The 42,113-nt window shown below is 57.8% G+C and carries 28 protein-coding genes and 18 pseudogenes; 31 read left to right on the forward strand and 15 right to left on the reverse strand.

The window, feature by feature from the left end:
* The first annotated feature begins 152 nt into the window (after nt 1-152).
* The 3 genes from EIO60_RS00400 (at nt 153) to EIO60_RS00410 (ending at nt 4,982) form a co-directional block, all read left to right on the forward strand.
* Nucleotides 153-1,082 carry a RepB family plasmid replication initiator protein gene (locus EIO60_RS00400; RefSeq protein ID WP_258575570.1) on the forward strand — a complete coding sequence of 310 codons (930 nt, stop codon included), beginning with the start codon at nt 153-155 and terminating at the stop codon, nt 1,080-1,082.
* A gap of 1,769 nt (nt 1,083-2,851) precedes the next feature.
* The gene (locus EIO60_RS00405) at nt 2,852-4,000 is read left to right on the forward strand and encodes an AAA family ATPase (RefSeq protein WP_258575599.1); all 1,149 of its coding nucleotides are present in this window, start codon (nt 2,852-2,854) and stop codon (nt 3,998-4,000) included.
* A gap of 7 nt (nt 4,001-4,007) precedes the next feature.
* Nucleotides 4,008-4,982, forward strand: a complete 975-nt coding sequence (locus EIO60_RS00410; protein ID WP_258575571.1) for a ParB family protein — start codon at nt 4,008-4,010, stop codon at nt 4,980-4,982.
* 377 nt (nt 4,983-5,359) lie between these two features.
* On the opposite strand, the pseudogene EIO60_RS00415 reads toward EIO60_RS00410, so the two are convergent.
* Nucleotides 5,360-6,266 (reverse strand): annotated as a pseudogene (locus EIO60_RS00415) (aliphatic sulfonate ABC transporter substrate-binding protein).
* A 276-nt stretch (nt 6,267-6,542) separates the two neighbouring features.
* Between EIO60_RS00415 and EIO60_RS00420 the strand changes: the two are divergent.
* Nucleotides 6,543-8,636, forward strand: a pseudogene (locus EIO60_RS00420) (FUSC family protein).
* A gap of 400 nt (nt 8,637-9,036) precedes the next feature.
* The gene (locus EIO60_RS00425; RefSeq protein ID WP_374058064.1) at nt 9,037-9,237 is read left to right on the forward strand and encodes a DUF1471 domain-containing protein; all 201 of its coding nucleotides are present in this window, start codon (nt 9,037-9,039) and stop codon (nt 9,235-9,237) included.
* A 106-nt stretch (nt 9,238-9,343) separates the two neighbouring features.
* On the opposite strand, the gene EIO60_RS00430 is transcribed toward EIO60_RS00425, so the two are convergent.
* Nucleotides 9,344-9,997: an SDR family oxidoreductase gene (locus tag EIO60_RS00430; protein ID WP_258575572.1), complete on the reverse strand. Its 654-nt coding sequence runs from the start codon at nt 9,995-9,997 to the stop codon at nt 9,344-9,346.
* A gap of 111 nt (nt 9,998-10,108) precedes the next feature.
* On the opposite strand from EIO60_RS00430, the pseudogene EIO60_RS00435 reads away from it, so the two are divergent.
* A pseudogene (locus tag EIO60_RS00435) lies at nt 10,109-10,996 on the forward strand (LysR family transcriptional regulator).
* Nucleotides 10,997-11,001: 5 nt separating this feature from the next.
* Here the strand turns inward: EIO60_RS00435 and EIO60_RS00440 are convergent.
* Nucleotides 11,002-11,742 (reverse strand): annotated as a pseudogene (locus tag EIO60_RS00440) (DeoR family transcriptional regulator).
* Between the two features lie 76 nt (nt 11,743-11,818).
* Nucleotides 11,819-11,998: a hypothetical protein gene (locus EIO60_RS16330; RefSeq protein WP_374058065.1), complete on the reverse strand. Its 180-nt coding sequence runs from the start codon at nt 11,996-11,998 to the stop codon at nt 11,819-11,821.
* Here EIO60_RS16330 and EIO60_RS00450 point away from each other — a divergent pair.
* Both EIO60_RS00450 and EIO60_RS17045 read left to right on the forward strand, forming a co-directional pair.
* Nucleotides 11,978-12,130, forward strand: coding sequence for a gamma-glutamylcyclotransferase family protein (locus EIO60_RS00450; protein ID WP_374058066.1), 153 nt, complete (start codon nt 11,978-11,980; stop codon nt 12,128-12,130). The genes EIO60_RS16330 and EIO60_RS00450 overlap by 21 nt on opposite strands.
* 317 nt (nt 12,131-12,447) lie before the next feature.
* Nucleotides 12,448-14,128 (forward strand): annotated as a pseudogene (locus tag EIO60_RS17045) (autotransporter domain-containing protein).
* 342 nt (nt 14,129-14,470) lie between these two features.
* Here EIO60_RS17045 and EIO60_RS00475 read toward each other — a convergent pair.
* Together EIO60_RS00475 and EIO60_RS00480 are read right to left on the reverse strand one after the other, a co-directional pair.
* A pseudogene (locus EIO60_RS00475) lies at nt 14,471-16,249 on the reverse strand (glycoside hydrolase family 15 protein).
* An 84-nt stretch (nt 16,250-16,333) separates the two neighbouring features.
* Nucleotides 16,334-17,227: an SDR family oxidoreductase gene (locus tag EIO60_RS00480; RefSeq protein WP_258575577.1), complete on the reverse strand. Its 894-nt coding sequence runs from the start codon at nt 17,225-17,227 to the stop codon at nt 16,334-16,336.
* A 619-nt stretch (nt 17,228-17,846) separates the two neighbouring features.
* On the opposite strand from EIO60_RS00480, the gene EIO60_RS00485 reads away from it, so the two are divergent.
* The 12 genes and pseudogenes from EIO60_RS00485 to EIO60_RS00545 form a co-directional block, all read left to right on the forward strand.
* Complete coding sequence (locus EIO60_RS00485; RefSeq protein WP_309484662.1) at nt 17,847-18,755, forward strand: DMT family transporter; 909 nt, start codon at nt 17,847-17,849, stop codon at nt 18,753-18,755.
* Between the two features lie 347 nt (nt 18,756-19,102).
* The gene (locus EIO60_RS00490) at nt 19,103-20,041 is read left to right on the forward strand and encodes an FAD-dependent oxidoreductase (protein WP_258575578.1); all 939 of its coding nucleotides are present in this window, start codon (nt 19,103-19,105) and stop codon (nt 20,039-20,041) included.
* Nucleotides 20,031-20,228 (forward strand): sulfur carrier protein ThiS, encoded by a 198-nt coding sequence (thiS, locus tag EIO60_RS00495; RefSeq protein ID WP_258575579.1) that lies wholly within the window; start codon nt 20,031-20,033, stop codon nt 20,226-20,228. Before EIO60_RS00490 ends, thiS begins: the two co-directional genes overlap by 11 nt.
* Nucleotides 20,229-20,230: 2 nt before the next feature.
* Nucleotides 20,231-20,989, forward strand: coding sequence for a thiazole synthase (locus EIO60_RS00500; RefSeq protein WP_258575580.1), 759 nt, complete (start codon nt 20,231-20,233; stop codon nt 20,987-20,989).
* An 11-nt stretch (nt 20,990-21,000) separates the two neighbouring features.
* The gene (locus EIO60_RS00505) at nt 21,001-21,969 is read left to right on the forward strand and encodes a HesA/MoeB/ThiF family protein (protein WP_258575581.1); all 969 of its coding nucleotides are present in this window, start codon (nt 21,001-21,003) and stop codon (nt 21,967-21,969) included.
* Complete coding sequence (locus EIO60_RS00510; RefSeq protein WP_258575582.1) at nt 21,966-22,148, forward strand: ATP-binding cassette domain-containing protein; 183 nt, start codon at nt 21,966-21,968, stop codon at nt 22,146-22,148. The genes EIO60_RS00505 and EIO60_RS00510 overlap by 4 nt, the downstream gene beginning before the upstream one ends.
* Nucleotides 22,148-22,399 carry a hypothetical protein gene (locus EIO60_RS00515; protein WP_258575583.1) on the forward strand — a complete coding sequence of 84 codons (252 nt, stop codon included), beginning with the start codon at nt 22,148-22,150 and terminating at the stop codon, nt 22,397-22,399. Before EIO60_RS00510 ends, EIO60_RS00515 begins: the two co-directional genes overlap by 1 nt.
* Entirely contained in the window at nt 22,383-22,658 is a 276-nt protein-coding gene (locus EIO60_RS00520) for a hypothetical protein (protein WP_258575584.1), read from the forward strand. The genes EIO60_RS00515 and EIO60_RS00520 overlap by 17 nt, the downstream gene beginning before the upstream one ends.
* 251 nt (nt 22,659-22,909) lie before the next feature.
* Entirely contained in the window at nt 22,910-23,317 is a 408-nt protein-coding gene (locus EIO60_RS00525; protein ID WP_309484663.1) for an ABC transporter substrate-binding protein, read from the forward strand.
* Nucleotides 23,310-24,740, forward strand: a pseudogene (gene ureC, locus EIO60_RS00530) (urease subunit alpha); the annotation flags it as partial. The gene EIO60_RS00525 and the pseudogene ureC, both read left to right, overlap by 8 nt.
* Nucleotides 24,741-24,753: 13 nt before the next feature.
* Entirely contained in the window at nt 24,754-25,197 is a 444-nt protein-coding gene (gene ureE, locus EIO60_RS00535; protein WP_258575585.1) for an urease accessory protein UreE, read from the forward strand.
* Nucleotides 25,198-25,271: 74 nt separating this feature from the next.
* Nucleotides 25,272-25,916, forward strand: a pseudogene (locus EIO60_RS00545) (MFS transporter); the annotation flags it as partial.
* Nucleotides 25,917-25,987: 71 nt separating this feature from the next.
* On the opposite strand, the gene EIO60_RS00550 reads toward EIO60_RS00545, so the two are convergent.
* A complete protein-coding gene (locus tag EIO60_RS00550; RefSeq protein ID WP_309484664.1) occupies nt 25,988-26,275 on the reverse strand; it encodes an MmyB family transcriptional regulator in 288 nt (95 codons plus the stop codon).
* Complete coding sequence (locus EIO60_RS00555) at nt 26,170-26,637, reverse strand: hypothetical protein (RefSeq protein WP_258575586.1); 468 nt, start codon at nt 26,635-26,637, stop codon at nt 26,170-26,172. Before EIO60_RS00555 ends, EIO60_RS00550 begins: the two co-directional genes overlap by 106 nt.
* A gap of 171 nt (nt 26,638-26,808) precedes the next feature.
* Here EIO60_RS00555 and EIO60_RS00560 point away from each other — a divergent pair, with 171 nt between their 5' ends.
* The 3 genes and pseudogenes from EIO60_RS00560 to EIO60_RS00570 all read left to right on the forward strand — a co-directional run.
* On the forward strand, nt 26,809-27,207 hold the full coding sequence (locus tag EIO60_RS00560) for a YbfB/YjiJ family MFS transporter (RefSeq protein ID WP_258575587.1): 399 nt from the start codon (nt 26,809-26,811) through the stop codon (nt 27,205-27,207).
* Entirely contained in the window at nt 27,208-27,402 is a 195-nt protein-coding gene (locus EIO60_RS00565; RefSeq protein ID WP_258575588.1) for a hypothetical protein, read from the forward strand. It abuts the gene before it with no gap.
* A gap of 113 nt (nt 27,403-27,515) precedes the next feature.
* Nucleotides 27,516-28,184, forward strand: a pseudogene (locus EIO60_RS00570) (hypothetical protein); the annotation flags it as partial.
* Nucleotides 28,185-28,282: 98 nt separating this feature from the next.
* Here the strand turns inward: EIO60_RS00570 and EIO60_RS00575 are convergent.
* A pseudogene (locus EIO60_RS00575) lies at nt 28,283-29,125 on the reverse strand (family 10 glycosylhydrolase).
* A 32-nt stretch (nt 29,126-29,157) separates the two neighbouring features.
* Nucleotides 29,158-29,394 carry a family 10 glycosylhydrolase gene (locus tag EIO60_RS00580; protein WP_258575589.1) on the reverse strand — a complete coding sequence of 79 codons (237 nt, stop codon included), beginning with the start codon at nt 29,392-29,394 and terminating at the stop codon, nt 29,158-29,160.
* 1,789 nt (nt 29,395-31,183) lie between these two features.
* Here EIO60_RS00580 and EIO60_RS00585 point away from each other — a divergent pair.
* The 4 genes and pseudogenes from EIO60_RS00585 to EIO60_RS00600 all read left to right on the forward strand — a co-directional run bounded on the left by EIO60_RS00585 (nt 31,184) and on the right by EIO60_RS00600 (nt 33,868).
* Nucleotides 31,184-31,479, forward strand: a pseudogene (locus tag EIO60_RS00585) (hypothetical protein).
* Between the two features lie 584 nt (nt 31,480-32,063).
* Nucleotides 32,064-32,624 (forward strand): non-canonical purine NTP pyrophosphatase, encoded by a 561-nt coding sequence (locus EIO60_RS00590; protein ID WP_258575590.1) that lies wholly within the window; start codon nt 32,064-32,066, stop codon nt 32,622-32,624.
* On the forward strand, nt 32,621-33,415 hold the full coding sequence (locus tag EIO60_RS00595; RefSeq protein ID WP_258575591.1) for an SIR2 family protein: 795 nt from the start codon (nt 32,621-32,623) through the stop codon (nt 33,413-33,415). The genes EIO60_RS00590 and EIO60_RS00595 overlap by 4 nt, the downstream gene beginning before the upstream one ends.
* 153 nt (nt 33,416-33,568) lie before the next feature.
* Nucleotides 33,569-33,868 (forward strand): annotated as a pseudogene (locus EIO60_RS00600) (YebG family protein).
* A gap of 561 nt (nt 33,869-34,429) precedes the next feature.
* Here the strand turns inward: EIO60_RS00600 and EIO60_RS00605 are convergent.
* Nucleotides 34,430-34,768 (reverse strand): annotated as a pseudogene (locus tag EIO60_RS00605) (cupin domain-containing protein).
* Between the two features lie 551 nt (nt 34,769-35,319).
* Here EIO60_RS00605 and EIO60_RS00610 point away from each other — a divergent pair.
* Nucleotides 35,320-36,161, forward strand: a pseudogene (locus tag EIO60_RS00610) (omptin family outer membrane protease); the annotation flags it as partial.
* Nucleotides 36,162-36,214: 53 nt separating this feature from the next.
* Here the strand turns inward: EIO60_RS00610 and EIO60_RS16345 are convergent.
* The gene (locus tag EIO60_RS16345; RefSeq protein ID WP_374058069.1) at nt 36,215-36,412 is read right to left on the reverse strand and encodes a hypothetical protein; all 198 of its coding nucleotides are present in this window, start codon (nt 36,410-36,412) and stop codon (nt 36,215-36,217) included.
* A gap of 126 nt (nt 36,413-36,538) precedes the next feature.
* Nucleotides 36,539-37,532 (reverse strand): annotated as a pseudogene (locus EIO60_RS00615) (MFS transporter).
* 36 nt (nt 37,533-37,568) lie between these two features.
* Here EIO60_RS00615 and EIO60_RS00620 point away from each other — a divergent pair.
* Nucleotides 37,569-38,525, forward strand: a pseudogene (locus EIO60_RS00620) (magnesium and cobalt transport protein CorA).
* 81 nt (nt 38,526-38,606) lie between these two features.
* Here EIO60_RS00620 and EIO60_RS00625 read toward each other — a convergent pair.
* Nucleotides 38,607-39,508 (reverse strand): annotated as a pseudogene (locus EIO60_RS00625) (sugar phosphate isomerase/epimerase family protein).
* A 218-nt stretch (nt 39,509-39,726) separates the two neighbouring features.
* Nucleotides 39,727-40,422: a B3/B4 domain-containing protein gene (locus tag EIO60_RS00630; RefSeq protein ID WP_258575592.1), complete on the reverse strand. Its 696-nt coding sequence runs from the start codon at nt 40,420-40,422 to the stop codon at nt 39,727-39,729.
* Between the two features lie 201 nt (nt 40,423-40,623).
* On the opposite strand from EIO60_RS00630, the pseudogene EIO60_RS00635 reads away from it, so the two are divergent.
* Together EIO60_RS00635 and EIO60_RS00640 are read left to right on the forward strand one after the other, a co-directional pair.
* Nucleotides 40,624-40,924: pseudogene (locus EIO60_RS00635) on the forward strand (KPN_00521 family repetitive protein).
* Nucleotides 40,925-41,324: 400 nt separating this feature from the next.
* Nucleotides 41,325-41,489, forward strand: a complete 165-nt coding sequence (locus tag EIO60_RS00640; protein WP_258575593.1) for a hypothetical protein — start codon at nt 41,325-41,327, stop codon at nt 41,487-41,489.
* The last annotated feature ends 624 nt before the right edge of the window (nt 41,490-42,113 follow it).

The following is a 42,113-nucleotide window of genomic DNA, read 5'->3' on the forward strand; positions in this document are numbered from 1 at the left end:
GGAGGTGATCGTGTTCACTATAATGAGTAAAGGGTTCACTGTAATCAGTAATTTATTCACTGCATACTGTAGAATATTCACTGTAATCAGTGATAGTGTTCACTGTAGTCAGAAAACGATCCCTTTCATCCACATAATGAAGATCTGATGCCATGGCAGATAACGAGAGAGAAAACAAAGGGTTACTTGATCCTTTTCTGTCGGTGACCAAAAACAGTGGTGAAGTTATTCAGCTTCATCCTAACAAGAATAATACCGTGCAACCCGTCGCGCTGATGCGCCTGGGGTTGTTTGTTCCGACCCTGAAATCGACGGCGCATGGTAATTCAGGCGCGATGGCCTCAACGGACGCGACCAAAGAGCTGAAGAACCTGTCGCTGGTGAAAGCGGAAGGCTACGAGAAGATTACCATTACCGGCGCGCGTCTGGACATGGATAACGATTTCAAAACCTGGGCCGGCATCATTCAGTCCTTTTCGCGCTATCCCACCAGGGGCGACACGGTGACGTTGCCCTTTATAGATTTCGTTAAAATGTGCGGCATTCCCTCCGCAAACTCTTCTGCTGCGCTGCGTAAGCGCCTCGACGCCTCGCTGCGGCGCATCGCTACCAATACTCTCTCCTTTGAGGGCAACGGCAAGGCGTACCATACGCATCTGGTGCAGTCGGCCTATTACGACCGCGAGAAAGATGTTGTCAGGATCCAAGCGGACCCTAAGCTATTTGAGCTGTATAACTTCGATCACAAGGTTCTGCTGCAGCTTCGGGCCATTTCTCGACTTAAGCGCAAAGAGTCGGCGCAGGCGCTGTATACCTTTCTGGAAAGCCTGCCCACTAATCCCGCCCCTATTTCGCTGGCGCGTCTGCGTATGCGCCTTAATCTAGGTTCTAAAATCACCACCCAGAATCACGTAGTACGGCGCGCGATGGAGCAGCTGAAGGAGATTGGTTACCTTGATTATTCAGAGGTTAAGCGCGGCCGGTCGGTGTTTTTTATTATTCATAGCCGCACGCCAAAGCTAGATGGCATCGGCAGTCTGGAAAGCATCGACGCGCTGGATGAGCTAGATTTTGATGAGTAGCCCGTCAGGTTCACTGTAATCAGCACTGCACAACGACTGTCGTTTCTAATTGAGGAAGACAGCCGTTTTTTATGGCTCTACGCCAGTGTGGCGCAGGCACAGTATGTGTTCACTGTGAGGAGTAATGTTCACTGTAATCAGCAGGCGGCTCAGCGGTAAAAACACCGCTTAGCTTTGCGGATTGCTTAAATATCATATATTTCATGTGTTTAGGTAGGGTTATCGCTTACTTACATGCGCAAGGCTTTATCTTGTTATCCGCTTGTTCCCGACAACACTGATTACAGTGAACGTTATGCCGCGCAGCGTCTGCCCTGTCTGTTTACTGTTTACAGTGAATCTTTTGCTGGTCAGCTGGGTGTTTCGCGTATCGTTATGTAGTTAAGATACTGATAATAAAATATTTAATGGCTTTTAACTGTATGCGCCAGCATAGCACGCTGGCAATGCTGGAAGGCCAACTGCTGATTACAGTGAATGATTTGCTTCCCCCATGTGCTTCTCGCCTGGGATGTACTGATTACAGTGAACAGTAACTTGCTGCTCCCCGTCATCCGTCTACCAACCGCTCTGAAGGTCTCAGGGTATTCGTCGCCTATCAGTGATGGCTGTTTGCCCAAAGGGAATTTCAGTCTGGCCGGCTGATTACAGTGCACGTTAGCGGATTTTGACAGGATCAATTGGCAGGTAGCCACTTCAACACCTGCTCCTGTTCTTCTTAGCTAGCCTCTGTTCTCCCAGCCCTTTCAGTCTGCTCCCCTGGCCTCAGCTTCCGTTTATCAAGCTCTGTTTCTCTTCATGTGTCTGACTTACCCTTTTTCCAGTCTCACTTTGTACACTCCTTATGCCACCGGACACCTGGTCACTGACTACAGTGAATGCCTACTGATTACAGTGAACGTTTCGACGGAGTTCTGCCCTGCCCTGACGAGCGTGGCTTCCCGCGTCCTGCTGTCAGGCGACTTTGCTTTGCGTGCTGCTGCAGGGACGACGTTTTTCTCCGCTGCTTAACGCACTGAGCATTGGTATTGCGAGCTTCGGGGCCTTGTTATCCTGTGCGCCTGGGCCGTGTTATCCCGCGCCGTCTGAACGTTGTATCCCGTTCTTTGCCTGTTGGCCCTGCTCCCCTTGTGCCCTATTCCCTGTGCTGGCTGACATGGCCTGCGCGCATTTGTTGATTACAGTGAATCTTTCAGCTAGTAGCCTAGCGCTAATCTTGTCCCGCATGCCAGTGCAATCATCGTTACTGATCACAGTGAATGTTTAGCCCGCGTCTTACTGACTACAGTGAACGTTGCATAGGGAGAGAACTGACGCAGAGACGGCTAAAAGCGCCACGCATACCCTCCAACCCGGCTAAAGCTGCCGATCAGAGTGAACGCCGCACATATATGCCGAGCCTTTAGCAGCCTTTTATGCCGCGCGACAGGCGTTCCGGCATGGCGTGCGCGCGCCTGACAGGTAGGCATAAACCGATGGTCAGAGCGCAAAGGATCATCCTTTCCACTACTGATTACAGTGAATCTTTCCTTTCTGCCTGATAAAGCAGCAACTCTCGCGCATGCATTGCGGATTACTGATTACAGTGAACGTTTAAACACACTGTTAGCAACACGTCCTGTTTAACATTGCTATTCAATCAGGTTGAAAAGATAACTTATTGACCAACATGCAGGATTTATGTATAAAGTCGTAAATCATGCATATATGGAGCAAGTGTGGCTAACGACGAAAAGCAGATTCAGAAGGTAGCAAAGCGTTCCGAACGCATGCTTCTTAGCCTGACGGAACAGATTCAGGCGCAGAAAGAAGAGCTGCATGAAAACACTTTTTATCAGGTCTATGCCAAGGCGGCACTGGCAAAGCTGCCGAAGCTGACTCGCTCCAGCGTAGACTATGCCGTCAATGAGATGGAAGAAGGCGGATACCAGTTCGATAAACGCGCGGCGGGCAGCTCGACTAAATACGCTATGTCGATTGAGAATATCATCGATATCTACCACCACCGCGGCGTACCTAAATACCGCGATCGCCACGGGGAAGCCTATACAATCTTCGTCGGCAATCTGAAAGGTGGCGTATCGAAAACTGTTTCTACCGTTTCCCTTGCTCATGCACTCCGCGCGCATCCTCATCTGCTGTATGAGGACTTACGCATTCTGGTCATCGATCTGGATCCGCAGTCATCAGCTACGATGTTCCTTAATCATGTGCGTTCTGTCGGGCTGGTAGAGGCGACTGCGGCCCAGGCCATGCTGCAAAACGTCAGCCGAGAAGAGCTTTTAAAAGAGTTTATCGTGCCCTCTATCGTACCAGGCGTGGACGTTCTGCCCGCCTCTATTGACGACGCCTTTATCGCCTCGCGCTGGGATGAGCTTTGCGCCGAACATCTGCCCGGTCAAAACGTGCATGCGGTACTGTATGAGAATGTCATCGCCAAGCTGACCAAAGACTATGACTTTATCTTTATCGACAGCGGCCCGCATCTGGATGCCTTCCTGAAAAACGCCATCGCCACTTCCGATCTGCTGATGACGCCGGTACCGCCAGCACAGGTCGATTTTCACTCCACGCTGAAATACCTGACGCGCCTGCCGGAACTGATCGACATCATCGAAGCCTCCGGCGCGCCCTGCCGTCTGCAGGGCAATATTGGCTTTATGTCCAAACTATCCAATAAAGCGGACCACAAGCTGTGTCACAGCCTGGCGAAAGAGATTTTCGGTGGCGATATGCTGGATGCGGCCTTACCGCGTCTGGATGGCTTCGAACGCTGCGGGGAGTCTTTCGATACGGTGATATCGGCCAACCCCTCTACCTATGTCGGCAGCAGCGAAGCGCTGAAGAATGCACGCTCCGCGGCAGAAGACTTTGCCAAAGCGGTGTTTGACCGTATTGAATTTATCCGCCTGAACTGAGGTCACAATGAGCGCAAAAAGAATTACGATTGGCCGAACCTTCAGCCAGACACCTCTGCAGAATGAGCAGGCTTCCGAAAGCCCAACGCAAACCTTTGTTCTTTCGACCGGCAAACGTGCCCTGTTTCATCTTGAGCGCATCGACGCCAGATATGTGGAGCAGCAAACCTTTGTCGTGCTGGAAACCAATGGCCGTGACCAGGCTGGCCTGACGCCCGATTCGCTGCGCGACATCATTCGCACTATCAAGCTGCAGCAGTTCTTCCCCGCCATCGGCGTCAAGCGCGATGGGCGAATTGAAATCCTGGATGGTTCGCGCCGTCGTGCTGCGGCTATCTACTGTAAAACCGGGCTGGATATTCTGGTTTCCGATACGGCCATTACCACGGAAGAGGCGCGTAAGCTGGCGCAGGATATCCAGACCGCGCGCGAGCACAATCTGCGTGAGGTCGGGCTACGCCTGCTTTCGCTGAAAAACGGCGGCATGTCGCAGAAGGAGATTGCCGAGAGCCAGGAGCTGTCACAGGCGAAAGTGACGCGCGCCCTGCATGCAGCCAGCGTGCCGGCAGAGCTGATATCGCTTTTTCCCAACCATTCAGAGCTGACCTATCCCGACTACAAAATGCTGCTGATGGCGGCAGAAAAGCTGGCAGAAACCGGACAGCCTGTTGAACGGCTGATCGAGACGGTATCCGTTGACGTCGATACCGTCTGCGCCCGCGAAGGGCTGGCAGAAGATGAAGTTAAAAATCATATTCTGCGCCTGGTTCGTAACGGCAGCCAGACGCTGACTGAGACGCCAGCCAAAGAGAAAGTCTTGTCGGAAACCCTCTGGACCTTCGCTGACAAAGATCGCTATGCGCGCAAAAAAATGCGCGGTCGCGTCTTCAGCTATGAGTTCAACCGGCAATCGAAAGAGCTACAGGAAGAGCTTGATAAGGTCATCGCTGAGACGCTGAAAAAACATCTGGGCGAGTGCTAATCGATTCATCCGGGTAGCGCACCTGCCCGGATGCCTTCTCTCCTGATTGTTAACATCCCTTTTCGCCCGCTGGATTCGACAGGCCATTTTTACCGCTAACATCCTGTTTTATAAACTTTCTCTCGCAATATTTCAGCCTGAAATCGCCAGTATTTCACTTCAATTTGCTACACGCTGTTTTCCAGACGGCTGCGCGCCAGGTCATCTCTCAGCCTGCTGCTGTTACTGCAGCAGGCAGGCCAATAAAAGAATAGGTTCGCCAGCGCAATTTAAACTCTAACCTGTTGAAAATTAAATAGATGGTCGAGGAATTTCAGGCTGAAATCGCCAGAAATTTCAACCTGAAACAGCCTCTGCTCCTGTCAGAGTTATCAGTACTATTTTTTATCCGCGGCCCAGGTCGCTGAGCGAACATCACGCGGAAAAAGGTGTCAGCCAGCTTTTGCTGCTCTCTAAAAGTTTGCTCGGTCATACGCTCAACGCCATAAGGTAATTGCGCCAGCGTGGTTTGCCAGATGCGTTTATCTAGACCCGCAGAGTGAGAAAGTATGGCTGCTGCGTTAGCTTGGTGCTGGTTCGCCCAGCTGCTCAGGTTGCTTAACTCATCCAGTGCCTCTTTCGCTACCTCAGGTTCGTTATCCGCAAACTGGCGCCTCGCCAGATAGAATGTGTAATGCGGCACTAGTCCTTCAGTGTTACGCACCTGACGTGCGCCACTGCTGGCCTCTACTTCAGCAAGCCAGGGATCCCAGATCACCCAGGCATCTACTGCGCCCTTCTGGAATACCGCGCGCACATCGGCAGGCGCCAGATAAACCGGCGTAATATCTTTATAGGTGAGACCGCCCCTTCCAGCGTGGCAATCGGTAGATAGTTGACGTCGGAGCCTTTATTCAAGGCTACTCGCTTGCCCTTCGAATCCCGGACGCTATGAATGGCCGAAGCAGTGGGGACAACAATCGCCTCTGTTTTCGGGTTAGCCGGCGAATGTCCCAAATAGACCAGGCCAGCTTGCGCAGCCTGGGCAAAGGCGAGCGGCGTATCGCCTGTCGCTGCGAGGTCAATACTGCCGACATTCAGTTCTTCGAGCATTTGCGGCCATGCGGGAAACTCAACCCAGCGTACTTTAACGCCCTGTTTCTCCAGCCGCATTTCCAGCGTGCCGCGATACTTCAGCAGAGCAAAAATGTTAGCTTTCTAATAGCCGACATTTACCGTTTCTGGCGCGGCAACAGCATGGGAAGCAGAAACAATGAGCGCCGCGGCAGCAATGCCAGTAAGCATTCCATTCAGGTTCATAAATTTATCTCTATGGTTTTAGCTCATCCTGACAGGTGTGCTCCGGTCTGAGAAATAACCAAATACGTTTGCTTATGCTGCCGGGAAACAGGTCACCGCGCCGCTGTCATTACTGACATCTGGCTCAGCTGGTGTGAGCCGTTCGCGGCAGGAGTAAATGCTTAGCACGTTAATAATTTGCAGGGGCGATCAAGGAGCCAAATCGTACGCTATCTGATAGGATACCGGCAAAAAAATGCCTGCCAGAGATCCGTTCACTGTATGAAGTGGTTTTCAAAAAGCGTGCTGCTGTTCTCCGACAAAACCTGCCTCGCCGCATTTTAGCGCTCTATATCGCACTTGAACTTAATCTGGATGAACCCGCCTGGTCGCTCACCACCGTTTACGTTGCATCGCAACTCTATTCGGCCTCGACCATCTCTAAAGCGGTATTCCGTTTTCTCGGTACGCTGCTCGGCGGACTGTTTGTTCTTTTTATCTATCCATCCACAGTGCAGGATCCGATACTGTTTAGTCTGTGCATCTCGCTGTGGGTCGCGCTCTGCCTCTTAACTGTCGCTGCACGCCCGCACGCCCAAAAGCTATATATTTATGCTGGCTGGCTGGCTGGCTGGCTGGCTGGCTGGCTGGCTGGCTGGCTACAGCGCAGCGATCATGGGCTTTCCTGACGTCACCGCGCCTGCGGATATCACCTATACTGTTATTTCGCGCATTGAAGAGATCAGCGTCGCCATTCTCTGCATCAGCCTTGTGCACCGGCTTATTCTGCCAGTCACCATGAGCAGTCTGCTGGAGCAGAGCGTCAGCGCCTGGTATCAGAACGCGAAAAAGCTCTGTAGCGAACTGCTGAACGCGATGCCAAAAGAGAAGTCGCCTGAGCGAGAAGATATCCTGGCGCAGATGGCGAACTATCCGCTGAATGTCGAAACGCTGATTACGCACTGCGTCTATGAAGGCCAAGCCGCGCGACGGCTAATCCGGCTGGTGAGCGTACAGTATCAGCACATCTCCTATTTACTCCCCATGCTGACAGTCATTGAGGCGCGGCTTAGCCTGCTGGCGGAGCGCAACATCGTTTTTCCCCCAACGGTCGCAGCGGTCTTTCAGCACTTTCTGCGCTGGCTGAGCAGCGAAGCGCACGGAGCGGAAACGCAAGCCATCCCACAGGCGCTGATCTCCGCGCTGCAGCAGCTGAAAAGCGACTGGGAAAGCGGTGAGCTGGAGACGGAGAAAAGCATGCTGCTGGCGGGCCTACTGGAAAGGTTTCTGAACTTTGTACGTATTGCAGAAGCGTATCAGACGGTCGGCGATCGCGTCAGCGACCTGACGCCCAGCGCCAGAGCAAGGAAAAGCAGGCGCAGCCATCGGCATATCGATAAAGGCATGCTGCTGCTCTCCTGTTTTACCGCCTTTTGCGCCACCTTTTTTACCTGCCTGTTCTGGATCGGCAGCAGATGGGTCGACGGCTCGACCGCGCCCGTGATCTGCTCCTTTTTTGCCGCGATGGACAGTCCGCTGGCGCCAATGAAAATCTTTTTGAAAGGCGTCGTTGTGGCCATCGGCATCAGCATGCTGTACGTGACCTTGCTGATCCCTGAAGCCACCAGCTTTGAAGCGATGATCCTCTGCCTGGCGCCAGGCCTAATTGCGCTAGGGCTGATGATTGCCTATCCCAAGATGAACCTGATCGGTCTGATTGTCGCCACGTAGATCCCAGGACTGATTGGCATGAGCCACGACTTCAAACCCAATCTGCTGCTGATTATTAACGCTTTGCTTTCAACGCTGACCGGTATCGCCGCTGCGGTGATTGTCACTGCAGTTATCCGCAACAAGCGTCCTTCTTGGACGGCAAAGCGCGCGCTGCGCAAAGGGCTGCGCGAGCTGCTGCAGTTTATTACGGCGGTTGAGCTGAACAGCGCCTCGCTGGTGATGCGTCAGCAGTATGTCGCGCGCACGCTGGAGAAGGTAAACGTAATTCTGCCGCGAAAACGTCTCGACAGTGATGCCGAACTGGCGGCAGGCGGCAACCTGATTACCGAAGCCTGGCTAGGCGCCAACTGCTATGACTTCTATACGCGGCATCACTCTGAGCTGGCGCAGTCAGGCATCAGCAGCGATCGCTTTTTTGGCGAGCTGCGGCTGTTCCTCAGGCAGCGCATCAGGCAGCTACAGTCTCAGACTCATCAGCTGCTGCTGGAGGAGCTGAACCTGCTGCTGATGGCGCTGGACGCGGCCGCGCACGCGAACAGCGCGCTCTATGCGCCGCTGTTCCATCTGTATAACGTCCGGCTCTCGCTTTTCCCTCAGGCACAGTGGCCAGCGGAGAACAGAACGCTGCTGCAACCACTGTAATCAGCACGGCGCGTGCAGTCGCCTCAGCCAGTCACGGCTGGTTTTTTTATTCCAACGGAAGTGTCGCAAGATGCCGCGTCACACCCTGCGCCGCCAATACTTAACAGCACAGCGTCCGTCCTCACTGCGTAAACACCTTTATCTGCGACGATCGCTTTCGCCTGTCCAATCGTACGAACGCTGGTGCAAGCTTCAGGGCGGAGCACAGCATAGTCACCGCAACAAAAACAGCATCGCCTTTTCAGCGCAGCAGAATGTAGCCAGCCCGTCAGTGACGGCATAGCAAATTAGCCAAACGGAAAAGCGCATTTTTTTGTTAGCAATGCAATAGTAACTATATTTATCATTGTCTTTATCGAAGGCATGTTGCCTCGCATTAACCTTAAGAAGGAATTTGACCATGAAAAACGTAAAAATGATTGCTATCGCCGCTGTTGCCGCACTCTCTGCGATCTCTTTCAGCAGCGTCGCCGCTCAGAGCACCTCCGCGCACGGCAGTACGCTGGACAGCGCCGAAGCCCATATTGCCGCGAAAGCGCAGGCTGAGGGCGCAAGCAGCTCAAAATCACCAGCGCCCGCGCTGACAACGGTGTCTATATGACCGCTGAACTCTATAAATAACGGATGGTCGCACAGGGACGTGCCGGAAAAGGCTGCCGCAAGGCAGCGTTTTTTGTTGCGAGAGAAAAGATAAACCGCGCTGCGGCTCAGTTGGGCGAGCGGGTAGGGCGAACTACGATTTCGCTGACGTCAACCTCATCTGGCTGTTCGATGGCGAAACGTACCGCGCGCCCAATCGCGTCCGGCTGCAGTGCAATCGCCCGATACTCGTTCATCAGTGCCGCCGCAGAGGCGTCCATAATGGTGCCAGCCAACTCGCTTTCCACCACGCCAGGATGAACGCAGGTGACGTGCAGCTGGGTATTTTCCTGCCGCAGATCGTCTGAGATCGCCTGCACCGCAAACTTGGTCGCGCAGTAGACGGCAGCCGTCGGCGAAACGGCCAGCGCGCCGGTGATGCCGTACAGCACCCCTTTGATATTGACGTTAATCATCTGGTCCCACTCATCCACCTTCAGCGCGGCCAGCGGCGACAGCGGCATAACGCCTGCGCTGTTGATCATCACGTCGATACGTCCCCATTTATCCAGTGCGACCTGCGCGACCTGCTGCACCGAAAGGCGCGAGGTTACGTCCAGCGGCGCCACGGCAACCTCAACGCCGTGCTGCTGTAGCTCTTCCGCCAGCGTCTGCAGGCGATCGATACGGCGCGCGCCTAGCAGCAGAATGGCGCCGCTGGCCGCCAGCTTGCGTGCGATGCCCGCGCCAATGCCGCTGGATGCGCCGGTAATCAGTATCACTTTTTTGTTCGTGGTTTGGCTCCCGTCGTGAAGTGTCTGGCGATCTTATGTGCGCTGGACTATAAAGAGAATCCATCCATTCCTTACCTCACTGGTAACTGAGAGTAACCGATGCCGAGTGACAAAAACGCCCTCGAGGTGTTTATTACGCTGGCGGAGACGCGCAACTTTCGGCTGGCGGCGGAGCAGTTAGGGGTGACCCGACCAGCAATCAGCCAGGCGCTGCGGCGGCTGGAAGATCGGGGCTGCACATCTCGCTGATCCATCGCACCACCTGCAGCCTCAGCCTGACGGAGGCGGGCGAGCGGCTCTATGCCGAGATGGCGCCGGCGATGGCACAGCTTAACCGGGCAGTGAGCGAGGTCACCGTGCTGGCGGGCGAACCGCGCGGACAGCTGCGGCTGGCCGTCTCCTCCATTGCGGAGCGCTTTATCAACGGTGACCTGCTTGCACGCTTTCTACAGCGCTATCCGCAAATCTTGCTGGATATTACGGTGACGGATGGAGGAGTTCGACATCGTGGCGCAGGGCTACGATGCAGGCGTCAGGCTCAGCGAAATCATCGCGCAGGATATGATTGCGGTACCGGTATCAGCGCGCCAGCGGCAAATCGCCGTGGCGTCGCCCGTCTATCTGGCGCGACACGGCACGCCGCAGCATCCGCTGGAACTGCTGCAGCACGTTTGCATTGGCTGGCGGCGCGAGCCGGACGTCGCGCCCTATCGCTGGGAGTTTGCCGAAGAGGGCAGGGAGTTTGATGTCGCGGTCAATGCGCAGCTCAACACCAACGATACGGGGATTATGGTGTACACCGCCTGCGCAGGCGCTGGCATCGCCTTTGGCATGGAGGAGACTTATCGCCCCTATATCGCGCGCGGCGAGCTGGTGCCACTGCTGGAAGATTTTCTGCCAACCTTTGCCGGCTTCTATCTCTATTTTCCCGGCAGGAAAAACCTGGCGCTCAAGCTGCGGGCGCTAATCGATCATATGAAGATTTAGGCCATTCAGGCTGGAACGGCGACGCGCGTTACAGCCACGCCCTGTTCCGCCAGCTGTGCCATCACGGCATCGCTCAGCCCGCTGTCGGTAATTGCCTGATTGACCCGATAACCGGGCGAGAGCGGGTAGGGGTAAATAAGGCCGAATTTCGAGGAGTCGGCCAGCGCTCAGGTGGGTACGCCTTTCGCCAGCACCGCGTCGACCACGCCGCAGCGTAGCATATTGCGGCCGGTAAAGCCGGTTTCCACATGCCAGCCGTCAACGCCAACAAAGGCTTTATGGAAATGCACCTGTTGAACGCAGTAGCGCGTCAGCGGCCCCACCATCGACTGGCTGCTTTTTTGCAGCAGGCCGCCCGGCACGATCACTTCGCACGCCGCCTCTTTCAGCAGATGGGCGATAAAGTGGCTGACGGTGATCACCGTGACGTCGGCTCTCTCCGCCAGCAGCGCGTTGCTGCTGCCGACCTCGATAAACACCGCATCGCCGGCCTCTATCAGGCTGGCGGCATGGCTGGCCAACACCTATTTTAGGTCATAGCGCGTATGCATGCGTATGCCAACTTTATCGCTGTCGAGCGCCAGCGCGGAGCCATGCACGCGTCGGAGAAAACGGTCGCGCTCCAGCTGGGTTAAATCCTAACGCACGGTGACTCCAGAGACGCCGGTCAGCTGGGCCAGTTCGCTGACCGCGACGCTGCCGCGTGCGTTGACGAGTTCGATAATCTGTTGATGGCGAGCGTTCATGCGAGTAAGTAGCCAGACAAAGGGTGGCGGCAGTGTAGCAGAAACAGCCGCGCAGTGTGCGCTGCGCGGCGCGGGATCAGGCGAGGTCGAGGGTGCGCCGGCCCGTTTCATAATTCTCTGGCGGGAAATCGCCAGGAGAACGGCCCTCAGCCAGCGCATGCGCCACCTGCTGCGCGTAGCGGCGGTTCTTGTCGCACATCGGCGCGGCGAGGAGCTTGATGAGGGCGGAGATGCCGTGGCGGGCTATATCTTCCACTCACCCCACCTGGCGCAGCTCTGGCCGATGCTCGACGCGTTTGAAGAGGCCTACGATCGCGTGCCGGTTACAGTGAACGCTGAAGATGGCTCGCAGATTGCCGCCTGGATTTATCAAATTCAACCCGCCTGAAGCATCCGCCTGAAGCGTTCGCCGCGTCGACGCTACACCGTCAAGCGCCGCTTTAAACGTCCGTCACGATGACGCTGCACTGTTGCGCGCCGCCTTAAATACGTTCCACCTGCTGGTAATTTCGCCGCTCTCTGCCTAACGTTTATTCATCATCCTTAACGCTTTCTTAACGTACTTCTCTATCTGCGGCGTCAGCATTGCCTGCGCCGCCGGGGGCCGCCTGCAAACTGCTTACTGGAGACCATGATGAAGATGCGTACGTACAGCCCGGCGCACCGTCGCCGCATGTGTCGCGCTCAGCGCCCTGATGGCGACAAATGCGCCTGGCGTGGGAGAGCTTCACCGTATTTGGCGACAGTCTGAGCGACGGTGGCAACGTTGGCCGCTTCACCTAGGACGGCGCACAGCATCCGCTCTATGACGAACTGCTGGCGACGCGTGAAGGTCTGATGCTGCGTCCGTCGTCGCAGGGCGGCAGCAACTATGCCGAAGGCGGGGCGGTCACCCGGCCGCCGCTCGATCCGCTGTTTAATACCGCCGATCAGCTTGCCACCTACCTGAACGCCACCGGCGGCCGCGCCGACGGCAACGGCCTCTATCTGCACTGGGTGGGCGCCAACGACGTGGCTGCCCGGCTGACCGCCGTCAGCACCAGCGTAGCGGCGGCGACGGCGCAGGTTAAAGCCTTGCTGGCGGCGGGCGCGGGCGCCGTTATCGTGCCCACCGTTCCGCCGCTGGGCGAAACGCCCCTGATGATGCAGGCGGTGCTGGGCGCGCTCGGTCCGGCGTCAGAGGCGGCGCTGGCGGAACAGCTCTATCGCGCCTAGCAGACGCTGAGCGGCCAGATCTCTGCGCTGACGGCGGGCTACAACCAGCAGGAGGAGGCTGGCCTAGCGACGCTCAGCGGCAACAACATAGTGCGCGCGGACGTTGCCGGCCTGTTCAGCGAGGTGATTGCCGATCCCGCCCGCTACGGGCCGACCAACACCCTAGGCACGGCATGTCCCGTCGGCACCTCGGCGGCGGCCTTCGCCTCGACCACACCGGGCTTCTCCAGCCAGCAGGCTTGGCTGTTCGCCGCTCGGCTGCATCCCAGCCCAGCGGTACACGCTATGATAGCGGACTATATTGCCTCGATACTGGCGGCGCCCGCGCAGGTCGCGGCGCTGGCGCAGGCGACGCAGGGCGTGGCGGACGATATGCAGCAGACGCTCTCCGGCCACCTTCAACAGCAGCGCCGCCAGCCCGCACCGGCCCGGTGAGGCGGTGGTGTTTGGCGGCTATGCCGGTCAGCATATCGATAACAGAGGCGACGCCACCAGCGCCAGCGTTACCCTCGGCGTCGGCTACCAGCCGACCGACAGCTGGCAGAGCGGGGGGATCTATGCGCGCACCAGCCAGCGCCAGCAACCGTCGTCCCGCTTCGACTACCACCTGCACGGCGACTTGGTGGCGCTCTACAGCCAGCTGCAGCTGGGTGGGCAGGGGGGGGATTAACGGCGATCTGCACTGCGACGATCTCTACTTCGATGATATTCAGCGTGAGGTAAATATCGGCCCGGCCAGCCGAACCGAACAGGGTAACAGCGGCGGCAAACTGCTCGGCATGCGACTTCAGGCGGGCTGGGATATCCCGCTGAGTGTGCACCTGACCACCGGCCCGGTCGTCAGCTACGCGCTCGACTACGGGCGCGTCGGCGGCTACCGCGAGCAGGGCGACAGTAGCACCGCGATGCGCTACGGCGACCAGACGCGCTATACGCAGATCGGCGCGATTGGCTGGCGCATCGACAGTCAGCAATAGCAGGTGAATCCCTTGGCCGAAGTGAGCTACCGCCATCGCTTTGGTGACGATGATTCGCGCGTCACCGCCGGACCCAGCTCGACGCGCACCGCCTTTAGTCGCCAGTCAGGCGAGCGCATCAACGCCTTCGCTGGCGTGGCGACAGCGACGCGCGTCAGCTGAGCTGGAACCTCGGCCTGAATGCGCGTTTTTAACTTCGTCGGCAGACGGCGAGGTGAGGCTGGTTAATTAAAGCGGAGTAATATATAAGGTCACAAGTGATTAAGTCACAGGAAATAAATGCGCTTCGCGATGTGAGGGTTATTTATGCCGAGCGATAACGCGAGGGTTAAATAAAATTGCGCCGTGGATAAAATAATAAGCGCCGGTGTTACGCTCGCCATGCTTGCGTTATTTCATGGGCGAGTACGCCTGACGGGCGAACTCAGGAGCCTTAACGGCTGTTCTGGCGGCCTTTTTTGCCTGCTGCCGGTATGCTCAATGCCTCTGGTCGCCATCAGGATTCTCCTTGAGTTTTTGATTGTGTTGATGAAAGCTCATCGCCTGCGCGGCGCAAATCGCGGCAGGTTACCGCGCCACTCCAGGGTGCGAACGTCGAACATTTCGTTGAAAATCTCCACGTTGCCGCGATCGCACAGCGATGCCAGGATCTCCTTCATGCAGGTTCGGGCCTTATCGATATCGCCCATGGAGGCCCAGGTTTCCACCGGCCAGAAAGAGCTGGCGATAAAGGTAATCTCTTCCTCCTCGACGCCGCTGTAGCGGTAGAGCATGGCGTGGCCGTGACCCAGTTCGTGCTGAATGGCGTTATAGGTGGAACGCATGCGCTCAGGATTGACCGCATTGCCGTGGTGGTGCACCAGCGCCAGCGAGGCGTCCAGCCGATCCTCGCTGCCGACATAGAACAGGTAAGCCTGCTGGCTTTCCGACTAGCAGTGCGTTTCAACCCAGTCGCGGATACGGTCGCGCTCGCGCTCCCAGCGCTCCATCCACGTCGGCTCAATATGGCGCGCCATCGCCATCGCAACCGCGCGGTCAAGCGCCAGCCAGCAGGCCATTTTCGAGTGGGTATAGTGCTGCTCGTCGGGCAGCTCCCAGATGCTGGAATCCTCCAGCCTCCAGCGATCGGCACAGTGGTTCGCCAGCTGTCCTAGCAGGCGAGAAGTGCTAAGATCCAGCACGTGGCCCGCCTCGATAAACAGCAGCGCCGTGGCGAGCATATAGCCGTACATGCTGAGCTGGCGCTGGTCGCGCGCGTTATTGCCGACGCGCACCGGCTGCGAATTTTTATAGCCGCGAAGCGTAGGATAGCGTTCCGCCGGCACTATATCGCCCTCCAGCGTGTAGCAGGTCCGCAGCTCGACGCCGTGGCGCATAATGGTCTGCGACAGCTAGGAGAAGGCCGCCTTGTAGTCCTCCAGCGCGCCGAGGTAGACGAAGGATTTGATAATCAGGCAGGTGTCGCGTACCCAGGCGTAGCGGTAGTCGTAATTCTTCTCGCCGCCGATTCCCTCCGGCAGTGAGGTGGTCGCCGCGGCGGCCAGCGCGCCGGTCGGGGAGTACCAGAGAAACTTCAGCGACAGGGCGGAGCGTTTGACGTGAACGGCATATCCGCCCTCGTAGCTCAGGCTCTGACACCAGTCCTGCCAGGCGGTATGGCTGGTTTCGATGCGCGTGTCGATGGCGTCGAGATCAGGCACGGCAAGCGGCTCGCGCTGGTTGATCAGCAGCGCCACCAGCGAGCGCGAATTCTCCCGCACCGTGATGTCGGCGCTCACCAGCTCATCATCCATATGGGTAATGGTGACGTTGTCGCTGGTGCGCAGCATCGCCATGATATCGCCGATATTAAACACGTTGCCCTGCGAGGTGTTGCCCATCCACGGCGAGCGCGTCTCCGCCACGGTACCGAAGCTCAGGTGCAGCTTCAGCGTCATGCTGACGCGCACGCCCTCGATGTGCCGCGCTAGCTCGCTCTAGGGAGACGGCCCGCCAGCGTGCTGTTCAGGGATTCGGTCAGGCGCACTTCGCCCTCGTCCGGTGGTAAAGCAGGTTTCCAGCACGTTACTCTCATCGCGGTAACGACGCTGCATGCGGTAGGGCTGGGTTGGCGTAAGCAAGAAAAAGCCGCCGATGCCGGGATCGAGCAGGCGATTAAACAGCGGCGGTGAATCCAGATTGGGCGCACACCACCAGTCAATCACGCCGTCAGGGGCGATAAGCGCCACCGATCGTCCTTCGCCAATGGCAGCGTAGTCGCCCAGACCAACAAAACTTTTCTCGCGCATGGGCGAGTGGTAATTACCGTTTTTCATCAGCAGCATCCTTGTCTGAAAACGCATTGACCGGAAACGTAAAACTGGCCGCGCAGGGCGTCCAGTTTGGGTGGAGACCGAAAATTACAGCGTGCCGGTGCCGCCATCGGAGCACCATACCTGCCCCGAGGTGTAGCTGCTTTCGGCAGAGGCGAGGGTAACGTAGAGCGGCGCGATTTCCGCCGGCTGGCCAGGACGGCCCAGCGGCGCGCTGCTGCCGAATTCTTTGACCTTCTCCTGCGGCTGACCGCCGCATACCTGCAGCGGCGTCCAGTAAGGACCCGGTGCTACGGCGTTAACGCGAATGCCCTCTTCGCCGATCTGCTTCGCCAGTGCCTTGGTAAAGGCGACGATGGCTGCTTTGGTCTGCGCATAGTCGAGCAAAATATCGCTTGGCTTATAGGCCTGCACCGAGGAGGTGTTGATAATGGACGAGCCACGCGGCAGATGGTCGACCGCCGCTTTGGTGATCCAGAACATGGCGTAGACGTTGGTTTTAAAGGTGGCGTCGAAATCTTCCGTAGAGAGCGTGCGGATCGACTCGTTGAACTGCTGACGACCGGCGTTGTTCACCAGAATGTCCAGCCCGCCAAGCTGGTCGACTGCCTGTTTCACCAGCGACTGGCAGAAGGCTTCGTCGCGGATATCGCCGGGAATGGAAACTGCTTTACGGCCTTCCGCCTCAATCAGCTTAATCACTTCCGCCGCGTCAGACTCTTCGTCCGGCAGATAGTTGATCGCCACGTCCGCCCCTTCGCGGGCATAAGCTATAGCGATAGCGCGGCCAATGCCGGAGTCGCCGCCGGTGATCAGCGCTTTGCGCCTGGTCAGACGGCCGGTGCCACGATAGCTGGTTTCCCCATGATCCGGAACCGGATCCATTTTATTGGCGAGACCCGGAATAGGCTGTTTCTGTTCGGGGAAAGGCGGTTTCGGAAACTCAATCGGGACTAGTGTTTTGTCGTTTTGCGTTGTCATGCTTAGCTCCTTGCACATCGTTTTCTGATGAAATTAAGCCTGGCACAAATGTGAAATTTGTTACATTCAATTTTGCCTGGCGCTATTTAAACCTGTTTTACAGGCACAGGTTTAATAATAATCCACTCTGGCTAAATTAATGGCGGATGGGTAATTTTTTTCCAGGGTTTATTTACTGCTAATGATGTTATTGAAAGTTAAAGGCTTTACCAAGAGAGTAAAGCGAGGCTTAAACCATTTTAGTTTTATTTACCATTCAGCCTGGTAAAAATTCCTTCCGCCACCCGCTTACCCACTCGGCGCAGCGGGAAAAAAGAGCGGCGCGCGCCGTCGCGTCCGCAAAATAATCCTCACTGCGAATAAAATTATTACCTGAGCGACGCCCTTGTCTGGCGACGAACAATGGTGCAGTGGCGCACGCGCCTTTATTTGGCAAACGCCAGCGCGGTAAATAAATAGCTGCTCTCTGGTCGCCGCCCGATCGTGCTGCGGTTTATGCTGCTGACCGGCGAACAAAAACATAAGACGCTGTTTTGCGGCCGGTTTCACGCCGCATCCGCCGCGCGCCTGTGTCAGGCTGACAGCTGACTTTTCAGCCGGATAGAATAAGGAGCGCGGTGTGAGCGCGTCAGCGGGTATTTCTCTGAAGGTGATGGTGACGCTCAGCTCGACGCTGATGCTCGCCTGCGTTAAGGGTCTGGCGGGCGCGCTGCCGGTGGGCGAGGTGATCTTCTTCCGCTCGCTGGTCGGCATTCTGACGCTACTGATCTGGCTGCACGCGCAGGGAGGCATTCTGCAGGGCATCAAAACGCGCAAAGTCAGGGGCCACCTCGGTCGCGGCTTGGCGGGCACCTGCAGCATGTATCTCAGCCACCTCTCGCTGATGTATATCTCCCTGACCGACGCGACCGCCATCAACTACGCCGCGCCGTTGTTTACCGTGCTGCTTGCCGCCATGGTGCTACGCGAAAACGGTGCGGCTCAACCGCTGGCTGTCGGTGATCGCCGGCTCTGCCGGCATCGTGGTTATGTGTCGGGACACCTCTCGCTCAGCGGCCCGCCCAGACTGTCGGTAGAGAGCCTCGCCTCGTCGGTCGGCGTCCTGCTGGCGCTGCTCTCCGCTCTCTGCACCGCCGGCGCGCTGATTCAGATCCGCTATCTCAGCGGCAAAGAGCGACCCGGCGCCATCGCCTTCTGGTTTATCGCCATGACAGGCGCAACCTCGCTGCTGACGCTGCCGTTCGGCTGGGCCATTCCGCACGGCGAGCAGCTGTTGCTGCTGCTGGGGTGCGGGCTGTTTGGCGGTCTGACGCAAATCCTGCTGACGCTGAGCATGCGCTACGCCGACGCCTCGCTGCTGGCGCCTTTTTACTACAGCCTGCTGCTCTGGTCGGTGATGATTGGCCTGATATTCACCGGCGCGCTGCCGGCGAAGATGACGCTGATCGGCACCTCAGTAGTCGCCTGCGCCGGCATATACACCGTATTGAGCGAGCGCCGCCGCCGCGGTGCTGACCACGCGCAGTGAGGCGGGAGATTTAACGCCTGATTAACACAACCTGCTTGACGACGGGTAGGCAGTTACCCTACAACTAATGGCCGTCGGGGGAGTCTCGCTAGAGAGACTGAGAGACTGAGAGACTGAGAGACTGAGAGACTGAGAGACTGAGAGACATAGCGCACTGCGCGGTTCAGCGACCCTTTGAACCTGACCCAGTTGATACTGGCATAGGAAGACTTGTATCTCATTGCCGCCTGCCGCGCGAGCTGCTTTTCCTCTCACGCTCTTTCCCTCTCGGTATCACGGTTCCTCAACGTCGAGGCCAACGTGAACAGCTATAACCTTATAACCCTTTTCTTGGTGGAGCGTGCGCTATGAGCCACTGGTCGGTGATCGGCAGCGGTGTCGCTGGGCTGTGCGTCGCCACCCTGCTGGCGGAGCAAGACGAATCCGTCGAGGTGATCCTCAGCGATGAAACGCCCGCCTCGCACTGGGCGGGCGGTATGCTAGCGCCCTTCTGTGAAGGGGAGAGCGCGCCGCCGACGGTGGTGGAGTTGGGAATGGACGCCGCAGAGTGGTGGGCGCAGCGCGTCGAGGGCGTAGTCCGGCAGGGCACGCTGGTGGTGGCGCCGCCGCGCGACGCCGCTGAGCTGACGCGCTTCGCGCGCATGACCCGCGCGCATCAGTGGGCCGATCCCGCTAGTCTTGAACCTGCGCTGGCAGGACGCTTTGCGCGCGGCCTGTTTTTCCCCGGCGAGGCGCATCTCGTCGATCCGCGCGAGGCGCTGCGCCAGCTGCGCGCCAGCCTGACGGCGCGCGGCGTCGTCTTTCATCACGGCAAGCCCGGCGGTAGGATCATCGACTGCCGCGGCATTCACGCTGCGGATCGGCAGCCCGATCTGCGCGCCGTGCGCGGCGAGATGGCGATCCTGCACAGCCCTGACCTCCACTTTTCACGCCCGATCCGCCTGCTGCATCCGCGCTTTCCCTGCTATCTGGTGCCGCGCGCCGGCGGGCGCTTTATGCTCGGCGCCACCATGGTGGAGAGCGACGACAGCAGCCCGATCAGTGCCCGCGCCCTGATGGAATTGCTCGGCGCCGCCTGGGCGATTCACCCAGCGCTGGCGGAGGCGCGCATCGTGGAAACCGGCACTGGCCGGCGTCCCGCCTGGCCCCTGAACGTGCCGGAAGTACGCTACCGTGACGGCGTTTTCTCCGTTAACGGCATGTACCGCCACGGTTTTTTACTGGCGCCAGCGATGGCGCAACAGCTTATCCAGCAGATTAGCGAGGAGTCGAATCATGCAAATTGAACTCAACGGCCAGCAGGTAGAGACCGAGGCGCCCAACGTGGCGGCGCTGCTGCGCGAGCGGCACATCGACGCCGCCAGCGTCGCCAGCGCCTATAACGGCCAGTTTCTGCCGCGCTCGCGCTACGAGAGCCAGCAGCTGGAGGCGGGCTGCCGTCTGGAAGTGCTGTCGCCGATGCAGGGAGGCTGATCATGTTTTACGGTTTCGTTCCCCGCTCGCGCTTTTTGCTCGGCACCGCCGGCTACCCGTCGCCCGCCATCCTGCAGCAGGTGATCATGGCCGCCGACGCCGAGATCATCACCGTCAGCCTGCGGCGTGAGGGCAGCCAGGGCGCCGCCTTTCGCGAGTTGCTCGGCCAGCTCAACCGGCGCGTGCTGCCAAACACCGCAGGCTGCCACACGGTGAAAGAGGCGGTCACCACGGCGCATATGGCGCGCGAGCTGTTCGACACGCGCTGGATAAAGCTGGAGGTGATCGGCAATGCCGATACGCTGCAGCCCGATCCCTTTGCGCTGGTGGAGGCGGCGCGCATCCTCTGCGCTGAGGGCTTTCAGGTCTTCCCCTATACCACTGAAGATCTGGTTGTGGGGGAAAAGCTGCTTGAGGCGGGCTGTGAGGTGCTAATGCCCTGGGGCGCGCTGATCGGCTCCGGTCAGGGGCTGCGCAATATCGAGGGGCTGCGCAGCCTGCGCGCCTGGTTCAAAGGGGTGCCGCTAGTGATTGACGCCGGTATCGGCGCGCCTAGCCAGGCGGCGCAGGCGATGGAGCTAGGCTTCGACGCCATCCTGCTCAATACCGCCGTAGCGAAAGCGCAGGATCCGGTGGCGATGGCGGGCGCGTTCGCCGCCGCCATTCGCGCCGGAGAGACGGCGCAGCAGGCGGGCCTGATGGAACGGCGCGATATGGCCGCCGCCTCGACGCCGGTGTTCGGCCTGGCGCAGTTTAGCTGAGGGGCGCAGGCATGAACCGATATCAGCGGCAGCAGATGCTGCCGGAGATTGGCGAGGCGGGGCAGCGGCGGCTGGGCGCGGCGCGCGTGCTGGTGGTGGGCGCGGGCGGGCTTGGCTCGACGCTGCTGCCGCTGCTGGCGGGCGCGGGCGTCGGCCACCTGCGCATCTGGGATCACGACGTGGTGGCGCTGCATAACCTGCATCGCCAGACGCTCTATACGATGGTAGATCTCGGCCAGCCCAAGGCGCTGTGCGCGGCGCGCGCGCTGGCGGCGCGCAACCCCGACTGCCGGATTGAGACGCGACAGCAGGCGCTGCGCCCCAGTACCGTGGCGCAGGCGCTGGAGGGCGTCGATCTGGCGATCGACGTGGCGGACAGCTTCGCCGCTACCTATACCCTCTCTGACGCCTGCGCCGCGCGCGCCATTCCGCTGATCAGCGCGTCGGTGCTGGAGCGGCAGGGCTACGTCGGCGGCTTTTGCGGCCCGGCGCCCAGCTACCGCGCGCTGTTCCCGCAGCTGCCCGCCACCGCCGCCAGCTGCGACACTGCAGGCGTGATGGGCCCGGCGGTGGCGACGCTCGGCGCGATGCAGGCGCAGATGGCGCTCAGCGTGCTGCTGGGGTTGGCACCGTCGCCGCTGGGCAGCCTAGTGAACTGCGACTTCAGCCAGTGGCACTTTCGCGCGTTCCGCTTTGACGACGCCGAGGAGACGACGCAGCCAGTCGTCCCCTTTATCGACGGCGATCTGCTGCGCCCGGACGACTGTGTGGTCGAGCTGCGTAGCATGGCGGAAGCGCCGCACAGCGTGGCGGCAAGGGTGGAGCGCATCCTGCCGGAGGCGCTTGACGCGTGGCGACCGCCTGCCGATCGGCGCGTGGTGCTGGTGTGCACCAGCGGCGTTCGCGCGGCGAAGGCGGCGGCAGCGCTGGCGAAGCGCGGCGTGACGCAGCTGGCGATTGTCGCGGCGGGCCGCCTGTGAGCAAGGTGCGCGGTCCCGATATCGCCGTTGAGGCGCTCAGCTTCAGCTGGGGCAATAAGCCCGTTTATCAGGGGTTCAGCCTGCGGCTGCGCGGCGGCAAAAGCACGCTGCTGCGGTTGGTCGCCGGCCTCTCTAAGCCGCAGCAGGGAAGCATCCGCAGCGAGCGGCGGGCGATCTGATGCGGAAAATCGCTTGGATGGGTCAGCGCGACGATCTCTATCCCTGGCTGTCGGTGCGCGACAACGTGATGCTTGCCGCTCGGCTCGGCGGCCAGCGGCCCGACAGGGCGCGCGCCGACGCGCTGCTGGCGCAGGTGGAGTTGGCGGGAGAGGGATCGGCGCGCCCGGCATCGCTCTCCGGTGGCATGCGGACAGCGCGTCGCGCTGGCGCATACTCTTTATCAGGATCGGCCGGTGGTGCTGATGGATGAACCGTTCGCCACCCTCGATCCCCTTACCCGGCTGCGGCTGCATCACCTCACCGCCAGGCTGCTGCAGGGCAAAACGGTGCTGCTGGTGACGCACGATCCGCTGGAGGCGTGCTGTATGGCGCACTATATCTATCTATCTATCTGCTGGAGGGCGCGCCGCTGCGCGCCCGCGCCTTTGCCGTGCCCGACGGCGAGACGCCGCGCCGCGTGGAGGATGCCGCAGTGCTGCAGGCGCAGAGCCTGCTTTTTCGGCAGTTGACATGATGGCGACACGTTTTTTCAACCTCCTCTACCTGCTGGCGCTGTGGCTCGGCTTCGGCATCGCCTCCAAGGTGGTTGTGGCGGCGTTGATTATCTTCTTCCCGCTCTGCCTGTCGCTGTTTGACGGCCTGTGCCGCACGCCGCCCGGCTGGCTGGAGCTGGCGAAAACCCTGCACCCGTCGCGGCTGCGCCAGGTTTCTGCACGTGCGCTAGCCCGCCGCGCTGCCGCACTTTTTCTCCGGGCTGCGGATGGCGGCCATTCTCGCGCCGGTCGGCGTGGTGATCGGCAAATGGGTCGGCGCCAGCAAAGGGCTGGGCTATCTGATGATGCATGCCAACGCGCGGCTGCAAACGCCGCTCAGCTTCGCCGCGCTGGGGCTGCTGATGCTGCTGGCGCTTTCTTTCGCCCAGGCAGCGGAAAAGGTACTGCTGCGGCTCGACTGGTTCGTTAATCCCAACCACGCGGCGATTTTGGCCGCCCAGCAGAGCCGTGCCTTTGCGCGCCAGGGGCTGACAGTGGAGACTATCGCCCCCGCGGATTCCGCCTCGGTGCCGCTGCTGCTGGCGGCGGGCAAGGCGGATCTCGCCGTGGGCTACCAGCCGCAGCTCTACACGCTGGTGGATAAGGGGGTGCCAGTGATACGCGTCGTGGATTGAGGTCGAGCAGGATTTCATCCTCTACGGCGAAGAGGTGATGGATCTGGTGCTGACCAACGCCCTGATCGTCGACCACTGGGGCATCGTCAAGGCGGATATCGGCATCAAGCAGGGGCGCATCGCGCGCGTCGGCAAGGCGGGCAACCCCGATATCCAGCCCGGCGTCACCATTCCTATCGGTGCGGCGACCGAAATCATCGCCGCCGAAGGCAAAATCGTCACACCTGGCGGCGTGGATGCGTATATCCACTTTATCTGCCCGCAGCAGGCCACCGAAGCGCTGACCTCCGGCGTCACTACAATGATCGGCGGCGGCACTGGGCCGGCCACTGGCACTAACGCCACCACCTGCACGCCAGGGCGCTGGAATATTACGCGCATGCTGTAGGCGGCGGAGAGCCTGCCGGTCAATATCGGCCTGCTCGGCAAAGGCAATACCTCCAGCAAAGCGGCGATCCGCGAGTAGATCGACGCCGGCGTCATTGGCCTCAAGCTGCACGAGGACTGGGGATCGACCCCTGCCGCCATCGACTGCTGCCTGAGCGTGGCGGAAGTGGAGGATGAGCAGGTGGCGATCCACACCGACACCCTTAACGAAGCGGGGTTCGTCGAGGATACGCTGCAGGCGATCGGCAATCGCACCATTCACACCGAAGGGGCGGGCGGGGGCCATGCGCCCGACATTATCAGCGCCTGCGGCTATGAAAATATCCTGCCCTCCTCGACCAACCCGACGCTGCCCTACACCGTCAACACGATGGATGAGCACCTCGATATGCTGATGGTGTGCCACCACCTCGACGCCGGCATTGCGGAGGATATCGCCTTTGTCGAGTCGCGCATCCGCCGCGAAACCATCGCGGCGGAGGATATTCTGCACGATATCGGCGCCTTCTCGATGACCTCTTCCAATTCGCAGGCGATGGGCCGCGTCGGCGAGGTGATCCCGCGCACCTGGCAGGTGGCGCACAAGATGAAGCTGCAGCGCGGCACCCTGTCGGAAGACAGCGAAGGCATGGATAACTTCCGCGTGAAGCGCTACATCGCCAAATACACCATTAACCCGGCGATTACGCACGGTATCTCCCATGAGGTAGGCTCCATCGAGGCGGGCAGGCTGGCGGATCTGGTGCTGTGGAGCCCCACCTTTTTCGGCGTCAAACCGGCGCTGATCGTCAAAGGCGGTCTGATCGCCAGCGCGCCGATGGGCGATATCAACGCCTCGATTCCGACGCCGCAGTCGGTGAACTACCGGCCGATGTTCGGCACGCTGGGCGACGCGCGCAAGGCGCATATGGTGCACAACAACCTGACCCCCGATATCCAGATGGATGCGCAAACCCATGAGGTGCGCGCCGACAGCCAGTTGCTCACCTGCGATCCGCTTGACCAGCTGCCGATGGCGCAGCGTTACTTTCTTTTTTTAAGGAGAAAAGATGTTTTTTCTGATCGGAAAGGCGGCGGTGACGGCGCAGGCGAACGCCAGCGCCACCCTCGATTTCGATATCCGGCTGAAGAGCCGCGCCCGCATCCAGCTTGACGACGGACGCGAGGCGGGGCTGGCGCTGGAGCGCGGCGGCGATCTGCTCAGCGATGACAGCGGCGAGCTGGTGGTGCGCATCCAGTCGGCGCCGGAGCTGGTCTCTATCGTGCTGTGCGGCGATGCGCACAAGCTGGTGGTCGCCTGTTATCACCTCGGCAACCGACACGTGCCGTTGCAGATCGAACCGGGGCGCGTTGCCTATCTGCACGACCACGTGCTGGACGAGATGCTGATCGGCCTCGGGCTGATCGTCGGCCGTGAGCAGGCACCGTTCGAGCCGGTCTCCGGCGCCTATGAAACCGCCTCGCATCACTCTCATCCTCATCATTCTCACTGAGATCGGAGCGCACCATGAAAGCCGTTTTACCTTTACTCTTGATACTGGTCGCCGCGCCGGCGCTGGCGCATAACGGCCACGGACCGGAAAGCTTCGGCGCGGGGCTGCTGCATCCGCTTACCGCACTGGATCATCTGCTAATGCTCTCCGGCGCCGGGGTGCTGGCGGCACTGGTACTGCTCAACGTCAAAACCCTGCCCGCGCCGCCCCGGCAGGCGCTCGCCGCCATCGTGCGTCAGCCGGGCTTCGCCCGCATGGTGTTCTGCGGCGCGTTGACCTAGTATGGTGATGAACTTCCTGATGACGGCGGCGGCGCTGGCGATGCATATGCACGGCCTGTCGCAGCACGCGGCCCACCTCGGAATTTAGTGGCACGTTATCGCCATGTACGGCCCCGGCTTTTTACCGGGCGGTTGATTCAGCGCTTCGGCGCCGCCGGGCTGGCGATCACCGACCTCTCCGCCGTGGCTGGTCTCGCGGGCAGCGATGTTATGTACTACTGGGGCGCGCTGGTGCTGTTGGGGCTGGGCTGGAATCTGGGCTTTACCGGTGCCTCGGCGCGAATTATCGATTTTCACCGTCCCGAAGAGAAAACGCGCGTGCAGGTGCTCAGCGATTTCATCGTGTTCGGCGTGATGATCGTCGGCTCGTTTTGCTCCGGCGCGCTGCTGAACGCCTTTGGCTGGCACGCGGTGCTCTGGGGGGCGCTGACCCGGTGAAGGCGGCCTTTACATCCTGGTGAGCGAGAAGCGCCAGGCCGCGCCCGCTGAGGCGGCCTGACGTCCCATCCTTACTGCGCGTCGCGGGCGAGGTAGAAAATCAAAAAGATCCCCTGCGCGCTTTCCACCTCCAGCGCGGTGTAGGTGTAGTGGTTGACGCTGCCGTTGCTGTCGATAATCGCCTTGTTGCCCGCGCCCACCTTATTCACCGCCTGCGCGTGCCACATGATGCGGAACTGCGCGCTGCACGCGCTCAGCTCCTCAATAATCTTTTCGAACTCCTTGGCGTAGTTGCTGGCGGCGTAGTAGGCGCGGAAGGCGGCGATGCTGTGCTTCGCCGCCTGCTCCCAGTCATGAATGCGCTGCCGGTAACCCGCGCAGCTTCAGGGAGTTGCGCTCCGCCTCGGGCAGCGTCGACCAGATCGTAGATCTGGTGGTGGGCCGTGTCGTTCCAGTAGAGAATGTCCATATTGGCGCGGCGGATAAACGCCGGGTGCGGCGACAGCGCCTCCGCCATCGCGATCACTTCGCGGGGGATCGCCGCCTCGGCGGTCAGGCCGTTTTTGCGGCCGAACACCAGCGCGTCCAGATACTCCTGCTCGACCGGCGACAGCTGCAGCACCTTGCCAATCCGCTGCAGCGCGGCGGGGGATATGCGGATATCGTGCCCCTGATCCAGCCAAGTGTACCAGCTGACGCTGACGGCGGTGAGCTGTGCCACCTCCTCGCAGCCCCGGCACTGGTTGCTGAAGCCATACTCCTCAGGATTGACGCGCGCGATGGTGGATCAGAAAATTTTTTACATTCGCGCTGCGCGACATTTGTCCTCCTGCTGGTGAGCACTGGTCACAGGATATTCGCCCCATTTTTCCCTGTGGGGCGCGGTTTTATCATGGCCGCCAGATTAAGTGACTTCGCAGGAAAAAAGCAAAATTATGTCAATTCAGGATTCAGTCAAAGCTGGCCAGCGGGCGTCGGCGGCGCCTGTGCGCTGATCGTCGTGACCTCTTGGACGCAGCTGATGCTGGCGTCGCACCGCGCGCCGAAGCTATCGGCGGCGGTCTTTACCGGCCCGGGCATCGGCATCACGCTTACCGGCCTGCTGGCCTGGGGAGTCGCGGCCTGCGGGCTGACCGCGCTGCAGGCGTGGTCGCGGCGGCTGCCGTCGAGCCTGCCGTCCGCTGCCCAGGTGGCAGACGCACTGCCTTTCGACCGCGACCTGAAGGCGCTCTTGCTCGCCTATACGCTGACGGGGTTCGGCTATATTCTGCCCGCCACCTTTCTGTCATAGATGGCGCACAGCTTTTTTGGCAACGGCAGCTTGGTGGCGCTGTTCTGGCCGCTGTTTGGGCTGGCGGCGGTGGCGCGCACCGTGGAGGTACTGACCGCAGGCTATACCACCGGACAGCTGGGCGGACCGCTGGTCTCCTCGGCGAGCGTCTCCCTGTTTCATTCACTGCAGCCTGCGCTGCTGCTGGCGGCGTGATCGTGCTGAGGGCCATCAAACGCTGAAAAAGCATGCCTCCTCTTTTTTCGCTGGTTGCGCGATGGCTTCTGATCCTACAATCGGCAACGGGCTGAAAAGGGGATAACGATACCGTGCGCAATCTGAGGCTGTTCAGGCTGGTGAGAAAAGGGCTGCTGGCGCTGGCGATTTTGCTGCTGGTGTTTTTCGTCGGGCGCATCTATCAGTCGGAGCAGGGACCGCCGCTGCAGCAATGGCACAGCTGGTCGGCAGACGAGATGACGGCGGATGAGATTGACAAGGCGAGCTTCGCCGACTATCAGCGGCGCGAGACGCGTATTTTTCAGCAGATGAAAGTCGAGCTGAACGATGAGCTGAGCGAGGATGAAAAAGGCGCGCTGAATCGCTTTTACCCTGGCAGCGCGATCTATCCGGCGCGCTTTCAGCCCGACTGGAACCGTTCGTTTATTCTGTTGCCGACCGGCGCCGTGCGCGGCGCGGTGGGGCTGCTGCACGGCCTGACCGATTCGCGCTACAGCGTGCGCTATCTGGCGGAGGCGTACCGGCAACAGGGTTTCGCCGGCCTCGCCGGCTGGCCGGCGCTGTTTCCCGCCTTCGCCAGAACCGCCTGGCTGAATATGGTGCCCGAGTATAATCCCTTTAAATACAACTCCTTTCCCGTCAACGCCGTGCGCCAGTCGTGGTTGCTGACGCAGGCGGCGTTTCCCTCGGTGCTGACCTTCCAGTCGGTGCTCTACGCCACGGTCAGCACGCCCGCCATCGTCAGCGCCGTCTATCGCTATCCAGCAGCGGAGAAAGCCAGCCTTATCACTGGACGAAACCTGCTTAACCGCCCCAGCGTGTTTCCAGATAGCTGACCGCCTGCTGCGTCTGCGGCAGATTAAGGTAGTTTTCCCAGAACAGAAACAGAATAGTGCCGTCGATGCCCGGCGTGGACTCGTTCAGGTCGATCTGCTTTTGCAATTCCGGCACGCCGCCCTGTACTGTCCAGTCCGGCTCGATGCGCGACGGCTCGCCTACCTTCTAGAGCGCGACGCCGATATAGAGCCGCGTTATGGGTCGGCTTCACCACGTTCGCCCACCAGTGCGCCAGCACGTTGTAGCGCGCCGCCTGAGGGGGCGAAAGGCCAGTAGAGCTGCGGCGCGATCGATATAGTCCCTGCTGTACCCAGCGGCGTGTATCGGCGTAAGCCTCGTCGTAGGCGGCCGCGCCGCGCGTATCGGAACCCGCAGCGTCGTGCGACAGGTTGCGCCAGACGCCCGCCGGGCTGACGCCGAATTCGACCTGCGGCTTCAGCTGCTTAATGGTGCGCGACACCTGTTCGATCAGCTGCTGGGCATTGTGCCGCCGCCAGTCCGCCTTTGAGGCGAAGCCCTGGCCCCAGGCGCGGAAGGTCTGGCTGTCGTTAAGCGGCGAGTCGGCGGTTTCCGCATAGAAATAGTCATCGAACTGCACGCCGTCAACCGGATAGTGCATCACCACTTCCGCCACAATGCTGGTGATCCAGTCGCGCACGTCCGGAATGCCCGGATCGAGCACCAGACGATTGCTGGCGGTGCGGATCCAGTCGCGGTGCAGCACGTAGACACTGGCGGGATGCAGCGACAGGGTGTGGTTTAGCGCCGCAACCCCTATCGTTGCAGGCTGCGCGTTGACGGCGACGCGATAGGGGTTGAGCTAGGCGTGCACCTTCATGCTGCGCTTGTGCGCCTCATCCAGCATAAACGCCAGCGGATCGTAGCCGGGATTCTCGCCTATGGTGCCCCGGTAAGCATATCGGACCAGGGCAGACTAGCAGAGCGCCACAGGGCGGCGCCGTCCGGCTTCACCTGAAAGAAAACGGTATTCACGACGAGGCTTTTCAGCCGGTCGAGCTTCGCCGTCAACGCCTGCTGCTGAAGACGGATGCGCAGCGCCGCGCTGCTGACGTTGACCGAATTTATCGGCGGCCAGTCGAGACGGGAAACGGTCACCAGCCAGACGCCGCGCACATTGAAAAATGGATTAAGTAAACCTTTGATGATGAACTCTCTGAAATTGCGTCCTTTGCCAGAGGTTCACCATTCTCTGGGCATCGGTCTGTAAGTCAACCGCTTATCAAGTACGTACGAGGCTGGCTAACCGGTAAATGCAAAATGTCTGTCGCTGTTGGAGCGGCTCGTTGAACCGGACTGAGCAAGCGAGATTTTCTTTTGTTTAGGCCCCTCTCGCCGTGCATGCATGCAGGCTTGTTTTTAGCGTTCATTTTTTATGATTTTTTTATGGTAAATATTAATTTCTATTGATGTTTCTTTTTCAAGGCAAAGCTTTCTATCATCAAGTCTATGGGCGAAAAAGAAGAAACTGTTTGTTATGCTTAATTCTCTCTTCCTGCAGGAGTAAAGGAGAATTATTTTAGAATAGATCTTTTTTTGAGTCTCGCTTATTATTTTAAAGGCCGGTTTGCAGGTTATCATTAGAATGGTGATTGTTTGTTTTGTTGTTTTATAAGGGTTGCAGGGCTTCGAGTCTTTAAGGAAAATTTATGAAAGAAATAAGGGGCGTGCTAGGGTAAATTTATTCTCCTTTGACAATTTTTAATCTGACTTATGATGCAAAAATGTTATTTATGGAATTGATTTTAATTATTTATGTCTTATTAATTTCTTGATGATTTATGTGGTGTTTTGAATTTAATCAATATGTATAATATAAACAATAAGTTGAAATGGTTAGATATTGCCTTTTCCTTTGTATTGACCTCTCTGACAGAGAGGTTTTATCGAAAAAAAGCTTCACTATTATCAGCCGCACGCCAGTTAAAATTTATGGTGCTTTATTTTATTAGGGTTTTAAGTTTTTTAGAAGAGAAATAAAACCTTGATCTATATCAAGATGCTCTTGTTATATTTGAAAAGAAAATGTGACCTGTATAACAGTTTTAAATTTTCTCTCGTATTAATGAGGTTTGAAAATGATCAATGGAAGCTACTATTATCTGCATAAAGACAGGAAAAAATACGGCCAGGCTTCATATACAGTGGTGTAGGTGCATTAATATAATTGATGAAAAATGCTTTTGGCACGATGTGCACTTTCAATCAGGCAGTCACTATCGCAAAATTCTACTCAAAAAATGTCAGGCTTTGCCTGCTCTGTGGCAATATCATGCTCAACGATACTAACCGACAGCGAAACATTGCCAAAACGTTTGTGATGTAAATTTAAAATAAGAAAAATTTTTATCTCACTTGCACCGAAGCAAGATCGTCAGTTAAAAGAGAGCCACTTTCGGGTGGCTTTTTCTTTACAGCCTGCGGTGCCTATTTTGTGCCAGCGTCAGTGCCACTTATTGATGACGAAAGCAGGTAGATTAAAAACGGGTTTACTGATTTATGGCGGTACAGAAGCTAATTTTGCAAAGGCTTGTCAATTTTAAGTGGCTGCTTTTCAGCTACGCGCAAGCGTAAGGCAATATCCTTGTTATCACGAGAAGCATCCCAGATGCTGCGTTTAGGCGATGCCGCGTTGAGTGTGCAGAAATGCATGACTCTGTAGGTCCAGATAACGCACAAAGGAAAAAACTCATAGCCATCAGAAAGGACCGGTTGCGCATATCAGAGATGAACAAACATCACACGCCGTGCTCGGTTAACGGTTGGTATTCATTATTGCGTCGAGGCGTATGAAAAAGCGGTGATATATAACCTGGCAAACTAGGCAACAGATAAAGCCAGTTCACGTTGGGACGGCAATAATTGTTAAGCTATTTTTATGATTCAAGAAGAAGGAGGTTATAAAATGACGGTGAAAAATCTTCTCATAGCAACGTTATGTTTGGCTGTTTTACCCTTCTCAGAGGTTGCTTGTGCAAAAATTACGCGCTTATCAGATGATCAAGTCAGACAGCAGATCATTGATGAATCAATAGCGTCCTATCCCGGCACCTGCTCCTGTCCTTTCAATACGGCGAGAAATGGCAGCAGCTGTGGCAGGTGAAGCACGTGGAGCAAAGCGGGAGGCTACGGCCCTACCTGTTATAAAAGGAAGTTACCAAAGAGATGATTGCTCAGTGGCAACAAAGCAATAATTCATAGCAACCTGCTTCTGGGGGTTTTTTATGGCAAAAGTACCGGGCTAATCTTATTCGAAACGGTAGTCGGCAGGAAGCTGATGCTTTTGCAGCGATAACATCCTGCATGTTAAACAGCTATTATCCACACTAGCGGCGTGGCTAATATGCTGCTCCAGATCTCTGCATGATGGGATCGTTGGGTGGAGGCGACTATCCTGGTACGGCAAAAAAGTTGACCGACACTAGCGACATTGACCGGCCTGACGTCTAAAAAGCCCCGGCGATGGGGCAGAGGTGTACCGCGCCGATCTGAGCAGGCTACGGGGTGGGTAAGTAGAGAGTAACAAAATGATCGACCCAGGCCAGCTGAACCTAAGCATTCAGTAAGCGCGGTATGTGACGTGCAATGGCGTGCGGCGCGGGCCGCATACGCAAAATTTCCCGCCCGTTTTATAAGGACTTCATCCCCTCCCCGGAGTCAGCTAGACTCTACCCGGTAATCCTCGCGTAATCTTGTACAGTTTGAGCAATAGCAGCCAAACCGGACAAGCCACAGGACAATCATCGAACAAAAATAATAAAAAATAGAACAGAAAAAGGCTTGCAATGAAAATCCGCTTTCTGTCAGCCAATGAGAATAAGCTGGCTGAGGTGCGAAAAATCCTCGAACCCGTCGGCGTGGACGTGCTGCCTATCGCGCGCCGTATCGAAGAAATCCAGACGGAAAACGAGCTTGAGCTGGTGCGCGACAAGCTGACCAAGGCGTTCTCCATTATCGGACGACCGCTGTTTGTCGAGCATACCGGGCTTTACCTCGACGGACTGAACGGTCTGCCGGCCGGGCTAACGCGCATCTTCTGGAACCGGCTGGACGCAGAGCGCTTTACCGCGCTGGTGCTAGGGCTGGACAGCCAGGCAGTGACGGCGAAAACCGTGCTGGGCTACTGCGACGGGCGCAAAATGTACCAGTTTCATGGCGAAGTGCGCGGCACCATCGCGGCGAAGCCGGCGGGGCCGCGCGAGTTCCAGTGGGACTGCGTCTTTATCCCGGAAGGGTACAGCCAGACCTTCGCTGAAATGGGCGAGCTGAAAAATGAGGTTTCCATGCGCAAGCTGGCGCTGGATCGCTTCGCCGCCTTTCTAAAAACCGCTCGAGGAGTGGCATGAAACCTGAACTGAAACGCGCCTACGAATCGGGCAAGCTTATCCTGTTCGCCGGCGCGGGCATTTCGCGCAATCTGGGGCTGCCGGAGTGGCATGAGCTGATTGCGCATCTGGCGCACGAGCTTGGCTACGATCCTAAAATATTCAATACCTACGGCACGCACCTGTCGCTGGCGGAATACTATAAGCAGAAAAAAGGGTCGCTCGGCCCGCTGCGCAGCTGGATGGATCGCGAGTGGCATCGCCCCGACATCGATGTCCGATCGTCAGAAATCCACACCATGATCACCCAGGGCAATTTCTCACGCATCTACACCACCAACTACGACCGCTGGCTGGAAGCGGCGCACGAGGCGCACGGCGTGCCCTACAGCAAAGTCGCCAACGCGGCGGATCTGGTTGCGCTCACCGAGGACAAGCGGCATATCATCAAGCTGCACGGCGATTTTGACGACGACACCTCTATCGTACTGGACGAGAGCAGCTATTTCGAGCGCCTCTATTTTGACTCGCCGCTCGATATCAAGCTGACCCACGACATGATGGGCAACTCGGTGCTGTTTGTCGGCTACAGCATCAGCGATTTTAATATTCGCCTGCTGTTTTACCGCCTGACGAAGATGTGGGGCAGAACCGGCCTGGCGACGGCGCGGCCGAAATCCTATCTCTTTACCAACCGCAACAATCCGGTCGCGCGCGAGGTGCTGGGACAGTGGGGTATAGAGATGATTATCTCGGAAGAGGACGATCCGCGCAAGGCGCTGGCCGACTTCCTGAAGGAGCTGATTTTCTGAGGAAAAACGATACGTTAGCGACTGAGACAGCCAGACGAAAAAAGGGAGCAATCCCCTGCTTTGCGCGATATTCTGTATAAAATAACAGTACCGGAAAGGCAAAAAATGGTTGTCGAAATTAAATACGTAGTCGTAAAGAAGGGTGGATAGAAAATGACGTTTGCCAGCAAAAAAGAGGCGGATGCCTACGACAAGATGCTCGATCTCGCGGAGGCCTTTACCGACTTATTAGCACAGTAGCAACCCGATATGGATGAGTCCCAGACGGAAACCCTGGGTCTGCTGATTGCCGAGCAGAAAGATGCCATCCAGCATATTCTGCGCACCAGCAGGCTGCCGGACGCCGCCTCCGCAGAGGCTGAGAAAAAGGCGCCTGCGGCCGAAGCCGATGGCGAAAGCGCCGACGCTGACGTGGCGCAGACCAAAAAAGTGTGCGCCGTTAAAGCTGCCTGATGCCTCTCACCACAAACGCGCCGCAGTGCTTTTGCCTGCAGCGCTTTTTTTATTGGGCAGCACTTCAGCGCGTAGCGTCACAGCTTGCAAACGGAGCCCGACGTCGCGTTTGCCTAGTGAGAAAAAACAGAAAAGGTGCCGAAGTAATAGCTCGCCATCCATGCCACGTAGAACAGCCAGATTACTAATCCCCCTGCCAAACCGAGTTTACCTGTCATAAGCCTGTCTCCAGTAAGTGTGCGGTTGTGCTAACCGTTGACACAACTTGACAGAAGGCGCTCGTGCTCGATTTGTTCTGGATCAAGAAAGCGATATTCAGCTGTCAGAGGTAACAATAAGGCAGATCAAACAGTCACCTTTGCGGATGTTGTTGCGGCATGGCGCGCTGCGCAGGCTTAGCCCCAGCTGCCAGGCGAGATCTAAACGGGACAGGCGGCTTTCCGCCGCCTGCCGCTGAACATTTTGGACGGTAAAAGCGAGAGGGCGCGAACCTCTGAGTGAAATTTAAATTACTAGTAAAAATTTATAGTCCGCTATAGCGACACGCAGCCCGGCGTCACTTCAGAGCAGGTCGGTACGATCGCCGCACGTGGTCGGCTGCGAGATCACCAGGAACTCTACCTCGCCGTCACTCTCATTGCGCGCCTAATGTTTCGCCTGAGGCGGAAATCTCACGCTCTGCTGCGCCGCCAGAACATGATGCTCGCCCTCCAGCTCCATACAGAGGGTGCAGCTCAGGAAAAAAAAGAATTGCCTGGCTTGGGCGTGATAATGACGTCTCTCCTAAGTGTGGAGCGGCATACGCTCATGAATGACGCTGAGATCCTGTCGCTTGAGCAACGTCCAGCGATCGCACTGTTCGCCCCAGACACGATGTTCCGAATTCTCTTTAGAAATCATCTTTCACACCCTTGCTAGTAAACAGAGTCGATAACATAACGATTTTTTTCTAACCAAACACATCTGGCTTGGCCATTTTCAGCGGTAGAAATTTGCCTTAAACGTTTTCGTGAAAATATTTCAGGATGCAGTCGGGGGATGTTATTTCTGCCTCTTTTTTGTCCATTGCGTAATTAAGTCAAACCGCAGCGGGAAACATAAAAAGATCGGCACACAGCGGCCAGTCTGCGCAGCGAAGCGGGTGCGCGACGGCAAGCGTGCGTGAATATTGCCAAGTCGATATCCAGCAGTATGTATAAAAGGTGGCAGCGCTGCGGCTAAAAAAGAGCCGATCGTGTATCGGGCACAGTGAGACATTATAGTCGCACCGGCGCGCAGCATTAATTAATTTTCCTTAACTCACTATGCCTGTTTTTTCACGATAAATTGACGCTTGCCTGCGACCATCGCGCCCTTTAGTCTCTGCCCACCATTTAAGGATCGCTTTATTTTTAAAACAGGGTAATAAATGAAAAAGAGCACTCTTGCGGTAATCGATGACCGCCGCCTTTTCCGCTGACAGCGTCAGAGTCGCCACCTTAGTTGGCATGCTGGGCGGCAAATCGAAGGAGCTGGTCTATGATGTCAGCAGTGCACGCAAGGTCAGCCAGCTGGACTGGAAAATCAAAAACGTCGCTATCCTGAAAGAGGATATCTCGTGGGATGCTTTCTCTTTTCTGACGCTTAACGCGCGCGGCTGGACCTCGCTGGCGTCCAGCTCCGGCCATATGGATGATTACGACTGGCAAAACGCCCGTCAGTCAAGCTGGACCGATCACTCGTCGCATCCCGATACCGACATCAACTATGCCAACGAATACGATCTGAACCTGAAAGGCTGGCTGCTGCAGAACGATCGTTATAAAATCGGCGCGGTAGCAGGTTATCAGGAGACGCGCTTCAGCTGGACCGCCTACGGCGGCGCGTTTAACTATGACAACAGCAACATTGTCGGCAACTTCGCCGACGGCCAAAGCGGCATCGGCTACAGCCAGCGCTTCTCTATGCCCTATATTGGACTGGTGGGGCAGTATCGCATTAACGACTTTGAATTCAACGCGCTGTTTAAATTCAGCGCCTGGGTGCGCGCCCACGATAACGACGAGCACTATATGCGTGACCTGACCTTCCGCGAAAAAACTGCGAATTCGCGCTACTACGGCGCGGCGCTGGATGCGGGTTACTACCTGACCGAGCACGCCAAAATCTTCGCCGAATTTGCTTGGAGCAAATATGAGGAAGGCAAAGGGGCGGCACCTAGGTGATTTACACCCTGACCGGCGAGTCCGCCTCTTACGGCGGCGACGCGGCGGGCATCGCCAATAAAATCCTGGGCCTGCAGTATCGCTTCTGATGAAATAAAAAACCGCCATCGGCGGGGTTTTTTATGCAGTCAGCGAGAGGGTGTTACTGCATCGCCTGCTGCTTGCTGCGCGAACGCAGCTTCTTCACCAGGCGATGCGCTTCGGCCTCGCTGGCCACCGCGGGCGAGGAGCCGTGCAGCGGTTTGCGCGCCGACTCATGCAGCGTCAGCACAGTCAGCAGACCCACCACTCCGGCGCCCATCAGATAGTAGGCGGGCATCATGTTGTGCGTGGTATCCACCAGTCAAGCGGTGATCAGCGGCGTGGTACCCCCGAACAGCGAGACGGAAAGGTTAAAGCCGATCTCCAGCGCGCTGTAGCGGATATCGGTGACAAACAGCGCCGGCAGCGTGGCGGGCATGTGCCGCTAAAGCAGGTGTGCATGCAGTACGCCCAGCACGATCAGCCCGGCGAACACCAGCCACATATTGCCCGACGTCACCAGCATCATGCAGGGGATCGCTAGCAGGATCAGGCCGACGGCGCCGGCACCAATCACCGGGCGACGGCCTAGTCGATCCGCCCAGTGTCCCCAGAACAGCGTCAGCGGCATCATCACAAACATCACCACCATAATCAGCAGCAGGCTGCTTGACTCGCCCATGCCGAGGATGCCGGTCAGGTAACTCGGCATATAGGAGGTCAGTATATAGTTGGAGACGTTGAACAGCAGCACCAGCCCGATGCACTTCAGCATCGGCTTGTGGTAGGTCTTCAGCATCTGCATCTGCATCTGCGTCAGACGCGGCTTGCTTGTTCTCCAGCGCCTCCTGCTTTTCCATATGCTGCTGGAACGCCGGCGTCTCTTCCAACTTTAGGCGCACGTAGAGGCCGAACATGCCAAGCAGTGCGACGATAAAGAGTGGGACGCGCCAGCCCCAGTCGAGCATGGTTTGCTCCGGCAGCACCGAGGTCAGCACCGTGACGAAGCCCGCGCCGAGCAGGTAGCCTCCCAGCGTACCAAATTCGAGGAAGCTGCCCATAAAGCCGCGCCGTTTGTCGGTGGAGTACTCCGCGATAAAGGTGGCGGCGCCGCCATACTCACCGCCGGTGGAGAAGCCCTGCACCAGGCGCGCCACCAGCAGCAGAATCGGCGCCATGATGCCGATGCTGGCGTAGGAGGGGATCAAGCCGATGCAGAAGGTGCCGATGGACATCATGATCATGGTCATCGCCAGCACTTTCTGCCGTCCGATGCGATCGCCCAGCGGGTCGAATACCAGGCCGCCGATGGGGCGCACCAGGAAGGCGGCGGCAAAGGTGCCGAACGCGGCGAGCCGCTGCGCGGTGTTGCTGGCGTTGGCGAAAAAGACCTTGCTTCTTTTACAAATCAGTCGAGTGCCTGCAACAAAACTGGTTATGCCTGCAGTATGACAGGCAACCTATAGCATAGGATAATGAACGTAAACTGCATGGTATATCGTCCGGGGCAGGCTGGGCAGGAACTGGACGTCGATAAAATCAGCGACGCGCTGAACGAGCCGGATGCGTTTATCTGGCTCGGGTTTTATCAGCCGGAAGCGGACTTTATGTATCGCATTCAGCAGGAGTTTGGGCTGCACGAGCTGGCGGTAGAAGATGCGCTGTGCGCCCACCAGTGTCCCAAAATCAAACAGTACGGCGACTCGCTGTTTATCGTGGTCAAAACCGTCAGCTCAGAGAACGAGCTCCTGCACTTTGGCGAAACCCACTTTTTCGTCGGCAAAAACTTTCTTATCATTCTGCGCCACGGCGCATCTGACAGCTACGCCCCAGTGCGCGAACGCGTTACGCAGAACAGAGCGATGCTTGAGCATGGGCCAGGCTATCCGCTCTACTGCATTCTCGACTTTGTGGTGGATCGCTACGGCGAATACACCGCCTCGCTCGGCGACACTATCGGCAAAATGGAGGCGGCGCTGTTCCGCTCAGAGTTCGATAACTAGGCGGTGAAAAAGGTCTATCGCCTGTGGCGCGAGCTGCTGAACCTGCGCAACGCGGCGCAGCCGCTGGAGGAGATTTGCCAGCAGCTGGTGCGTCTGCATGAGGAGATCGTGCCGAAAGAACGGCGCGCCTACCTGCGCGACGTGCAGGATCATGCGTGCCACGTGGTCACCGACGCGGAGGATATACGCGAGATGCTGACCAACGCCATGCACGTCAATCTGGCGATGGTGGCAGTGAGGTGACGAAAAAGCTGGTAGGCTGGGGCGCCATTTTGGTGGTGCCGACCATTATCTTCAGCATGTACGGCATGAACTTTAAGGAGATGCCGGAGCTGAATTCGCCGCTGGGCTATCCGCTCGCGCCGGGCGGCACCGTGGTCGCCTTGTTTTCTGCTGTGGCGGCGGCTGCGCAAGTCGGGCAGGCTGTAGCGCCAACGCCGCGGCGTTGCGTTGCGTTGCGCTTTACTCCTCGATAGCGGTGAGCAGCGGATTCTAAATGATGTGCTGCGCCTAGAGCGGGTTCTGTTCCCGCTGGGCCGCCTGTAGCGCAGGCATATTTAGCTTATCCAGCGCGCGATAGATATGCTTGAGGAAGCGAATCGAGAGGTTGGCAGCTTCGACGTGATCCTCGCGGAACAGGAACTGATCGAGCTGCCACACGCCGTCCCAGTTGTTGCACTTCAGCACGTAGAAAAACTCGAAGATTTCGGTCATACGCACGGTGCTTACCACCAGGTCGTCGTCCCAGCCGCGCAGGTTATCTTTTACGTCCATGCTGAACAGGCGGCCGCGATCGATAATCAGCTGGGCGGAGCCGGCCGGCGACTTACCGGCAAACAGCGCGTGGCCGAAGTCGAGCAGAATGCCGACATTATCCAGCCCAATCTTTTCAATGCCCAGCAGCGACTTTGCTGCCGAATCCCAAGTCATTTTCACGCGCGGCTCGCGCGGTTTGTATTCAATGGCGAATTTTACATCCGGGTTGGCCGCCGCCAGCTTCCAGAGCTGCTTGTGATCGATCTGGAAGGGGTATCCTGACCCGGCTAGATTTTAATGTAGCTGGCGCCCAGCTCGCGCACCACGTTCGTTCATCAGCGCCAGCGCCTCGCCGTACACCGCGGCCTCGGGATGGGTAAAGGCGCCGCGCGAAAATTTACGCAGGTAAATTTCAGGGGTGACGCCGATAGCCTGCAGACCAGTATCCTGCAGCGCCTGCCTGACGTCGGCGACGGAAACGCCGGGCGTAAAGGGATAGGGGGCGTCGACATAGCCGAGATCCTCCACTTGCCCGCTAAAGCGATCTGCTCAAGGGTTCTGAGCGCCGGGCCGTAGCCGTCCACCGCATAACGGTCGATGTAGTTAGCGAAATGCCACAGTCCAGCGCCAAATTTCGGGTAATTAACACTACTCATTGCTGATACTCTTCATTGAGGATGCAGGCAGAGATCGCCGCGGCAACCCATGCGCATGAATATATTCTGTATGGGTTATTTATTCCATTGTGCGAGCGGAAGGGGTGGCGTTGCCAGCGGGCAGCGCAACATCTGTAGCACAGGTCACATTAAATCGCGGAGGGGGAAAGGCAGCAGGCCGACGCGGCGCGGCTGGCCGCGACGGCGTTGATGTTCACTTAGCTGAATCCCGCCCCGATCAGCCGCTTGTCGAAGCGCGAGCCGGGCATCATCGCCTCCAGCCCGGCGATAAGCTCGTCGCTCGCCGCGTGCAGCGCGTCGAGCGGCATTTCCGACAGGCTTTCGAGAATAAACCACATCTGCTTCGCGCTGGCGTCCAGTCGGGTGCGAACGCCCTGGCGCCAGTTCCAGCGGCGACAGGTGACGCCCGCATCGTCGCGCCAGATCACCTCGCCTGGCTCTGGCGACTCCTCAAACGGCTCACCCTCTTTCAGGATATCGAAGCGCTCCTCGCCGCTGGCGCGCACCAGCCGCGGCTGGCCCACGTAGGCGGCGGCATTCTCGCCGCCAATCGGCAGCGCATATTTAATGCTGATGGCGTTATAGAGATCGACCGCCGGATCGATGGCGGGCAGGGCGCCGTCGCGCGCAACCCGCTTGCGCAGGGCTTCAAGCGAGCTGGGCGTGCGCGCAGGTTTGGCACCGAACGCCTTAAAGGCGTCGCGCCAGGCGGCGATATGCGCTTCTGCCCAGGGCACGTCGTGGTCGACAACGGCGCGGCAGGCGTCCTGCAGCGCCGCCTGTGCCAGCTGCGCATGCTGAACGCCCGCTGCCTCTACCTGAATACTCATGGCGCGAAAGCCGGGCGCCAGCGCGATAACGCTCAGCTCCACCTCGGGAGATAAAGAAAACATGGCAATACCCTCTCGATAAACAGTGGGTGAAGTGTAGCGATGAAAGGCAGCAGCCGCCTCTTCGGGCGCGCTGGCTGGTTGTAAAGCGGCCAGATAAACCTCCAAGAATAGACTGAATTCGGCGTTAAAAACGCGAGACGGGTCGTACAGACGCGCTATTTGTCTATACTGAAAGTGAACTTGATAATGAATGAGGGAATCATGAAAAAGACAATTATTGCACTTTCTGCTCTGATGCTGGCTGCACCGCGGTTCTCGCCGCGACCACACGTTCAACTGATGAAACCGTGGCTGAAGCCCATAAAGGCGCAGACACCGCGAAACTGTATGAGGCGCAGAACAAGGGCGCAGAGCAGAAGCTGAAGGCAAAAGCGACGCCACCACCAGCAAAATCAGCAAAGGTTCGCAGAAAGCTTGGCACAGCACCAAGCAGGGTACTGAAAAAGCCTGGGATAATACCAAACAGGGCGCTAAAGATCTGAAAAACAAAGCGACCAACTAAAGCTATATAGCTGAAGTAAGAAAGGCCGACGCAAGTCGGCTTTTTTGTTTCCTTAGGGTGCTTTTTTCTACAGCGTTTCGTTTCCCTTTACCGCGCTTTCGCGCATCGCGTCCCATTTACCCCTTCACCGCGCATTTGCCCACAGCGGCTCGCTTTCTCCTTTCATCGCGCTGTCGCCCATCGCGTCGTTTTATCGCTTCACCGCGCTTTTGTCCCTGCGTTCATGGCGCAGACTCAACCCTGGCGTCTCAGGCGCGGCGGCGGCCTACGCGGGGCGAAAACGCCGCACGTTAGTGCAAGTCATTGGCTTTAAGGCGCGTGCGCTTACAATCAGCCTTTAACGAAATATATTTGCCTTAATAACTTCCCGTTTTGTTTAAGAATGACACAAGGAGAAAACATGGCCAGGGAGATGATCAGGCAGGGCGGCCGCAGCGCGCGCATTCAGGAAGCAGTGCATAAAGCGGTCAACGCGCTGCTGAAAAGTCGCGATCGCAGCGAGATAACGATGCCGATGGTGGTGGATGCGGCGGGCGTCACGCCCTCAGCCCTTTATCGCCGTTGAGGCTATCTGTCGCAGCTGCTGCGGATGTCACCGTATCACATATGCGTTCCGTCGGCGAACCCGACGATACCGGCACTATGTAGGGCGAGGCCTATTCTGCAATACGCGGAGGAGGTCTCCTCTAAGGTCGGACGGCAGATGCTGGCAGATATCATCGGCAGCGGCAGCGCAACGGTTAAGTGCTGCGGCTATACCCGTCTGCATCTGGACATTCTCAAATATTTATTTGCCGGATAAAGCATTAATGCCGGCTTTTATTGCAATGCCGATAACGTCATTAATTATTCCAGCATTGTGGTTGCGCTTGTTATTAACGCCTTTGAGTTGAAGCAGAAATATTACCTAAAAAGAGGTGGTTATCTTTCTGGTATGATTTAACAACTCTGTGTTGCTTTGCGCTGAATCATAAAAGCCCCTAGAAATCCTCTTGTCCTTTAGGACGCCTGCGATAGGCTTATCAACCGTTAGTTAATATTTTTATTCTTTTTTTCTTGTTTTACATAAATCCCTCTGCATGTTACGGGAGCATAGTGTCCGAAATATTATTATTATTATCAATTCATTAACTTTTAAAAAACAGGCTCTACTGTGTGAGCTTATCGTCTTCCAGAATTTTATATACCG

The sequence above is a fragment of the Candidatus Pantoea persica genome (genome assembly GCF_013753875.1).
Lineage (GTDB): Bacteria > Pseudomonadota > Gammaproteobacteria > Enterobacterales > Enterobacteriaceae > Pantoea > Pantoea persica.

What these genes read in the sequence shown, in the direction of transcription:
- EIO60_RS00400 (WP_258575570.1), top strand. Translation starts at nt 153, where the DNA reads ATGGCAGATAACGAGAGAGAAAACAAAGGGTTACTTGATCCTTTTCTG.
- EIO60_RS00405 (WP_258575599.1), top strand. Translation starts at nt 2,852, where the DNA reads ATGCTTCTTAGCCTGACGGAACAGATTCAGGCGCAGAAAGAAGAGCTG.
- EIO60_RS00410 (WP_258575571.1), top strand. Translation starts at nt 4,008, where the DNA reads ATGAGCGCAAAAAGAATTACGATTGGCCGAACCTTCAGCCAGACACCT.
- EIO60_RS00425 (WP_374058064.1), top strand. Translation starts at nt 9,037, where the DNA reads ATGAAAAACGTAAAAATGATTGCTATCGCCGCTGTTGCCGCACTCTCT.
- EIO60_RS00480 (WP_258575577.1), bottom strand. Translation starts at nt 17,227, where the DNA reads ATGACAACGCAAAACGACAAAACACTAGTCCCGATTGAGTTTCCGAAA.
- EIO60_RS00490 (WP_258575578.1), top strand. Translation starts at nt 19,103, where the DNA reads ATGAGCCACTGGTCGGTGATCGGCAGCGGTGTCGCTGGGCTGTGCGTC.
- thiS (WP_258575579.1), top strand. Translation starts at nt 20,031, where the DNA reads ATGCAAATTGAACTCAACGGCCAGCAGGTAGAGACCGAGGCGCCCAAC.
- EIO60_RS00500 (WP_258575580.1), top strand. Translation starts at nt 20,231, where the DNA reads ATGTTTTACGGTTTCGTTCCCCGCTCGCGCTTTTTGCTCGGCACCGCC.
- EIO60_RS00505 (WP_258575581.1), top strand. Translation starts at nt 21,001, where the DNA reads ATGAACCGATATCAGCGGCAGCAGATGCTGCCGGAGATTGGCGAGGCG.
- EIO60_RS00515 (WP_258575583.1), top strand. Translation starts at nt 22,148, where the DNA reads ATGCGGAAAATCGCTTGGATGGGTCAGCGCGACGATCTCTATCCCTGG.
- EIO60_RS00525 (WP_309484663.1), top strand. Translation starts at nt 22,910, where the DNA reads ATGGCGGCCATTCTCGCGCCGGTCGGCGTGGTGATCGGCAAATGGGTC.
- ureE (WP_258575585.1), top strand. Translation starts at nt 24,754, where the DNA reads ATGTTTTTTCTGATCGGAAAGGCGGCGGTGACGGCGCAGGCGAACGCC.
- EIO60_RS00560 (WP_258575587.1), top strand. Translation starts at nt 26,809, where the DNA reads ATGGCCGCCAGATTAAGTGACTTCGCAGGAAAAAAGCAAAATTATGTC.
- EIO60_RS00565 (WP_258575588.1), top strand. Translation starts at nt 27,208, where the DNA reads ATGGCGCACAGCTTTTTTGGCAACGGCAGCTTGGTGGCGCTGTTCTGG.
- EIO60_RS00590 (WP_258575590.1), top strand. Translation starts at nt 32,064, where the DNA reads ATGAAAATCCGCTTTCTGTCAGCCAATGAGAATAAGCTGGCTGAGGTG.
- EIO60_RS00595 (WP_258575591.1), top strand. Translation starts at nt 32,621, where the DNA reads ATGAAACCTGAACTGAAACGCGCCTACGAATCGGGCAAGCTTATCCTG.
- EIO60_RS00630 (WP_258575592.1), bottom strand. Translation starts at nt 40,422, where the DNA reads ATGTTTTCTTTATCTCCCGAGGTGGAGCTGAGCGTTATCGCGCTGGCG.
- EIO60_RS00640 (WP_258575593.1), top strand. Translation starts at nt 41,325, where the DNA reads ATGGCCAGGGAGATGATCAGGCAGGGCGGCCGCAGCGCGCGCATTCAG.